The sequence below is a fragment of the Nonomuraea sp. NPDC004186 genome, from assembly GCF_053603495.1.
Genome location: NZ_JBSGFQ010000038.1, coordinates 54799 through 108457 on the forward strand (window position 1 = coordinate 54799; position 53659 = coordinate 108457).

The window sequence follows — 53659 nt, forward strand, 5'->3', positions numbered from 1 at the left end:
CCCAGGTCCTGCACGATCGAGCGCAGCTCGGCCGGCTCGTTCACGTCGTCCCAGCCCAGGTCCGCCGAGTACGGCGACACCTCGGCCACGAGCTGCCCCACTCCGTTGAGCGTCGTGTATCCCAGCCAGGGATCGGCGTACGCCTGCAGCGCCCGCTGCGACTCCGCCGTGCGATGCCCCTGGTGCAGGAAGTACGAGGCCACCTTCTCGTCGGTGACGTGACGGGCCACCGCGGGCACGGCCGCCTGCTTCATGTAGAGGATGACGTCGTTCTCCAGCGCCTGCGAGCGCCCTTCGAGCAGCAGGTTGTACGAGGGCAGCCCCGCGGAGCCGATGCCCACGCCCTTGCGCAGCGCCACGTCCTTGATCACGTGCTCGACCGGGTTGGCCTGCACGGGCAGCGTGGTCAGGTACTCCTCGAACGCGGCCAGCACCGCCTTCCTGGTGGCCGCGTCCACCGGCTCCCGCCCCTCCATGAGCGCGAACCGCCGGTCGTAGTCGTCGATCACGGTCTCGACGTCCAGCAGCGCCACCCGCGTGCTGAGCCGCGCCGTCTGGAGCACCCGGTGCAGCACGCCGCTGGTGGTCTCCAGGGTGAGCGAGCCGATCGCGTCGTCCCCGCCCGCGGCGAGGGCCCCCAGCTCGACCAGGTACGCGGCGGCGAAGTCGGTGACGAGCACGCTGATCGAGTCGTCGGACAGCGCCTTGGCGTAACCGATGAGCGCCACGCTGGCGGCGAAGCGCTTGAGGTCCCAGACGTACGGGCCCACGTAGGCCTCGTCGAAGTCGTTGACGTTGAAGACGAGGACGCCGGAGGCGTTCATGTACGTGCCGAAGTTCTCGGCGTGCAGGTCGCCGTGGATCCAGACCCGGCTGGTGGGTTCGTCCAGGTAGGAACGGTCCGCGTAGGACTCCGACATGTCCGCGTAGAACAGGCAGGCACTGCCCCGGTAGAACGCGAACGGAGAGGCCGCCATTTTCCGAAATTTCCGCCTAAAAGCGGCGGGGTCTCGCTTGATCGACTCGCCGAACTCTGCCATGAGGACATCGAGCAGGAAGGAGGAGCGTGCGCCCATGCCTCGGACACTAGATCCCCGGGACCCTGCCGACCACCCTGATCTTTCCCTGACAGGCCCGCGTCAGGGTAGGCGCGGACGTCCCTCGTCAGGGGTGCTGCGAGGAGACCGAGACCACCTCGCCCGTCATGTACGACGAGTAGTCACTGGCCAGGAAGACGATCACGTTCGCCACCTCCCACGGCTCCGCCGACCGCCCGAACGCCTCCTTGGCCGCCAGCTCCGCCAGCAGCTCCTCGCTGGTCACCTTCGCCAGGAACGGGTGCACCGCCAGCGAGGGCGCCACCGCGTTCACCCGCACGCCGTGCTCGGCGGCCTCCAGCGCGACGCACCTGGTCAGCGCCATCACCCCGGCCTTGGCGGCGGCGTAGTGCGACTGCCCGCGCTGGGCCCGCCAGCCGATCACCGAGGCGTTGTTCACGATGACGCCGGAGCCCTGGGCGATCATCTGCCTGAGCGCGGCCCTGGTGCAGCGCATGGTGCCGTTGAGGGTGACGTCGATGACCGTGTGCCACTGCTCGTCGGACATTTCCGCCAGCGACGCCGTACCGCCGAGTCCCGCGTTGTTGACCACCACGTCGAGCCTGCCGTGCGCCTCCACCACCGCGTCGAACAGCGCCAGCACCTGCGCCTCTGACGTCACGTCGCACGGCACGGCCAGTGGCTTGACGCCGGTGAGCTCGGTCAGCGCGTCGGCGGCGGCGGCCAGGCGGCGCTCGTGCCGGTCCGAGACGACGATCGTGGCGCCCTCCTCGGCACAGCGCCTCGCGGTCGCGTAGCCGATGCCCGCTCCTGCGGCGGCCGTCACGAGCGTCACCTTGCCGTCGAGCAGTCCGTGCGCCTTCGGGTACGGGGGCATCCGTGCTCCAATCAGCGGGGGAGTCCCAGGGTGCGCTCGGCGATGATGTTCCGCTGGATCTCGCTGGATCCGGCATAGATCGTGTCGGCGCGGCTGAACAGGTAGAGCCGCTGCAACTCATTGAACTCGCCCGGCCCGGCCTCACCGGCCCGGCCGTCCTGGGCGTCTTGGGTGGGCTCGGTCACCAGCCCTGCCTTCCCCTGCACGGCCTGCGCCAACTCGCCCAGCCTCCGGTGCCACTCCGACCAGTAGAGCTTGGCGATCGACACCTCGGGCCCCGGGTTCGGCCGCCGCAGCATCCGGAGCGCGTTCAGCCGCATGATCTCCAGCTCCAGCCACGACTGGACGAGCCTGTCACGCAGCACCGGATCGTCGATCGCGCCCGTCCGTCCGGCGGTCTCGACGACCTTGGCCAGCTCCCGCCTGAACCCGATCTGCTGCCCGAGCGTCGAGGCACCCCGCTCGTAGCCGAGCGTGGCCATCGCGACCCGCCACCCGTCGCCCGGCGCTCCGAGGATGTTCCCCGCCGCCGTGCGCGCGCCGTCGAAGAACACCTCGTTGAACTCCGACGTACCGGTGAGCTGCACGATCGGCCGCACGTCCACGCCCGCCCGGTCCATGGGGACGAGCAGGTACGACAGCCCCTTGTGCCGCTGCGAGCCGGGCTCGGTACGGCACAGCACGAAGCACCAGTCGGCCACGTGCGCCAGCGACGTCCACACCTTCTGCCCGGTGACGACCCACTCGCCGCCTTCCAGGTGCGCCTTCGTCTGCACGTTGGCCAGGTCGGAGCCCGCCTCGGGCTCGGAGTAGCCCTGGCACCAGAGCTCGTCGCCGCGCTGGATCGGCGGCAGGAAGCGGTCCTTCTGTTCGTCGGTGCCGAATTCGAGAATGGTCGGGCCGATCAGCCCTTCGCCGATGTGGCCCACCCTGGCGGGGGCGTCGGCCCTGGCGTACTCCTCGTAGAAGGCGACCTGGTCCTCCAGGGACGCGGCGCGGCCGCCGTACCGCTCCGGCCAGCCCAGGCAGGTCCAGCCGGCCTTGCCGAGGTGGCGCTCCCACGCCTGCCGCAGTTCGTGGCCCTCGTGCTCGCGCCCGGGCCCGCCGAGCCCTCTGACGTGCGCGAACTCGCCGCTCAGCGCCTCCTCCAACCAGGCCCGCGCCTCTCCCCGCAGCCCCGGCACCGCACCCTCAGGCCCCGTCGAGCTCATCGCGCCCGTCGCGCCCGTCACGCCTGGAGGAATGTGCTCGCTGTGTCCTGACGATCCTGCGCGCCCGTCAGAGACGCTCAACGAAGCCTCCGTAGCCCCCGCGGAAGAACAGCAGCGGGCCACCTTCGGAGTGCGTGTCGAGCTGGAGCACCCGGGCCACCACGATCATGTGGTCACCCGCCGGGTGCTCGGCCTCGATCGCGCAGTCGATCCAGGCCAGCGCGCCTTCGAGCACCGGGTTGCCACCGGGGGAGCCGGTCCACTCCAGGCCCGCGAACTTGTCGCCGCCCTTGGTCGCCATCTGGGCGCACACCGCCTGCTGGTGCTCGGCCAGCACGTTCACGGTGATGACCTTCGCGCCGCGCACCTTGGGCCAGCTGGTGCTGGTGTAGGCGACGCAGAACGCCACCAGGGGCGGGTCGAGCGAGACCGAGGTGAAGGAGTTGGCCGCCAGGCCGGACGGCAGGCCGTTCATCGGATCGACCGCCGTGATCGCCACCACACCGGTCGCGAACCTCCCGAGCACCTGCCGGAAGCGGAGGCTGTCGAGGTGACCGTTCGCGCTGTGGGGTGAAGGGCCGGTCGGCATGGCGGCTCCGTTGCGAATCCTGCGCTGAGGGGGCGTCGGAAGGCCGCGACAGCCGTCCGGCGCGACGAGCCGGGCAGCGTGTGTGCTCATGGTCCGCCTCCTAGTCCACCGTCTGCGCTCTATCATACCAAGCGCTTGCTTGGACGGTAGGGCGAACCGGGAAACCATGTCAAGTTCGCATGCCCCACGGCGCGTAACGAGCCGCTGGCGCCCGGTCGCGCACCCCGCCCACCCCGGGCGACCCGTGGGTGGGTGCGTTGACATGGGGGAAATTTCGGGCCTAACGTGACGTTTGTGCCCAAGCGCTTGCTTGATATCCGAGACCGCACCGCGATAGCCGGGGTCGGCTACACCCCCTTCACGAAGGACTCGGGCGTCAGCACCCTCACGCTGGCCTGCCGTGCCGTGCTGGCCGCGCTGGAGGACGCGGGGCTGTCGGTGGACGAGGTGGACGGGCTGGCCACGCACCGCGTCGGTGACTCCGCCGCCCCCACGCTGGTGGCCCCCGCGCTGGGACTGACCGACCTCGCCTGGCATCTCGACCAGTTCGGCGGCGGCAGTGTCTCGCACGCGGTCGTCGGTCAGGCGGTGCTGGCGGTGGCGGCCGGGGTGGCCGAGACGGTGGTGTGCTATCGGGCCATCAACGCCCGTTCCGAGTTCCGCATGGGCGGCACCGGCCGGGGCGTGCCGGCGAGCCCGGAGGTGCAGTATCAAGCGCCGTACGGGTATGTGGCGCCGCCGCAGCAGTACGCCATGTACGCCCGAGCACACATGCTGAAATATGGCACTAAAGCGGAGCATTTCGGGCAACTAGCCGTCACCCAGCGCGCCAACGCGGCCAAGAACCCGCGTGCCCTGATGCGCACCCCCATCACGCTGGACGACTACCTGGCGAGCAGGTGGATCGCGGAGCCGTTCCGGCTGCTGGACTGCTGCCTGGAGACGGACGGAGCCTGCGCCGTGGTCGTCACCACGGCAGAACGCGCCCGCGCTCTCCGCCGCCCCCCGGTGCTGATCTCGGCCGCGGCCTGGGGCGGCGGCACGTCCCACCTCTCGGGCCCGTCCGCCGACCCCACGGTGACCGCGGCCGCCGCACTGGCCCCGCGCCTCTACGCGCAGGCCGGGCTGGGACCGGCGGACATCGACGTGGCCGAGCTGTACGACTGCTTCACGTACTCGGTGATCGTCCAGCTCGAGGACTACGGCTTCTGCGAGAAGGGCGAGGGCGGCCCGTACGTGGCCTCGGGCGCGACGGCGCCGGACGGCCCGCTCCCGGTCAACACCCACGGCGGCTTCCTGTCCGAGGGCTACGTTCACGGCATCAACCACATCGCCGAGGCGGTTTCCCAGCTCAGAGGCGACGCGGGCGACCGCCAGGTGCCCGGGGCCGAGGTCGCGCTGTCCACGGCCCAGCCCGGCTACATCCTGCCGGCCACCTCCGCCCTGATCCTGAGGAGATCATGATGACGGCCTACCGGCCCGAACCCGACCGGGACTCCAGGCAGTGGTGGGAGCGGGTCGCCGGGCAGGAGTTCGCCGTGCAGGAGTGCGAGGGGTGCGGGGCGGTGCGTTTCCCGGCGCGGGCGTTCTGTCCCGAGTGCCGTACGGAGGCGTGGCACTGGCGGGACGTGGAGCCCGAGGGGGTGGTCGAGAGCTGGATCGTCAACCATCAGCCGTTCATGCCGGGGTTCGGGGTGCCGTACGTGGTGGTGATGGTCCGGCTGGCGGCGGTGCCGGGGTGCTTCGTGTACGGGAACTGGTGCGGCGACGGCTCTCCGGAGCGCGGCCGGCGGGTGCGGGCCGCCTACCGCCGGGTCGACGAGCGGTTGACCCTGGTGGACTGGGCGCCGGTGGAGGATGACGGGAATCTGGATGATCATCCGGTCCAGCGCAAATCCTCCCGCTAGTTGACCTTGTTCCGGAAATTGGATTGGTACCGGAAAATCCCACCAGTCCCACCATCACGAAGGGGCCCACAGGTTCGGCTCCGAGGGTTGATGATGATGTCAGAAGGCGTCGACGCGGACGGCTCGGACTGGCGGCGAACGATGACTGATGGGATCTCGGTGACACGCGTGACCTGCGGGTCACGAGTCGCGTTCCCGCCTGCCCGCCGGTCCTCGACGGAACCACCCAGCCGGTCGTGCCGTGCCGTGACGGCGCCCGGCCCCGCACACCGGAGAAGCGTCTCCCTGGACGGGGCCCGGTCGTGGTCGGCGGGTGGGGTCGCCCGTGGCGACCGTAAAAGATGGGGTGTGCCGTTCTGGGCGGCGGCGAGTGCTTCGGGGTCGGCGAGGAACCTTGGTGACGTGCGCATCCGGAGGGCGGCGGGCACCTGGGGATCGGCGAGGACCCGAAGGCCGGCGAGCGCCCGGGAATCGGCGCGGACGGCGGTCACCCACGCGCCTGGGGCGCGGGATCCGCCTGGAAGGGCGCGGCCCCCGCCCATGGCGGGAAGGCGCGAGGCCCTGCGTTGGTCCCTTGGAGGAAAACGCGCCCTGGCGGGCGTGGGGGACCCGCCAGGACGCGCTTCCTGTCCCGTGCGCGACGGCGCCAGGACTCCGGCGAGGGATGGAGTCCTAGACCGTTGGTTCGCGCACGGAGTCGATGGGGGAGTGTGAAAGCTCCCGTTGCCGGTAACGTGCGGCGATGCGTTGAGCTGCACCAACCGGGTCATCAATGGGGTGCGTGACGGGGGCGCCACCCTCCTCATTCCAGACAAAGGATCCGTCATTGCACCACACGGTCAGCTCAGTCAACACCGATAGCTCGCGCACACCGATGCCCATGCTCTGGTAGGTGTGGGTGAACCCCTGGCGACGCAACCCGTAACGCAGTAAACGTGTTGCTTCGCAAGGGGAATGCCAGGGCAGGTACGGCGTACCCGTGCGGACCGGCAACACTGGCCTTCACCCCCTCACCGGCCTTTAGATGGATTTGTACCAACGAATGGATGATGGGCCGGTGGAGGCGGTTCGGTCAAGGGGTTGTGGCCTGCTAGAACCAGATCGTCTAAATTGTTGGAACAAAAGGGGTGAAAGTGGCAAGGTCGGTGCTGTATCAGCAGGTGGCTGCGGAGTTGCGTCGGGCCATCTACTCGGGCGTCCTCGGCCCGGGATCACAGCTGCCGACCGAGGCGCAGCTCATGGAAGACCATGGGGTGAGCAGGAACACCGTAAGGCTGGCCCTGGGAGAGCTCGTCAATGAGGGGCTCGTTACGCGCACGCCGCGGCGCGGAACCGTGGTCAGAGACCGCCGACCGCTGCTGATCTATCCGCAGCGGGAGCTGGAGCCACAACCTTCTGGGGAACTGCGGGAAGCCTTCGCCTATGCCGTGGCGCAGGAAGGCCGCGAGCCAAGCCAGTACATCGAGGTGCTGACGGTTTCTCCCGTCGAGGAGATCGCCAGCAGACTGGAGCTGGCGGACGGGGAATTGGCGGTGGTGCGACGCCGTCTGCGTTTCGTGGACGGCCAGCCGTACAACACCAACGATTCCTACTTCCCCCGTGATCTGGTTGCCGACTCCGAAATCGCCAGACCCGGAGACATCGCGCGAGGGGCGAACCGGGTGCTGGAGGAGCTGGGGCATGCGCAGGTGCGCGTCACCGACGACATCTGGGCCCGTATGCCCAACCAGGAGGAGGCCGAGCGCCTCCAGCTCGAGCTCGGCACACCAGTCATGGTGTATGTCCGAGTTGGATACGACGGGGCCGACATGCCAGTGCGTGTCGCGGTGTCGGTGCTGCCCGCCGACAAACATTTGATCAGATACGAGCTCGATGGCCGCTAACGAGCTCGGTTGAAGGGGTGATCCCGCCGGCTGGGGCCGGGCGCAGCGAGAAATTAGCCGCCTCGCTGGCCTAGGGGAGTCGTGCATACTCCCCTAAATCGCCATTTATCCATATATATCGGGTTGAGGCCCCATTTTCGGCTACGCGCACCATTGCTTCATCACGCTTTGCGTATGCGCGTAAACCCTACGCAACGGGAGTTGTATTATGCACACCAACACGCTTCTTCACCCGCTCGCGCTCCGCAGAGCTGAGCCCGAGGACCTTCCCGGCATACTCACGCTGCTCGCGGACGCCTCCGAGTGGCTCTACTCGCAGGGAGTGCGGCAGTGGCCGCGCGGGGGCTTCGGCCCCGAGCGCATCGTGCCGCTCATCGAGGAGCGGGTGCTGTTCCTGCTCGAAGACGAGCTCAGATACCTGGACCCCGACGAATCGGCCCCGCCGGTGGCCACGATAGCCGTCGACGACAACGCCGACCCCGAGTTCTGGACACTCGACGACGACCCCGGGGCTGCCCTTTATGTCCACAAGCTCGCCGTGGCCCGTCCCTGGTCCGGCAGCGGCCTCGGGGACGCCCTCCTGGACTGGGCCTGCACCTACGCCCACGCGGCCGGGCTGCCGTGGCTGCGCCTGGACTGCGCCAAGGGGAACTGGCGGCTGCAGGAGTACTACCGCAGGCGCGGGTTCCGCCACGTCCGTACGGTGGACCTTCCCCACCGCGCGTCCGGCGCCCTCTTCGAGCGCCCGTCGCGGGACCAGGCCACATCGGCCTTCCGTGACCTGACCATGGCCGAACTCATCTCCGCCTGACACCCCGCACTCATGGCCCCGGTCCCACCGGGATCGGGGCCAAGCGCCCGGGGGCGGCCCACAGGGCACGTGGCGGGCTGCGGGCTTGTCCGGTGGGGCCCGGCAGGGGGTTCCGGTCGCGCGGGCGCTGTGGGAGCGTTTGAGGGCCTGAAACGGGCCCTGCGGCGGCGGGGGAGGCCGTTGGCGGGGACTTTTTGGTGTGATCAGCGGCGGAACGGTGCAGAGCACCATATAACCTCTCCTCCATGACCGGATCCCTGCTCGAGGTGATCGCCCTCAACGTGCGTGACGCCGTGGCAGCTGAACAGGGTGGAGCCGACCGGCTGGAGGTCGTCGCCGACATGGCGGCCGACGGGCTGACCCCTTCCCCGGACACGGTTGCCGCGATCGCCGCGGAGTGCCCTCTCCCTCAGATGGTGATGCTCCGCTGTGACGCCAACTTCATCGCCGACCCCGACGTGCTCGACCGCCTGAGGCGGGACGCCAAGGCGTTGGCGCAGGCGGGGGCGGCGGGGTTCGTGTTCGGGTTCCTCGACGGCTCGGGGAAGGTCGATCTCACGGCGACCGAGGCGCTCATCCACGCCGTCTCGCCGCTCCCGTGGACGTTCCACCGGGCGGTCGATCACGCCGCCGACGTCCAGGCGTCCTGGCGGGCCGTGCGGCTGCTGCCCAACCTGGCCACCGTGCTCACCTCGGGCTCGCCCAACGGGGTGGGGGAGGGGCTGCCGGTGCTGAGGGCGCGCGCCGACGCCGGTGACGGCTCGATCATCCTGGCCGGGGGCGGGCTGAAGCCGGCGCACGTGCCGGCGCTGCTCGACTACGGCATCCGCGCCTTCCACGTGGGCTCCGCCGTGCGGGCGAGCTGGTCCGACCCGGTGGAGTGGCGCCTGGTACGCCAGTGGCGGTCCCTGGTCGAACGCGACTGACCCCGCCCCTCACGTCAGGGCAGGGCCGCGTCCGCGCGCCTGAGAGCGGCCACCAGCGTGCGGATCGTGGCGGGCTCGTCCATGACGCCGCCCCCCGCCTCCCGCTGCTCCTCCCACGCTCTCACCCGCTCCTGGTACGCGTCATAGCGCTCCAGATGGAAGGCGTAAACGGTGGCGAAGCGGCTCACCAGATGGGAAGGATGCATGTCCCACCCCTGGTAGAAGCCGTGCCCCAGCGAATGCCTGACCAGCTCGGCGTGCCGCCGCCACAGCGCGTGCACGTCACGGGTGAGCCCGGAGGCCGGAGAGGCGGCCAGCGACCCGTCCGACAGCTCCACCCTCGTGCCCGCGAACGCCGTCTGCATCACGTGCCGGGCATGGTCGCACGCCGGATGGTCCAGCCGCTGCTCGTGCGGCGGCAGCCCGATCGCGGCCGTGTAGTCGAAGACCCCGAAATGCGCCGCCGCGAGCCGCCCGCCCAGCGACTCCGCCAGGTCCCCGCGCAGGAAGTGCAGCGTCTGCGGCGCCTCCACCTGCATCTCGAACCGCAGCCGCACCCCCAGCTCGTCCTCCAGCCGGGCCAGCACCTCCGTGAACTGACCGAGGTAGGCCTCCATGAGGATCTTGGGAAAGGTCACCGTGAAGCCCGGCGGCAGCTCGCCGGCCCGCCCCATCAGCCCCGAGAGGAACAGGTCGAGCGTGCGCACCGACCGCGCGGGATCCCCGTCGGCGAACGACTTCACCCGAGGCCCCCACCGCCGCGGCAGCGTGCCCGCCGCGTGCATCGTGGCCACCGCCTCGACGGCCTGCGCCACGTGATCGTCCTCCACCAGGTCGGGACGTATGCCGTACCCGTCCTCGAAGTCGATGCGCAGGTCCTCGATCGGCTCCGAGGAGAGCTTCTGGATCACCTTGGGGTGCACGGCGGCGGCCAGCCCGCCGGGCACCCCGAAGACCTCCGCCAGCGCGGCGGGATCGGGCAGATGCGCCTTGACCAGGGACAACGCCTGATCGCGCCACTCGGAGAGTGTGCGGATCGAGAACCGGTCGGCCGGGACGTAGACGGTGTGGACCGGCTGCCGGTCCGCGCCGGCGGAGGGATAGCGGGCCTGCTGGACCCGGTAGGCCTCGTCGAACCCCTCAGGAACGGAACGCACGGAGCATTGCCTCCAGGCCGACCAGCTTGACGCGTTCGCCGCGGCCCAGCGACCTGGCCAGCTCGGCCTCGGCCGCCTCGATCGCCAGCCAGTCGTCGTACGTCACGGGACGCACCCCGCGCGCGGCCAGCAGCGCGTCGATGGCCCCGCCGCTCACCCGCGGGCGATCCGAGAGGTCGGCGAGGAGCGTGCGGACCGTTTCCGCCGCGTCGGACTTGTTGGTGCCGATCACCCCGGTGGGACCGCGTTTGAGCCAGCCTGCCACGTATTCACGCTCGCGCACCCGCCCGGCCTCGTTCGGCACGGTCATGGTCTTCTCCGAGAACGGCACCCCGGGCAGCGGCACGCTCTGGTAGCCCACCGAACGCAGCACCATGCCGACCGGCAGCGTCTCGAACTCGCCCGTGCCGACCACGCGCCCCTCCTCCGACAGGCGGGTGCGTTCGAGCTTGAGGCCCTCCACCCGCTCGGTGCCGAGGATCTCCACGGGCCGCAGCCAGAAGCGCACGTCGAGGCGGCGCGGGCGGCCCACCGGGTTGCGGGCGGCCCACGACTGCAGGACCTTGATGTTGCCCTGGACCTGGCGCGGGAAGTCGACGCCCAGGACGACGGCCTCGTCGGGGCGGACGCAGACGTCGGCGTTGGCCAGCTCGCCCAGCTCGCGCAGCTCCTTCAGGGTGAACTTGGCGTGCTCGGGGCCGCGGCGGCCGATCATGTGGATGGCCTTGACCTGGCTCGCCTCGAGGCGTTCGAGCACGTCGTGCGGCACGTCCGTGGAGCGCAGCTCCTCGTGGGTCTTGGCCAGGACGCGTACGACGTCGACCGCCACGTTGCCGACGCCGATCACCGCGACCTCGGAGCTGTCGAGCGTGAACCGCCCCGGATCGACGTCGGGGTGCCCGCAGTACCAGTTGACGAAGTCGGTCGCCGCCACGCTGCCGGGCAGGTCCTCACCGGGGATGCCGAGCTTCCTGTCGACCATCGCGCCCGTGCAGTAGACGACCGCGTCGTAGGCGCCCAGCAGGTCCTCGACGGAGACGTGCTCGCCCAGCGTCACGCCGCCGAGGAAGCGGACCTCGGGCAGTTCGAGCACTTTCCGCAGGTAGTTCGCGATCGACTTGATCGACGTGTGGTCGGGCGCGACGCCGTACCTGACCAGCCCGTACGGGGTCGGCAGGCGTTCGAGGACATCGACCTCGACGGGCTCGGCCGACTGCTTCACCAGAGCCTCGGCCGTGTAGATCCCGGCGGGGCCCGACCCGATGACCGCCACGTGCAACGCCACGCTGCCTCCTAAGACTCGGTTACACGCGTCCCACCAGATGTAACCGGCCGGTGTGATCCAGGTATCCCCGATCGCCGGTCCGGATGAACCCGTCCCTCGCGAACACCGCATGATCGGTGTTCTTGCCAACGTAGCCGCTCATCACAGCCTCGGAGCGGAGGAGTACCTCGCCTTCGTCCTCATCTGACAGTACGCGTCCGTCGGCGCTCCTGATCGACACGTCCACACCGCCTCGTGGCCTGCCGACACAGACCTCGGCGTCCTCGGGCGGGTCGTCGGGCCGGGTGCCGAGCCCCAGCCCGGCTTCGGGGCAGATGTAGCGGTTGCACACGGGCACGCGGTATCTGTCCCGCAACGCCCTGATCAGCTTGGGCGGGGCGGGCGCGCCGGCGGACAGGACGAGGGCCAGGTCCGGCAGGTCCCCGCCGCAGGCCAGGATGCGCGAGAGCTGGTACGGGGTGCCGTGGAGCACCTCGATCCCGTGCTCGCGGATCACCTTGATCGCGGCGTCCGGGCTCCATTCGGGCAGGACGTGACAGGTCCGCCCGGTCTGCAGGAACATCGGCAGCCGCGTGGCGAACCCGAGCCGGCCCAGCGGATGCGGCACCAGCCGCGCGTCGCCCGTCCCCCAGCGCGTCCCCGCCCCGTGGGCTCTGATCGCCTCCAGCTGCTTGTTGCCGAACACGACCCCTTTGGGCGGTCCCGTCCTGCCCGAGGTGAACGTGATCACGACCGGTCGTGCGGGGTCCGGCGGGAACGGCGGCGGTGGCGGCTCCCGCCTGCACAGGCTCCCGAGCCGGACGGGGCCGCCGCGCTCGATGGGCAGCGTCACCACGTCGAGCCCGGGCAGCGGCGGGAGCACCCCGGGGGCGGTGATGACGATGGCCGGGTCCAGCCGGGCCAGCAGTTCGGGCCGCTCGGTCCCGATGCCGGCCGTCACCGCGTCGATCTTCGCGGCCGCCACGTAGCAGATCACGAACTCGGGCCCGTCGGGGAGGGCCAGCGCCACGACGTCGCCGACGCGCGTCCCCCGATGGGCCAGCCCGGCGGCCACCTGGTCGGAGAGCCGGTCCAGGTCGGCGAAGGTCAGCACGGCGGAGCCGGTGACGACAGCGGCGCGCCCCCCGAATCTACGTGCGGCCTCCCCGGCCAACAGGCGCAACATGGCAGCTCCTGGGGCAGATGGCGCTAATTTGACCCTACCCACCCTGGAGCCCCGGCAGACGTTCTCACCTTGCCGGAGATGGAGTTCACTCCCTCAGGAGAGCCTCGGCCGACGTGCGGAGCGTCGGCTTGTCCACCTTGCCGTTCACGTTCACCGGCAGCGAGTCCACCACCACGACCCGCCTGGGCACCTTGTAGTTGGACATGTTGTCCCTGGCCCAGCCGATCAGCCCCTCCGGATCGACGGCGGCCCCGGGCCGCGGGACGACGTACGCCACCCCCGCCTCCCCCCTGGCCGGGTCCGGCACGCCCACGACCGCCGCCTGCGCCAGCGAACCCTCCCGCAGCAGTAGCGACTCCACCTCGGCCGGCGAGACGTTGAACCCGTTGACGATGTAGAGCTCCTTCTTGCGGTCCACGATGGCCAGGTTGCCCGCCGGGTCCAGCACCCCCACGTCCCCCGTGTGCAGCCACCCGTCGCCGTCCACGACCTCCGCCGTCCGCGCGGGCTCGCCCCAGTACCCCCGCATCACCCCGTAGCCCCGCTGCAGGATCTCCCCGCGCTCCCCGGCCGCGACCTCCTTGCCGTCGTCGTCCACGATCCGCACCTCGATCCCGGGCACGGTCCGGCCGGTGGTGTTGGCGATGACGTCGATGGGGTCCCCGGCGCGGGTCATGGAGACGACCGTGCCCTCCATCAGCCCGTACGCGTTGATCATCCGCTCCAGCCCGACCCGTTCCACCAGCCGCGTGATCAGGCGGGCGGGGACGGCGGCGGCGCCGCAGATGGCCACGCGCAGCGAGGACACGTCCCAGGACCCGCGGTCCAGCTCGTCCAGTATCCGGTGGAAGAGCGTCGGCGGGCCGGCCAGCACCGTGATCCGCTCGGAGGAGATCAGCGACATCACGGCGTCGGGCGTGAAGACGGGGATCGGCATCATCGTGGCCCGGCGCAGGACGCAGGCGATGAGCCCCGCGTTCAGCCCGAACCCGTGGCTGAACGGGGCGACGATCGGATAGCGGTCGCGCTCGTCGAGGGTGACGATCTCGGACCAGTCCCAGTAGCCGCGCAGGACCTGGGCGTGGTCGATCATGACGCCCTTGGGCACGCCCGTGGTGCCCGACGTGGACATGATCTCGCACAGGTCGTCAGGGCGTACGGCGAGCGCCCGCCCCTCGGCCTCCCGGGCGGAGACCCGCGTGCCCAGGGCGCGTAAGTCGTCGGGGCGGTGCAGGCCGGAAAGGGGCGGCAGCAGGTCGGCGAGGGAGGCGGCCGACGGGCCCGCTCCGGTGATGAGCACCTTGGCGCCGGTCTTCTCGATCAGCTGGGCGGCCTCGATGCCCTTGAAACGGGACGAGAGCGGCACGATGACCGCCCCCGCGTCCCAGATCCCGAACGCGTGCCGCACCCAGAACGCCGAGTTCACCCCCCACATCGCCACCCGGTCACCGGGCCCGACGCCGAGGGCGATGAGGCCGCGGGCGATCTCGGCCGCCGAGGCCCGCAGCTCGGACAGTGTCGTCCGCGTGCCGCCCTCGGAGACCACGACGGCGCCGGGGTGGTTGTCTGCCTGGTCGCGAAGCATGCGGGGGAGCGTTCCCCAGTCCGGCATCGTTGCCATGTTGCCCCTAGGTGATGAGAGCGCGGTCCCTTCCGAGGTGGTGGCCGCGCAGGTCGTTCACCGTGCCCGGCGCGGGGCTCTCGGAGACGTCCTGGGCGATCTCCACGTCGATCGAGATGGGCGTCAGCGCCTGGACGGCCTGCTGGATCCGCGACTTCCACATGGGGTTGCGGACCAGGCTCGCCCGGCTGAACGTGACCGTGAGCACGGCCGCGTCCAGCGTCCCCTGGCGGCTGATCGACAGGTCCCAGCCGGACACGCCGTCGACCTTGGACAGCGCCTTCTCGATGCGCGGCAGCGCCAGCCACACGCCTCTGACCAGCACGTGGTCGCCCACCGTATGGGCCGGTGCGGGCATGCCCGCACCGCCCAGTCGGGCGACCTGGCCGGTCCTGAGCACGGTGTCGCCGGCCGCGGAGGTGACGACCAGCTCGGCGAGCTCGGCCGCGGGGTCGGGGGAGTCGTCCTTGGTCAGCGCCGCCAGGCCCAGCACGTCGTCGGCGAGCGGGGTGAGCGGCTCGTCCTCCGACGCCCGCCACGCCAGGGCGCCGCCGGTGAACGGGCTCGCGAACACCTCCGTCACCCTGGCCTCGAACTCTCCCGCCAGGTGGGCGATCGTCCGTTTGGAGGCGATCTCGCCGGTGAGGACGATGTTCCTGATCCCGAGGTCCAGCGGGTCCAGCAGGAACTCCAGGTGCAGGCGGGCCAGGAAGTCCATCGCGCCCGTCGGGGTGCTGACCAGGGTGGAGGCCTTGAGGGCGGTCAGCGCGTGGTGCAGGCGCATCCGGCCGCGCGGGCCCACGTCGGCGACGGCCTCGGCCACGTCGGCCGCGGCGGCCGTCCAGAGCGCGCCGGCGGGTTCGGCGAGTGCCACCACGACGCGCTCGCGCTCGCCGACCCCGCACTCACGCAGGGCCTTCGCGGTCAGCACGTGGTCGCGGGGGTCCAGCGGGACGGCGCTCGACAGGTCGGGGGAGACGAGCAGGAGTCCGGTGGCGGACCGCGCGGCGGCGCCGAGGTCGTCACGGGTGAGCCAGCGGGCCATCAAAGCACCATCTCCGTACGGTCAGGCGTCCGGGGCGTCGGGCGAGGGCGGGCCGTCAACGCGCCACCTCGGTCATGAACAGCGTCATCGAGTCGCAGACCCGGTCATGCGCCAGCCCGCCCACCTGCGCCTGGATGATGAGGTCCGTCGCGCCCGCCTCGGCGATCCTGGCCAGAGCCTTGCGCGAGCCCTCCACGTCGTCGACCACCACCATCAGGTGCTCGCGCAGCGTGGCCATGGACTCGTCGGGCGGCATCCCGGCCGCGAGCTGCCCCAGCACCCGGTGGGTGGCGTGGCGGGCGTCGTAGTAGTCGGGCGGGGTGACGAGGTTGACCTGGCGGCGGATGTACCACAGGACGGCGTCGGCGGCCGAGGCGGTCGCCTCGTCGCGGGTGGGGGCGACGTACCAGGGGATCATCAGGGCGACGCGGCGGCTCGCGGGGTCGAAGCCGTGCTCCGCCAGACATTCCCGATATTTCGTGATGTCGGAGGCCACGTCGTCGATGCCCTTGAGCATCGTCATACCGAGCAGGTTGTACCCGTGCTTGGCCGCCGCCAGATAGCCCTCCAGCGAGGTCGACGCCACCCACACCGGCGGGTGCGGCCGCTGGGCCGGGCGCGGGTAGACGGCCACGTCGGGGATCTCGAAGAACTCGTTCGACCGGCTGATCGGCTCGCCGTCGGCCTGCCAGATGGCCAGCGTCGCCTCCAGCGAGTCCTCCCAGATCTGCCGCGACTTCTCGAACGGCCGCTGGAACGCCTGATACTCCAGGGGCGAGGCCCCCCGTCCCGTGCCGAACTCCACCCGGCCGCCGCTCAGCACGTCCAGCGTGGCGACGCGCTCCGCCGTGCGGATCGGGGACTGGAACGGCAGCAGCACCACGCCGAGCCCCAGATGGATGCGCTCGGTGCGCTGCGAAATGGCGGCCAGGACCAGGTCGGGCGCGGAGGAGTGGGAGAAGCCCCTGGTGAAGTGGTGCTCCACGAACCAGGCCGTGTCGAACCCCAGCCGGTCGCCCAGCACGACCTGGTCGACCACGTTCTGGAAGGTCTGCTGCTCCACTTCGCGGGTGCGACCGCGAACCTCCAGCTCATACCCCAGGCTGATCCGTAGGGACGTCATCGCGCCTCCGAAGTAGTGAACCAAGCGCTCGCTTGGTAGAGCGTATCAGCAGCGAAGACTTGCGGGAAGGGCGCGTGCCCGATCAGAGTGGATGGCTGTGAAGCGAAAGCGCGCGCTGCGGCGGCCTAAGGACGGCCCGTATCCCGATTCCGCCGACGACGACCTCTCGCTCACCAGCGCCCGCAGGTATGAGGCGTTCGGCCGGGTGATGGCCGCGCTGGCGACCGAGGCCGACTTCATCGAGTCGTGCCGCGACCTGACGTGGTGGCGAGGGGCCGATCACAGCTGGCACATCGAGTGGCGCGACGGGCCGTACGCGTCCGAGGTGGCCTCACTGCTGGTCCAGCAGGTGCGCGACCCCGACTACGACGGCCCGCTCGTCACCGAGGCCGGTCCGGGGAGCAGCGGTTCGGCCGTGCTCGACGTGATGGGCGTGCGGTTCGAGCTGCGCGCCATCGACCCGATCGGGCGGGCCACCGTACGGGAGCGGCCCGGCTTCTGGCGCCTGGCCGAAGCCCTCGACACCACCCGCCGCACCAACACCCGCCACCCCTGGGAAGAACTGCTCGGCGGCTGACCCCGCCGCGACTACTTCCAAAGGGACCTTCGCCGAAGTGCGGCGGGATGCGGGAGCGCTAGGCGAGGGCGTGGGCCGCCAGGCGGGCGCGATGGGCTTGCGGCGGCCCGAAAAGCTGCGCGTCCGAGGTGGCCCGCTTGAGGTAGCGGTGCGCAGGATGCTCCCAGGTGATCCCGATCCCGCCGTGCACCTGGATGTTCTCGCCCGCCGCCGCCAGATACGCCTCCGTGCAGTACGACCCCGCGATCGCCGCGTACACCTCGTCGACCGCCGCCGCCCCCGCCGCCGACCTGGCCGACTCCACCGCCAGCAGCAGATCGGCGAGCTTGTGCTTGATCGCCTGGAACGACCCGATCGGCCGCCCGAACTGCCGCCGCCGCTTCGCGTGCTCCACCGCCATCTCCAGGCACCGCTGAGCCCCGCCCACCTGCTCGGCGGCCAGCGCGGCGATCCCGAGGTCGCGTACGCGGGGCCACGAAGAGCCGTCGCCGAGCCGCCGTGCCGGGGTGTCCTGGAAGGAGAGCTCCCGCAGCGGCCGGCTCTCGTCCATGGTCCGGTACGTCCTCGCCCGGGTGGGCACGGCCGCCACCAGCAGCCCGTCCACGTAGACCAGCGCCAGCTCGCCCGCCAGCGCGTACGGGACCACGCCCGTGAGCAGGCCGGACTCCAGCCGGAGGGCACCCTCGCCCGGCGGCACCACGGTCGCGGTCGTGGCGCCGTCGGCCAGCGCCGGGAGGAGGTCGTACGCCCCGCTCGCCGTGAGCGCCTCGACGGCCATCACCGCCGTCTGCAGGAAGGGGTGGGGCGACAGCGCCCGGCCCAGTTCCTCGCTCACGGCGGCCATTTCGGCTGGACCGCATCCCGCGCCGCCGTGTTCCTCGGGGATCAGCAGCCCCGCGATTCCCACGTCGTGCGCGAAAGCCTGCCATGGTGCGTCCGGCCGGTCGGCGAGGTAGTCGCGGACGACGGCGCGGAGCTCATCGGGGAGTGCCACGAACCCATGCTAACCAAGCGATTGTTTGTTTTTGCATTCAGGTTGCCCAAATTTGCCTTTTTTGTACAGTCACATAATCTGGCACTGGTCATCCCAAGGGTTACCCGGGGGAGGGTTGACCAGGGAAATGGATATGGACGACACCAGCATCGACTACGCCGACCTCGCCGAGTACGACCGGCGACAGCGCGGCATCGAACGTCACCTTCTGTCGGCTTTCTTCGGAGGACTCGCCGTCGGGCTCGTCGGCATGCTCCTCGCCGGCAAGGGTCCCGCCTGGGTCGGTCAGATCTACGACCCGTACGTCTACCTCGGCCTGTCGCTGGCCGTGGGCGCCACGGCGTCGGGGTTCGGGTGGGCGTTGCTGACGACGTTCCTGGCCGTGGCGTCCACGCTGGTCGCGGCCATGGGCACGAGCGCGCTGAGCGGCAGTATGGCCTTCGACGTCGTCGGAGGCAGCGCCGCCGGGCTCAACTGGACGCTCGCCCTGCTCGTCGCTCTGGGCCTGCTGGCGTTCACCACCCGCAGGGAGGACGTCTGGGGCGACCTCGCGGCGGGCGCGGTCGGCGCGGCGCTGATCGCGGACGTGGTGGACCGGGCGACGCCGGGGTTCATCGACAGTGAGCGGTCCTTCTGGCCGGTCCCGGCGCTGTTGATCGGGTTGCTGTCCGTCGCGCTGGTGTTCATGCTGCGCAGGAACGCCTGGGGCCGGGTACGCGCGCTGGCGCTGTCGGCGGTGTTCTCCGCTCTGTTCACGGCGTTTCTGGCCGCCTTCGTGTCCGGCTGGATCCCGTTGACGGTCTGAGTCCTGCGGGACCTGTGGATAAGCTCGCGCGCGGCGGCACCCGGAGTCGATAGCCTGTAATCCTTCACATCCAGGTTCGAGCAAGGAGTAGCCGTGTTGCTGCGCATGTCGTCGTTGTTTCTTCGCACCCTGCGGGACGACCCGGCAGACGCGGAAGTGCCGAGCCACAAGCTCCTGGTCCGCGCCGGCTACGTTCGCCGGGTGGCACCCGGCATCTACTCCTGGCTGCCCCTCGGCAAGATGGTGCTGGAGAACGTCGCCAGGATCGTCCGCGAGGAGATGAACCGGATGGGCGGTCAGGAGGTGCTCTTCCCCGCTCTGCTGCCCCGCGAATACTACGAGGCCACCGGCCGCTGGACCGAATACGGTGACACGCTCTTCCGGCTCCAGGACCGCAAGGGCGCCGACTACCTCCTCGGCCCCACGCACGAGGAGCTCTTCACCGACATGGTCAAGGGCGAATACTCCTCGTACAAGGACTATCCGGTCACCCTCTACCAAATCCAGACCAAATACCGCGACGAGGCCCGGCCCAGGGCGGGCATCCTGCGCGGGCGCGAGTTCCTGATGAAGGACTCGTACTCGTTCGACCTCGACGACGACGGGCTCAAGCACTCCTACGAGCAGCACCGCGACACCTACATCCGCACGTTCGACCGGCTCGGCATCGACTACAAGATCGTGTTCGCCCAGTCGGGGGCGATGGGCGGGTCGGCGTCGGAGGAGTTCCTGGCGCCCACGCCCACAGGCGAGGACACGTTCGTGGCCTGCCACTCGTGCGGCTACGCGGCCAACGCCGAGGCCGTCGTCACGACCGCGCCCGCCGCCCGTCCGGTCGAGGACGCGGCGCCGCTGCAGGTCATGGACACGCCCGACACCCCGACCATCGAGACGCTGGTGTCGTACGTCAACGAGCACCATGGCCTGTCCGTCACCGCCGCCGACACGCTCAAGAACGTGGTGGTCAAGGTCACCACGCCGGGCTCCGACAAGGTCGAGACCCTGATCATCGGCGTGCCCGGAGACCGCGAGGTCGACTTCAAGCGCCTGGAGGCGGTGCTGGCGCCCGGCGAGCCCGCCATCTTCGAGGCCGCCGACTTCGCCAAGCACCCCGGGCTCGTACGCGGCTACATCGGGCCGCAGGTCCTGAGCTCGCTCGGCATCCGCTACCTCGTCGACCCCCGGGTCGTCACCGGCACGTCCTGGGTGACCGGCGCCAACGAGCCGGGCAAGCACGCCGCCAACGTGGTGGCCGGGCGCGACTTCACCCCCGACGGCACGATCGAGGCCGCCGAGGTACGCGCCGGCGACCCCTGCCCCCGGTGCGGCTCCGGCCTGTCCATCGACCGCGGCATCGAGATCGGCCACATCTTCCAGCTCGGCCGCAAGTACGCCGACGCCGCCGGCCTCGACGCCCTGGGCCCCGACGGCAAGCCGATCCGCATCACGATGGGCTCCTACGGCATCGGCGTCTCCCGGGCCGTGGCGGTCATCGCCGAGCAGGCCCACGACGCGCTCGGGCTCGTGTGGCCCCGCGAGGTCGCTCCCGCGGACGTGCACATCGTCGGGACCGGCAAGGAAAACCAGGTGGAGGCGGCTCTGGAGCTGGGAGCCGAGCTGGAGTCGCGCGGGGTGCGGGTGCTCGTGGACGACCGGCCCTCGGTTTCGCCGGGGGTGAAGTTCAAGGACGCCGAGCTGCTGGGGCTGCCGACCATCGTGGTGGTCGGGCGCGGGCTGTCGCAGGGGGTCGTGGAGCTTCGGGACCGGGTCTCCGGTGAGAAGTCGGAGATCCCCCTGTCCGAGGCCGCCGACCGCATCATCGCCGCCCTCGCCTGACCCACGCCTTCGCGCCGGGCCCCACGGGGCTCGGCGCGCCTTCGGGGCACCCTTGGAGGCGAGGCGCCCTCGAACACCACCCACCGCGGCCGGCGATGCGCCCTCGGGTGGGGTCGTGCGCCGGGTAGGGATGCGCCCTCGGGAGCCGATGCGCCGGGGGCGGTGACGTGCCTCCGGAGACGTCGGGCTCCGGCTCGCGGGGCTCCGGGCCCGGGAGGGGATGTCGCTTCTTGGTGCGACGCCGCTTCTTGGGGGCGACGCCGCGCCCACCTCCCGCCACCACGACGTGCCGGGCGCTGTCGTGATGAGCACCGCTCACGTGGTTGGCCGCCGTCCATGTGCGCCGGGCTCCGCCGCACGCCGTCCCGCCGACGCGGCGCGTTTGGGGGGGTCTCCCCACGGTTGCTGCGATTGGGGACGTCTCCCACTGCGATGCCGCGTTGCGTCGTACCGACCAGCGCCCCATCGCGCCGCAGCCACCGCCACCGCCGTCGCGCCCCGTTGCGCCGTCCCGCTCCGCTTCCGGTGGACGGCGCTTCCCTTGAACGGCGCTGTGGTCGGACGTCGTCGCGTGCCGTTCCGACGAGGTGATGCGGGGGAGGCACGCGAGTGACGGGCTCGAGGTATCAGGCGATGGGCACGGGGGTTTTGGTGCGGCGGCGGAGCAGGGGTGGGCCGATGAGGCAGGCGATTGCGATGAGCAGGATGGCCAGGGAGACCGGGCGGGTGACGAAGATCGAGGGGTCGCCCTCGCTGAAGGCCAGGGCGCGGCGGAACTGGACCTCCATCAGCGGCCCCAGCACCGCTCCCAGGATCAGCGGCGCCACCGGGTACCGGGCCCGGTGCAGGATCCAGCCCAGCAGCCCGAACCCGTACGCCACCAGCACCTCGAAGACGCTCTGGGAGATCGAGTAGACCCCCAGCGTGGCGAAGGTCAGGATGGCGGCCGTGAGGAGGGCGGCGGGGACGGTGAGGAGCTTCACCCAGACCCGGATCAGCGGCAGGTTGAGCACCAGCAGCATCACGTTCCCGATGTAGAGGCTGGCGATCAGCGTCCACACCAGCACCGGTTGCTGGTCGAAGAGCTGAGGCCCTGGCTGCACGTTGTAGATCTGGAACGCGATCAGCAGCATGCTCGCCGTAGCCGATGTCGGGATGCCCAGCGTCAGCAGCGGCACCAGGACCCCCGAGAACGCCGCGTTGTTGGCCGCCTCGGGCCCGGCCACGCCCTCGATCGCACCCTGGCCGAACTCCTCCTTGTGCTTGGACAGCCGCTTCTCGACGTTGTAGCTCAGGAACGTGGGAAGCTCGGCGCCCCCGGCGGGCAGCGATCCGATCGGCAGGCCGAACAGGGTCCCGCGCAGCCAGGGCTTCCACGACCTGCGCCAGTCCTCGCGGGTCATCCCCACTTTCCCGGAGACCGCGACCGGAGGTTGCGCCGGCTGGTGCCGGGAGGCGGCCGTGGAGATGGCCTCCGCCACCGCGAACAGTCCCACGGCGACCGCCACCACCGACAGCCCCTCGTAGAGGTCCGGCACGCCGAACGCGAACCGCGGCTGCCCGGTCATCTGGTCGATCCCGACCATCCCGATCGTCAGGCCGAGGAACAGGCTCGACAACCCCCGTACGATCGAGTCCCCCATGAGCGAGGTCACCGTCACGAACGCGAGCACCATGATCGAGAAGTACTCGGCCGGCTGGATCAGCTTGGCGATGTTCGACATGCCGGGGGCCAGGAACGTGATGACGACCGTCGAGATCGTGCCCGCCACGAACGACCCGATCGCCGCCGTGGCCAGAGCCGCCCCCGCCCGGCCGCGCCTGGCCATCGGATAACCCTCGAGCGTCGTGGGGATCGAGGCCGTCTCGCCCGGGATGTTGAGCAGGATCGCGGTCGTCGAGCCGCCGTACATGCCGCCGTAGTAGATCCCGGCGAACATCACGAACGCCCCCACCGGATCGAACACGAACGTCAGCGGCAGCAGCAACGCGATCGTCGTGGCGGGCCCGAGCCCGGGAAGCACGCCGACCAGCGTGCCGACGGTGACGCCGAGCATGGCGAGCAGCAGGTTCTGCAGGCTCAGCGCGTGGCCGAAGCCGTCCAGCAGGTTGCCGAGCACGTCCATCTCAGATCGCCAATCTGACCAGGCCCGGCGGCAGCGAGATGCCGAGGAGCCGGTCGAACAGGAAGTACGTGGCCAGCGCCAGCGCCAGCCCCACGAGCACGTCGCGCACCAGCCTCCTGCTGCCCAGCACCCTGGCGACGGCGACGAAGAAGGCGGTGGTCGCCTGCCAGTAGCCGGCCGGGACCAGGAGGATCGCGTAGCCGGCCAGGCTGCCGATCAGGAGGAGGACGGAGGGCCAGTGCGGCTTCTCCGCCACCTCAGCGCCGGCATCGGTGGTGGCGGGGGCCGGCTCCCGCGTACCCGGTCTGAAGGCCTGGACGACCCCGATGACCGACACCACCGCCAGCCCGATCCCCACCAGCAGCGGGAACGCGCGCGGCCCCACCGCCTGGTAGCCCTCGCCCTGCGGGATCGCGAACGCCTGGGCCAGCACCACCACGGCCGCCGCCAGGAAGCCGAGCGAGACGATCCGCTGGGTCACTTGCCGAGCCCCAGTTCGCCCAGGATGGTGGTGACCTGGGTTCGCTGCTGGGCCAGCACCTGGCCGAACTGGTCGCCCGGCTGCCAGTCCTCGACCCAGTTGTTGCGCTCGAGCACCTTCTTCCAGCAGGGGGTCTGGCGCACCTTGTCCAGCAGTCCGATGACGTCCTGCTGCTGCTCCTTGGTCAGCCCGGCGGGAGCGAGCACGCCGGCCAGCGTGGAGATCGCCGCGTTGGACAGGCCGAGCTCCTTCATCGTGGGCGCGTCGATGCCCGCGACCCGCTGCTCGGAGTCCACCGACAGCACCCGCAGCTCGCCCGCGGAGATCTGCGCGCGCAGCTCGGCGACGGTGTCGATGCCGGCCGTGGCGGCGCCGCTGAGCAGCAGGTTCAGGGACTCACCGCCGCCCGCCGTGGGCACGAAGTTGACGTCCTTGGCGGCGACGTTCCGCTCCTTGGCGAGGCCCGCCACCGTCATCTGGCCGGGCCCGCCGAGCGAGCCGCCCGTCCACTTGACGCTGTAGGGCTTGGCCTCCATGGCGTCCAGCAGCGACTTCAGATCCTTGTACGGCGACTTCGCCGCCACCACGATCGCGGTCGGCCCCCGGCTCAGCCCGGCCACGGGGGTGAGGGTGGCCAGGTCGACCGGCGACTTGTTGTTCACGATGCCGCCCAGCATGGTCACGCTGTCCATGACCATGAGCTGGTACGGGTCGCCCTTCTTCTTGGCGAACTGGGCCAGCCCGATGGTGCCGCCCGCGCCGGGCACGTTCGTGACCGTGGTGTCCACGTCGGCCACCTTGCACTCGCTGAGTGAGCTGGCGATGCCGCGCGCCCGCGTGTCCCAGCCGCCGCCGGGGCTGCCCGGCGCCATGATCGCCAAGGGCTTGCTGGGATAGCCGCCACCCGAGTCGGTGGCCTCGCCCACGGCGCAGCCGCTGAGCGTCACGGCCACCGCGGCGGCGGCCAACAGCTTGATCTTCATGATGACTCCCGGGGGGTGAGGATCGATGCGAAGAAGTCCTTGACCGGCTCGAGCACCGACATAGGGTCGTGACCCACGCCAGGCACGACGTCGAACCGCACGTCGATGCCATGGGCCGCGAAGTTGTCGCGCAGCGCCTTGAGCCGTTCGATGCGGGTGACCCCGTGGGCGTCGGCGCCGTCCATCCAGTTGGAGTCGCCCTGGTTGTTGATCTCCCAGGTCTCCACGTCCGCACTGCCTACGACCATCTGCACCGGCACGTCACGAAGCTCCTCGAATCTGGGAGCGCTGCCGAACTCCTCCTCGAACCCCTCCAGCCCGATCCACCACGGGCTGCTGTGATCGATGTACGTTATCCGCCCTGGTGCACCGATTGACAATCCGGTGAGCCGGTCGGGGTGCAGGTAGGCGAAGCGGTGCACGAACTGGCCGCCGCCCGAGAACCCGTGCAGGAGGAACCGCTCGGTCCGTACGTTGAAGCGCTCGCCGATCTCCTCGACCATGGCCAGCAGCGCGTGGTCGAAGCGGATGTCGCCGTACTTGAGGAACTTGAAGCTGTGCAGGTCGTAAGGGTCGTCGCCGACGCCGGCGGGGAAGAGCGGGGCCAGGACGAGGCAGCCGTGCTTCTCGGCCCACTCGGCGAAGTTGTCCCGGTACTGCGGGCCGCGCCGTCCCGTGCCGTGCTGCAGAACCGCCAGCGGCAGGGGAGCGCCGTCCTGGTCGTGCGCCGACGGGACGTACAAGCAGTAGGAGAACCTCTGGTCGTACCTCGACGCGAATACGGTCGTCGCACCCGCCGAATAGAAGCCGGTCGGATGCTTGACCACGTGCAGTTCCTCAGCCATGACGCCACAGCCTGGGCAAACGCCGGGTGACTCTCAAGCAGATTGTCGTCAACGCGGTAATGTGCAGGGTGGCCGTCACGCTCCTCCTCGACTCCCCCGGCACCGGATCCGTCGCCGTCCAGCGCTCGCCGCTGGCCGAGCTGTGCGCCTGCCTCCACGTCCTCGACGAGCCCGGCCACCACCCCGGCAGCGCGAGCTGGGTGGCCAGGGCGCACGCCGGGCTGGACAGCGAGCTGCTGGCCACGGCCGCCGCCTGGGCGCCGCTCTGGAGCGCCTTCCGCGCCCGCTACCTGCTGCCGCTGTCGGCGGGGCCGGCGCGTACGCTGGCCGGCGAGCTGCGGGAGGTGGCCGGGCTGCCCATCGGCGACTTCGTGGCGATGACCGTGCAGGCCCTCATCGGCAAGAACGACACCGAGCTGGCGCCCAGGCTCAGTGACGAGGTGCTGCAGCGGCTGCGGCTGATCTCCACCAGCCGCATGGAGATCGGCGCCCGGCTGCGCGCCGACCCCGAGGCGTTCCGCGGCGAGCTGCTCGGCTTCCTCGCCGACTTCGCCGCCGCGGCCTTCGACGCCGAATGGCCGTCGCTGCGGCCGGCCCTCGACCGCGACCGCGCCGAACGCGTACGCGACCTGCACCGGCGTGGCGCCCTGGTCCTGGCCGACCTCCCGACCGCGTCCACGTCGTCCGGCGCGCGAAGGCCGCTGCGCATCGTGTTCGACAAGCTCTACAACGCCACCGCCCGCGTGGACGAGGGGCGGCCCTGCCTGCTCGTCCCGACCGTCCACGGCCGGCCGCACTTCGTGATCAAGCACTATCCCGGCTACCCGGTCGTCATCCAGTACAGCGCCGACGGCGCCACCACGCCGACGCTGGAGACGGCCAGGCGCCGGCTCGCCGCGCTCCAGGATCCGACCAGGCTGCGGCTGGCGTACGCGATCCTGCGCAACCCCGTCGCCACCTCCGAGCTGGCCATCCAGCTCGGCATGACCGCTCCCCAGGTCTCCAGGCACCTGCGCAGGCTCAGGGAGGCCCAGCTCGTGCACACCCACCGGCGCGGCTCGGTCGTCTACTACCAGCTCGACGCCGACGCCGTCGAACGCCTCGGCCCCGACCTGCTCTCCGTCCTCTACCGGTGAAGAGCCCGCGCAGTGCGGAGGGTCAGCCGCCCTCCTGCGACGCCGAGGGCGACGAGGGCGGGGACGGGGGCGGCGCCGCCGCGGGCATGCCGGGGAAGGCCGGGGGCTGGGCGGGGCGGAAGGCGTACGAGCGGGTCGTCGCCTCCTGCATGGCCTGCGCGGCGTAGCGGCGCAGCGAGACGTCCTGCGCGGCGGCCAGCTCGAGGTAGGCGGCCGTGACGCCGGTCTCCAGATGCACCGCCAGCTTGACCGCCAGCGCCGGCCCAGAGGGGAAGAACGGCAGCGCGTAGGACGCGTCGGGCTCGGCCGGCCGCCCGCCGCGCGCCGTGATCAACGTGCGGAGCTGGTCGCGCTGCGTCCGGTGGGCGTCGAAGGCCTCGCTCATCCTGGCCCGCAGCGACCCCGACGTCCGCGCCCCCAGCAGCCCGTACGCGAACAGCACGGCATGCTCGGCGGCCAGAGCCTTGCGGAGTTTCTCGACGTCGTCGGGGTTCACAGCGACCTCGGCAGGGCGAGTACGTGGGCGGCCTCGCAGGCCCCGATGCTGGCGATGAGCTGGGCCACGCCCGGTGAGACGCGGTCGAGCTGGCGGATCCGCAGGGCTGCCGCCTTGCGCTCCAGATCGCGCAGGCGCGACAGGGACGGCTTGGGGGAGGAGGTCGGGGTGGAGGTGGCGGTGACAGGCGGGGCCGAGGCCACGGTGACGTATTTGCGAAGCTCGTTCACGTGGGCCTGGTGACGATCACGGAACGGCACCAGTTTCTGCGCCCCGCCGGAGATCAGCGCCGAATAGAGCGCGATCGTCCGCTCCTTCTCCGCGATCAGGTCCTTCAGCAGCGTGGTCTCAGGGGAGTCGGAGGCCCGGACGGACGGCTGCGGCGGGCCGGTGGCGCTGCAGGCGGTGAGAGCGGCCGCTCCGCCCGCCAGCAAGGCTCGCCGGGAGAGGTGACGCGGGCGCACGGGCTAGAACCTCCAGTGACGGTGGAGCCGACCGACGGAAAGCCGCCCATGGGCAGGCGCACCCGATCGACGCCGCGGCGGCGGGCCCTTCGGGGGCTTTCTCGTCGGTAGCATCGTACGGGCTGGTGCCCGCGATCGCTGTCAGGCGACGCTCCGCCATTCGACCATGACGAGTGGCGCTCTTTCCGTGCCCCCATACAGATAGGGTGTCAACTGTCGTCGCTGGCTGAGCGGCCAGACGGCGGAGAGCCAGAGGCGAGGTCCGCCCGGCTGAGACATGACAATAGGGGAGGTCGATATGGGCAGCGCATCACCCCGCGACCACCTGATGAAGCTCCTTGAGCCTGTGGTCAGCGCGGAGGGCCTCGATCTTGAGGACATCACGGTCACCCAGGCCGGCAAGAGACGGCTGCTGCGCGTGATCGTCGATCGCGACGGCGGCGTGAGCCTCGACGACGTGGCCGACGTGAGCCAGGCGGTCTCCACGGCCCTCGACGACGACGACTCGATGGGCCAGGCGGCCTACACGCTGGAAGTCTCCTCGCCGGGCGTCGACCGCCCGCTCACCGAGCCACGCCACTGGCGCCGCGCCGCGAAACGCCTGGTGAAGGCCGAGATGCGAGACGGCACCGTGGTGGAGGGCCGCATTCTGGCCGCGGACGAGGCCGGTGTCGACCTCGACGTCGAGGGCGCCGCACGCAGACTTGATTACGAGGACCTGACCCGGGGACGGGTACAGGTGGAGTTCCGCCGGATCGACGACGTCGACGGCGACGAAGGCTAAGGGGGAGCCGTCGTGGACATCGACATGAGCGTCCTGCGCAGCCTCGAGCGAGAAAAGGACATCTCCTTCGACCTGGTCGTCAAGGCGATCGAGGACGCGCTGCTGATCGCCTACTTCCGCACCGACGGCGCCGCCTCCAAGGCGCGCGCCCAGCTCGACCGCAGCAGCGGCCACGTCACGATCTGGGCCGCCGAGCTGGACGAGGATGGCGAGGTCGTCAGGGAGTACGACGACACGCCCAGCAACTTCAGCCGGATCGCCGCCACCACCGCCAAGCAGGTCATCCTGCAGCAGCTGCGCGACGCCGAGGACGAGATCAACTTCGGCGAGTTCGCCAGCCGCGAGGGCGAGCTGGTCTCCGGCGTCATCCAGCAGGGCAAGGACCCGCGGGTGGTGCTGGTCGACCTCGGCAAGATCGAGGCCGTGCTGCCGCACCCCGAGCAGGTCCCCGGCGAGGACTACGTGCACGGAGAGCGCATCCGCGCCTACGTCGTGCAGGTGAAGAAGGGCCACAAGGGCCCCTCCGTCACCTTGTCGCGCACGCATCCCGGGCTGGTGAAGAAGCTGTTCGCGCTGGAGGTGCCCGAGATCGCCGACGGCACCGTGGAGATCGCCGCGGTGGCGCGCGAGGCGGGCCACCGTACGAAGATCGCGGTCAGGTCGCGCAAGCCCGGCGTCAACGCCAAGGGCGCCTGCATCGGGCCGATGGGCTCGCGGGTGCGCAACGTGATGACCGAGCTGCACGGCGAGAAGATCGACATCATCGACTGGTCGGAAGATCCGGCCGAGTTCGTGGGGAATGCTCTGTCACCAGCGCGTGTTTCCCATGTCGAGGTGCTCGATCTCGAGGGGCGCGTCGCACGGGTGACCGTGCCCGACTACCAGCTTTCGCTGGCCATCGGGAAAGAGGGCCAGAACGCCCGGCTTGCCGCGAGACTCACCGGATGGCGGATCGACATCCGGCCGGATACTCAGGCCGAAGATGCCGCCGGTTCCGTAGATGCGTCAACACGGTAAGCTGGAATATGGTGGCCAAGCGACCCCACAGCGCACCTGTGTGGGCTGCAGGGTTCGTACGGCTAAGTCCGAGCTGCTCCGTCTGGTGCGGGTCGAGGACCATGTGGTCCCTGACCTGCGAGGACGGCTTCCTGGCCGCGGTGCATCGCTGCATCCGTCCTTGAGCTGTCTGGAGCTTGCCGAGCGTCGCCGAGCGTTTCCGCGCGCTTTCCGCGTGGCGGGGCCGCTTGACGTCTCGCGCGTGCGGGCGCAACTGGAGGGAGACCACGCAAATGTCATGTAGGACGCCGAGTTGATGGGCGGAGTCAGATTGCTATGAGCGCCTGATGAGCACGCGGCGATGAAGACGTCAAGTTAGCGACGGTCCGGACGGCATAGCCAGCCTCCCGGGCCGAGTAAGGGAGTGCAGTGGCGAAGGTCCGGGTATACGAGCTCGCTAAGGAGTTCGGCGTAGAGAGCAAGGTCGTCATGGCCAAGCTCCAGGAGATGGGAGAGTTCGTCCGTTCGGCGTCCTCGACCATCGAGGCGCCGGTGGTCCGCAGGCTCACCGAAGCTCTGGGCGCATCGAAGGGTGGGCCCTCCAGAGGCGGCGGACAGCCGTCCAACAGGCCGCAGCCGCCCAAGGCTGCTCCCCGGCCGGCAGAAGGCCAGGCCGGTAACGGCGCCGCGCAGGCGCCGGTCCCCTCAGCCCCGCGTCCGGGGCCGGGCCCCAGGCCCGGTCCGGGTCCGCGTCCGGGTCCAGCGGGCGGCGGTCAGCCGCGCCCGCCGGTGCCCATGCCTCACCAGCAGCTGCAGCAGCCCGAGGCTGCTCGCGGTGAGACGTCCGGGGCTCCTCAGGCACGGTTCGAGAGCGGCGCGCCCGCGCGCCCGACTCCGGGTCCGCGTCCCGGCCCTGGTGGTGGTGGCGGCGGTGGCCGTCCCGGCCCCAAGCCGGGTCCCGCGCCCCGTCCGGGCCCCAGGGACGGCGGCGGCGATCGGGGCGACCGGCAGGCGCCGCGTCCCGGCGCGCCCACCGGTGGCGGTCCCCGCCCCGGTCCGGGTCCCAAGCCGGGCCCGCGTGGTCCGCGTCCCGGTAACAACCCGTTCTCCTCGACCGCCAGCGGCATGGGCCAGTCCCGTCCGCCGCGTCCCGGCGGCCCGCGCGACGGCGGCGGTCCCGACCGCCGCGAGCGCCGCGACGGCCCGCCGCGCGACGGCGCGATGCCGCGCCCGCCGCAGGGCCGCGGTGGCACCGGTGACGCCGGTCCCCGTCCCGGTCCGCGTCCGGGCCCGCCCGGTGCGGGCGGTCCGCGTCCGGGTCCCGGTGCGGGTGGTCCCCGTCCCGGCGGTCCGCGTCCCAACCCGATGATGATGCCGCAGGGTCGTCCTGCCGGTCCCGGTGGTGGCGGCGGTGGCCGTCCCGGCGGCGGCGGCGGTGGCGGTCGTCCCGGTGGTGGCGGCGGTGGCCGTCCCGGTGGTGGCGGCGGCGGTCGTCCCGGTGGCGGCGGCGGCTTCGCCGGTCGTCCCGGCGGCGGCGGTGGCACCGGCCAGCGCACCGGCACCGGTGGTCCCGGTGGCGGCGGCGGCGGTTTCGCCGGTCGTCCCGGTGGCGGCGGTCGCGGTCGCGGCGGCGGCACCGCGGGAGCCTTCGGGCGTCCCGGCGGCCGTCCGGCCCGCGGGCGCAAGTCGAAGCGGCAGAGGCGCCAGGAGTTCGACAACATGTCGGCGCCGGCGATCGGCGGTGTGCAGGTCGCTCGCGGCAACGGCGCGACGATCCGCCTTCCGCGCGGCGCGTCGCTGTCCGACTTCGCCGACCGCATCGGCGCGAACCCCGCCTCGCTCGTGCAGATCATGCTGCACCTCGGCGAGATGGTGACCGCGACGCAGTCGGTGAGCGAGGACACGCTGCAGATCCTCGGCACCGAGCTGGACTACAACATCCAGGTCGTCAGCCCGGAGGAGGAGGACCGCGAGCTTCTCGAGGCCTTCGACATCGAGTTCGGCGAGGACGAGGGCGACGAGGACGACCTCGCCGCGCGTCCGCCGGTCGTGACCGTCATGGGTCACGTCGACCACGGTAAGACCAAGCTGCTCGACGCCATCCGCAAGACCAACGTGGTGGCGCGCGAGGCGGGTGGCATCACCCAGCACATCGGTGCTTACCAGGTCGCCGCCGAGCACGAGGGCATCGACCGGAAGATCACCTTCATCGACACCCCGGGTCACGAGGCGTTCACCGCCATGCGTGCCCGAGGCGCCAAGTCCACCGACATCGCGGTGCTGGTGGTCGCGGCCGACGACGGTGTGAAGCCGCAGACGATCGAGGCTCTCAACCACGCCCAGGCGGCCGACGTGCCGATCGTGGTCGCGGTCAACAAGATCGACAAGGAGGGCGCGGACCCCAACAAGGTGCGGGCCCAGCTCACCGAGTACGGTCTGGTGGCGGAGGAGTACGGCGGTTCCACGCTGTTCGTCGACATCTCGGCGAAGAACGGCACGGGCATCGACAACCTCCTCGAGGCCATCCTGCTGACCGCGGACGCCGAGCTCGACCTGCGGGCCAACCCGACGATGGACGCCCAGGGCATCGCGATCGAGGCGCACCTCGACCGTGGCCGCGGCCCCGTCGCGACCGTCCTGGTCCAGCGCGGCACGCTGCGCGTCGGCGACTCCATCGTCTGTGGCGAGGCCTTCGGCCGCGTCCGGGCGCTGCTCGACGACAACGGCGAGCCGGTCGACGAGGCCACGCCGTCCCGTCCCGTCCTGGTGATGGGTCTGACGGCCGTGCCGAGCGCCGGTGACAACTTCATCGTCGTCACCGACGACCGGATGGCCCGCCAGATCGCCCAGCAGCGCGCGGCGCGCAAGCGCAGCGCCGACATGGCGAAGTCGAGCCGTCGCCGCAGCCTCGAGGACATCTTCAAGGACCTCGAGAAGGGCAGCGTCGACGAGCTCAAGCTCATCATCAAGGGTGACGTGTCCGGTTCGGTCGAGGCCCTGGAAGACGCTCTGCTCAAGATCGACGTCGGCGACGAGGTCAGGCTCCGTGTCCTGCACCGCGCGGTCGGCGCGATCACCGAGTACGACGTCAACCTGGCCGTGGCCGACGACAACGCGGTCATCATCGGCTTCAACGTCCGCCCCGAGCCTCGGGCGCGCGACCTGGCCGAGCGCGAGGGCGTCGACATCCGCTACTACTCGGTCATCTACCAGGCGATCGAGGAGATCGAAGCGGCGCTCAAGGGCATGCTCAAGCCCGAGTTCGAAGAGGTCCAGCTGGGCACGGCGGAGATCCGCGCGATCTTCAAGGTGCCGAAGATCGGCAACATCGCCGGTTCGCTGGTCCGCTCGGGCCGGATCGTGCGCAACAGCAAGGCCCGCCTCATCCGCGACGGTGTCGTCGTGACCGACAACCTCACCGTCTCCTCGCTGCGGCGGGAGAAGGACGATGTCACCGAGGTCCGCGAGGGCTTCGAGTGCGGTATCGGCATCGGCTACAACGATCTCAAGGAAGGCGACGTCATCGAAACCTTCGAGATGCGGGAGAAGCCGCGAGACTAACGCGCGGCGCGGCGCCCGGCGGGAGATCCGCCGGGCGCCTCTCGCACGTCCTGGCCTGGTCCCCACCGCAGCAGGCCGGGCGTGCGTTCACCACACCAGATCAAGCGGTGGTTGCCAACGATGTATGTGGGTGCTCTGACCCTGGACATCCTGCTCGGCGACGTCAGGTCGCTGAAGCAGAAGCGCTCTGTCGTACGGCCGCTGATCGCCGAGCTGCAGCGCCGTTATCCCAGCATCGCGGTGGCCGAGGTCGGCCATCTCGACCTGCGCCGCAGGGCCGAGGTCGGCGTCGCGGTGGTCTCCTCCTCCGCGGGTAACTGCAACGAGATCATGGACGCCTGCGAGCGGATGGTGGCTTTCCGCCCGGAGATCGAGCTGCTGTCGGCCAGGCACCGGCTCTACAACGACGAAGATTGAACGACTGCACGGCCAGGTCGTGCGTGAGGGGGAGCGAACATGGTGGATGCCGCACGAGCGCGGAAGCTCGCCGACCGCATCCAGCAGATCGTCGCCGAGATGCTGGAGCGCCGGATCAAGGACCCGCGCCTGGGCTTCGTCACCGTGACCGACACGCGCGTCACCGCCGACCTGCGCGAGGCGACCGTGTTCTACACCGTGTACGGCTCCGAGGCCGAGCGGTCCGACAGCGCGGCCGCCCTCGAGAGCGCCAAGGGGATCATCCGCTCCGAGGTGGGCCGCCAGACCGGCGTGCGCTTCGCCCCGACGCTGACGTTCAAGCACGACCCGCTGCCCGACTCCGCGCGTCACCTCGACGACCTGATCACCGCCGCCCGGTCCCGGGACGCGGAGGTGGCGCGCCGGGCCGAGAACGCCTCCTACGCCGGCGAGTCCGACCCCTACCGCAAGCCCGAGGAGGGCGAAGCGGACCTGAGCGAGGACGACCAGGCGTGACGCCCGACGTGCGCGATAGAGCGGATCGCCCGTTCCGTGCGGACTCCCGCACGGTCACCGGCGGCGCGATCCCCGAGGCCGCATGGGACCGGGCCCTGCGGCTGATCGGCCGGGCCGACGAGATCGCGCTGGCCTGTCACGTGACGCCCGACGGCGACGCCCTCGGGTCGATGCTGGCCGTGGGGTTCGTGCTGCGGTCGCTGGGCAAGCGGGTCGTCGCGTCGTTCGGCGACCACCACTTCGTGGTGCCGCGGCTGCTGCGCTTCCTGCCCGGCCAGGACATGCTGGTGCCGCCGGCGGACTATCCGGCGGCGCCGGAGCTGATGATCACCTTCGACGTCTCGACGTTCGAACGCCTCGGGCTCCTGCGCGAGAACACCGCCAGGGCCCGAGAGGTCATCGTCGTCGACCACCACCCCTCGAACGAGGGGTTCGGCACGCTCAGCCTCATCGACTCCACGGCAGCCGCGACGGCCGTGCTGGCCGAGCAGTTGATGTACCGGCTCGGCGGAGGGCTCGACCGCGACATCGCCGTCTGCCTCTACACCGGGCTGGTGACCGACACGGGGTCGTTCCGGCACTCCTCGACCACGCCCGCCGTGCACCAGATGGCGGCCAGGCTCGTGGCGACCGGGCTGCGCACCGACGAGATCGCCCGTGAGCTGTGGGACCGTTCCCCGTTCGGCTACCTCAAGGTGCTGGCCGCCGCCCTCGACCGGGCGGCGCTGGAGGACGGGCTGGTCTGGACGTACGTGACGCGGGTTGACCGGGCCGCGCACGGGCTCCCGTACGCGGAGCTGGAAGGCATCATCGACATCGTCCGGCGCACGGACGAGGCCGAGGTCGCGGTCGTGCTCAAGGAGGACGACCAGGGCGACTGGCAGGTGTCCACCCGATCCAAGGGCAATGCCGACGTCGGGGCCGCGTGCGCGGCCCTGGGCGGCGGCGGGCACCACAACGCGGCCGGTTACACCTCGCACGAGACCGTGGAGGCGACCATGGACGCCTTCCGGCGCGAACTTGGGAAGGTTGGATGGTCGAGAGCGGGCTGATCATCGTCGACAAGCCGGGCGAGTGGACGTCCCACGACGTGGTGGCCAAGATGCGGCGCATCGCGGGCACCCGCCGTGTGGGACACGCGGGCACGCTCGACCCGATGGCGACGGGCGTGCTGGTGGTCGGCGTGGAGAAGGCCACCAGGCTGCTCGGCCACCTGACGCTGACCGAGAAGGTGTACGAGGCCACGATCAGGCTCGGCGTGAGCACGAACACCGACGACGCCGAGGGCGAGGTCACCGCCACGGCCCCGGCGTCCGGCGTCACGGCGGCCGAGATCCACAAGGGCGTCGCGGCGCTCACCGGGGAGATCATGCAGATCCCACCGCAGGTGAGCGCCATCAAGGTGAACGGGCAGCGCGCCTACAAGATGGCCCGCGCGGGCGAAGAGGTCGAGCTGCGGGCCCGGCCCGTCACCGTGCGGACGTTCGACGTGCTCGACATCCGGGCGCACGACGACGTCGTGGACGTGGACGCGGTCGTGACCTGCTCCAGCGGCACCTACATCCGCGCGCTGGCCCGCGACCTGGGCGCGGCGCTCGGGGTCGGAGGGCATCTGACGGCGCTGCGGCGCACCCGCGTGGGGCCCTACGGCCTGTCGCTGGCCAGGACCATCGACCAGCTCGCCGAGGAGTGCGTGATCCTGCCGATCGGCGAGGCGGTGGCGGCGGCGTTCCCGCGCCGGGACGTGACGGCCGAGGAGGCACGCGTCATCGGGCACGGGGGACGGCTGGCGGCCGCCGGGCTGGGCAAGGGGCCGATCGGCGTGTTCGGGCCTGAGGGCGATCTGCTGGCGCTGGTGGAGGAGCAGGGCCGAGTGGCCAAGCCCCTCGCCGTCTTCGTCTCCTAGACCCCTCTGAGGGCTTCGTAAGGGGTTATACGGGTTTGCGGGCGACGATGATGTCGCGGACGATCGCCTGGTCGACCCAGTGCTCGAAGTCGGGGTAGTCCATCACCTGGAGCCCCGCCCCCTCGAGGATCTGGGCCAGCTCCGAGCTCTTGCCGCCGTAGGTGTTCCACGAGATCCCCATGGCCCCGCCGGGCCGCAGCAGCTCGGCCCAGCCGGGCACGGCCTGTCGCAGCAGCTCCATCGGGCTGCGCGACAGCCCGCCGCCGCCCTTGCTGCCGTGCTGGACCCCGTAGGGGGTGTCGGTCACCAGGGCGTCGAACGAGCGCGGCTTGAAGAAGTCCCTGCTCTTGAGGGTGTCGGCGTTGACCACGGCCAGGTGCTGCACGTCGCCGGCCTTGACCGCCTCCTTCGACAGCCCGAAGGTGACGTTGAGCCGCCGCCCGACCAGGGCCCGCTCGCGCCGCACCGGCACGGTCTCGGCGGTGTGCTTGAGCCGCTTGTTGCGCAGCCAGGTCTTGATGAACCCGGAGTAGGCCTCGAAGTCCTTGCCGTCGACGTCGAGCCCGTACGCGTCGTAGCCGTACATGAGGGCCTGGTTGAGCGTCGTGCCGCGCCCGCACAGCGGGTCGAAGACCGAGAGCCGCTCGCCCAGCCCCTTGGCCCCGGCCAGCAGGGTGACGTTGAGCAGCAGCTTGGTGAAGTGCTCGTTGGTCTTGCCGGCGTATTTCTGGATGGTGATCAGGTCGCTGGTCAGCCGGTCGAGCGACGACATGGAGAGCGGCCGGAGCAGCTCCCCTTCAACCCCGAAAATCGCATAAACAGAGGAAAGATTCGACAAAAGAGAAATATCCGGCTGCGTCAGCGGCTCGGATGTCTCGAAAATCACATACGGCACACCGCCGATGGTGGTCTCCTCGCTGGCGAGGACCTTCCCGTCCAAGCCGTACCTGCTGAAGACCGCCAGCTCACTCCTGGTCAGCCGGATGGAGCTCTCCCCGTAGACCCGGTTGAAGGCAGGCAGGATCAGAAGCGCGTAACGAGGCATGATGCCCGATCCTATCGCCCTCGATTGGAGCGAACGGTGACGCGCGTGGCAGGCTTGTGGGGGATTGATCCGCCACAAGCGAATGGGGCCTAGCGTGCAGGGTTCGGGAAGGTCCGTCGTCACCATCGGCGTGTACGACGGGGTCCACCGCGGGCACCGGCGGGTGGTCGAACGCGCTGTCGCCATCGCCCGCGAGCGGGGGCTGCGCAGCGTGGCCGTCACGTTCGAGCCGCACCCCGACGAGGTCGTGCGGCCCGGGACGCATCCGCTGCGGCTCACCAGCCCGCGGCGCAGGGCCGAACTGCTGGCCGGGCTGGGGGTGGACGAGATCGACGTGGTGGAGTTCACGCTCGACCTGTCGCGGACGAGCCCGGACGACTTCGTCCAGGCCGTGCTGGCCGAGCGGCTGGCGGCGGCCGTCGTCGTGATGGGCGAGGACTTCCTGTTCGGCCACGAGGCCAGCGGGGACGTCGAGACTTTGCGGACGCTGGGTGACAAGTACGACTTCGAGGTGGAGGCCGTGCCCCTGCTCGACGCCGTCTCCTCGGCCTCGATCCGCGCGCGGATCGTCACAGGCGACGTCGAGGGCGCCAGTGAGCAGCTCGGGCGGCCGCACCGGGTGGAGGGCGTGGTCGTACGCGGCTACCAGCGCGGACGCCAGCTCGGCTTCCCGACGGCGAACGTCGAGACCGCCCAGCACACCGCCATCCCGGCCGACGGGGTCTACGCGGGGTGGCTGGAGTGCGTGCCGATGGCCAATCTGCCCGCGCTCTACCAGGGGGAGCGGTGGCCGGCGGCGATCTCGGTCGGTACGAATCCGACGTTCGAGGGAGTGCCGCGGACGGTCGAGGCTTATGCGCTTGATCGGGATGATCTAGAGCTTTACGGGGTGCATGTGGCGGTCGAATTCCACGCCCGGCTACGTGGCAACACGCGATTCGACTCAATCGACGCGTTGATCGAGCAGATTCACGCCGATGTCGACGCCGCCCGCCGCCTCACGAGCTGAAATCCGCGAAATCGCGACGCGGTTAAAGCCCGGGAAAGGAGCGCCCGAGCACCGCGCGTGAAGTGGTAACCTTGCATGTCGGCTCAGTAGCGGCGCCGCTGCGCGCTGCCCATGACGGCCTTCACGCGGCGACTGTAGGCACGCACGGTCGTTCGCATCTTTCATCATCGTTCACGCGTGCCCGTAGCTCAAAGGAGAGCCGTGTCCCTCGACACCGCTGCCAAGAAGTCCATCATCGGCGAATACGCGACGGCCGAAGGCGACACCGGGTCGCCCGAGGTGCAGATCGCACTGCTGAGCAAGCGCATCAGCGAGCTCACCGAGCACCTGAAGACGCACAAGCACGACCACCACAGCCGTCGTGGCCTGCTTCTGCTCGTCGGTCGCCGGCGCCGCCTGCTGAAGTACCTGCAGAAGGTCGACATCCAGCGCTACCGCTCGCTCATCGAGCGGCTGGGCCTGCGCCGATAGCATGAAAGGGAGCGGCGAACGCGCCGCTCCCTTCTCATATGGGTAGAGCCATATGGTCGGATATGTGGCGATGTGGATACGTTGTCACATCTGACCTACAACTGAAGATCCGAGACACACAGCCCCCGCGTCCGTTCAGCACCATGCGACCCGCGACGCCTGCGGGCCGGTCCTCGGTAGTGGCTTCCGGTAGGAATTTGACAGTGAGACCGGGCGCTTCGATCGAAGACCGGCGCTGCACCTAACGAGGGTGCCGGTGAGAAAAAGGGCGCGGGAGACCGACCACAAGGAGGTCCCCCGTGGAGGGTGTCCACACCGCTGAAGCCGTCATAGACAACGGCTCATTCGGCACGCGCACGATCCGGTTCGAAACCGGTCGTCTCGCACGCCAGGCGGCTGGCTCCGCCGTCGCCTACCTCGACAACGACACGATGGTGCTCTCAGCCACCACCGCGTCGAAGTCCCCGAAGGAGAACTTCGACTTCTTCCCGCTCACCGTCGACGTCGAAGAGCGCATGTACGCCGCGGGCCGCATCCCCGGTTCGTTCTTCCGGCGTGAGGGCCGTCCCTCCGAGGACGCGATCCTCACCTGCCGCCTGATCGACCGGCCGCTGCGCCCGTCGTTCGTCAAGGGCCTGCGCAACGAGATCCAGGTCGTCGCCACGGTGATGGCGCTCAACCCCGACCACCTCTACGACGTGGTGGCGATCAACGCCGCGTCGCTGTCCACCCAGCTCGCCGGGCTGCCGTTCTCCGGCCCGATCGGCGGCGTGCGCGTCGCCCTGATCGACGGCCAGTGGGTGGCGTTCCCGACGCACCACGAGCTGGAGCGGGCCACGTTCGACATGGTCGTCGCGGGCCGCGTGCTCGAGGACGGCGACGTCGCGATCATGATGGTCGAGGCCGAGTCCACCAAGGACACGCTGAAGCTGGTCGCCGACGGGGCCGTCGCGCCCACCGAGGAGACCGTCGCGCAGGGCCTGGACGCCGCCAAGCCGTTCATCAAGGTGCTGTGCGAGGCCCAGTCGCGCATCGCGCAGGTCGCGGCCAAGGAGACGGCCGAGTACCCGGTCTTCCTCGACTACCAGGAGGACGTCTACGCCGCGGTCGAGGCCGCGGTGAAGACCGAGCTGACCGCCGCGCTGACCATCGCGGGCAAGCAGGAGCGCGAGAACGAGCTGGAGAAGGTCAAGGCGCTGGCCGCCGAGAAGCTCCTGCCCGAGTTCGAGGGGCGCGAGAAGGAGATCTCCGCCGCGTTCCGCTCGGTGATGAAGAAGCTCATGCGCGAGCGGGTCGTCAAGGAGGGCATCCGCATCGACGGCCGCGGCACCAAGGACATCCGCGCCCTTTCCGCCGAGGTCCACGTGGTGCCCCGGGTGCACGGCTCGGCGCTGTTCGAGCGCGGCGAGACCCAGATCCTGGGCATCACCACGCTCAACATGCTGCGCATGGAGCAGGTCATCGACACGCTCAACCCTGAGCGGACCAAGCGCTACATGCACAACTACAACTTCCCGCCCTACTCCACCGGTGAGACCGGCCGGGTGGGCTCGCCCAAGCGCCGCGAGATCGGTCACGGCGCGCTGGCCGAGCGGGCGCTGATCCCGGTGCTCCCGACCCGCGAGGAGTTCCCGTACGCCATCCGCCAGGTCTCCGAGGCGCTCGGCTCCAACGGCTCCACCTCGATGGGCTCGGTCTGCGCGTCCACGATGGCGCTGCTGGACGCGGGTGTGCCGCTCAAGGAGATGGTCGCGGGCATCGCGATGGGCCTGATCGGTGAGGGCGACACCTACGTCACCCTGACCGACATCCTCGGCGCCGAGGACGCCATGGGCGACATGGACTTCAAGGTCGCCGGCACCAAGGACGTCATCACCGCCCTGCAGCTCGACACCAAGCTCGACGGCATCCCCGCGAGCGTGCTCGCGGCCGCCCTCAAGCAGGCCAAGGGCGCGCGCCTGGCGATCCTCGACGTGATGCAGGAGGCGATCAACTCTCCGGCGGAGATGAACCCGACCGCGCCGCGCATCATCACCATCAAGGTCCCGGTCGACAAGATCGGCGAGGTCATCGGCCCGAAGGGCAAGATGATCAACCAGATCCAGGACGACACGGGCGCCGAGATCACCATCGAGGACGACGGCACGATCTACATCGGCGCCACCGACGGCCCGTCGGCCGAGGCGGCCCGTTCGGCGATCAACGCCATCGCCAACCCGCACATGCCGGAGGTCGGTGAGCGCTACATCGGCACGGTCGTCAAGATCGCGGCCTTCGGCGCGTTCATCTCGCTCCTGCCCGGCAAGGACGGCCTGCTGCACGTCTCCCAGATCCGCAAGCTGCACGGCGGCAAGCGCATCGAGAACGTCGAGGACGTCATGAGCGTCGGCGAGAAGATCCAGGTCGAGATCGCCGAGATCGACGCCCGGGGCAAGCTCTCGCTGGTGCCCGTCGAGGTCATCGAGAAGGAGGCCGCGGAGAAGGAGGCGAAGGCCGCTGCTGGGGCCGCCGCCGCGCCCGCCGCCGAGGGCGACGACGACGCCGAGGCCCCGCAGGCCGAGGAGGCCGCCGCGCCCGCCGAGGAGAAGGCGGAGCGGCCCCGCCGCACCCGTACCCGCGTCCGCACGCGCGGCAGCAGCGCCGACGGGGACGACCGGAACTCGTGACCGAGCGAAGCGAGGGAACCATTAAACGCAGCACCTTGGTCACGGGGCCGACGAAGGAGGCCCCGTGACGACCACCACGCTGCACCCCGGCCGGGACGGAGCCGGGGTGGTGAGGCGCACCGTCCTCCCAGGTGGGCTGCGCGTGGTGACCGAGACCATGCCGACCGTGCGTAGCGTCGCGGTCGGCATGTGGGTCGGCATCGGCTCGCGTGACGAGGCCCCCGAGCACACGGGGGCCACCCACTTCCTCGAACACCTGCTGTTCAAGGGCACCCCGACGCGCGACGCCATGGAGATCTCCGCCTCCATCGAGGGCATCGGCGGTGAGATCAACGCCTTCACCGCCAAGGAGTACACGTGCTACTACGCACGCGTGCTCGACGAGGACCTGTCGGTCGCGGTCGACGTGCTGGCCGACGTGGTGACCAGCTCGCTGGTGACCGAGGAGGACGTCGAGTCCGAGCGCGGCGTGATCCTCGAAGAGATCGCCATGCACGACGACGACCCCTCTGACGTGGTGCACGAGCAGTTCGCCGCCGCGCTCTACGGCGACTCGGCCATCGGCCGGCCCATCCTGGGCACGGTCGAGTCGATCAACGCCCTCGGGCGCGAGCGGATCGCCGAGTACTACCACCGCTACTACCGGCCCCGCCGCACGGTCGTGTCCGTCGCGGGCAACATCCGGCACGAAGAGGTCGTCGAGCTGGTCACCAGGGCGTACGAGCGGGCGGGCGCGCTGGGCGGGCCGGCCGAGTTCGCGGCCCCGCGCACCAGCGGTCCCGGGGCCGAGATGCGCTCCGGCGTGCGGGTGCTCGACCGGCCGACCGAGCAGGCCAACCTGGTGCTCGGCACGACCGGCCTGTCCCGTACGGACGACCGCAGGTTCGCGCTGGGCGTGCTCAACGCGGCGCTGGGCGGCGGCATGTCGTCCAGGCTCTTCCAGGAGATCAGGGAGAAGCGCGGCCTGGCCTACTCCGCCTACAGCTACACCTCCGCCTACGCCGACACCGGCCAGTTCGGGATCTACGTGGGCTGCCTGCCGTCGAAGATCGACGACGTGCTCAAGATCTGCCGGGACGAGGTGTCCAGGGTGGTGGCCGACGGCCTGAGCGCCGACGAGATCATGCGCGGCAAGGGCCAGATGCGCGGCGGGCTCGTGCTCGGCCTGGAGGACACCGGCTCGCGCATGTCGCGCATCGGCAAGAACGAGCTCGTCTACGACGAGCTGATGTCGGTGGACGAGGTGCTGGCACGCATCGAGGCGGTCACTCCCGACGAGATCGACGAGGTGGCGCGGGACGTGCTCAAGCGGCCGCTCACGCTCGCCGTGATCGGCCCGTACGGTGACAAGGACTTCACCGAGGCCGTCCGCCCGTAGGGACGAACCCGCCACATGGGTCCTGAACGGCCACGACAGTGAGCCGGCGGTCCCATGGGCGGGTTTTCCCGCTGGTATAGGGTTGGCCTGTGATCAGGGTAGGTGTGCTGGGCGCCCGCGGGCGCGTCGGCGTCGAAGTGTGCAAGGCGGTCGAGGCGGCCTCCGACATGGAGCTGGTGGCCGCGATCGACAAGGACGACCCCATCGAGGGCCTCGAAGGCGCCGAGGTGGTGGTCGACTTCACCCATCCCGATGTCGTCATGGGCAACCTCGAATGGGCGATCCGGCACGGCATCCACCCGGTGGTGGGCACGACCGGGTTCGACGAGGGGCGGCTGGAGACCGTGCGCGGCTGGCTGGCCGAGTCGCCGGGCACCCACTGCCTGATCGCGCCCAACTTCGGCATCGCGGCCGTGCTCATGATGCACTTCGCGCAGCAGGCCGCCCGCTACTTCGAGTCGGTCGAGATCGTCGAGCTGCACCACCCCAACAAGGCCGACGCGCCGTCCGGCACGGCCCGCCGCACGGCGGAGCTGGTGTCCGAGGCGCGCGCCAAGGCGGGGCTCGGCCAGATGCCCGACGCCACGAGCACCGCGCTCGACGGCGCCCGCGGGGCCGACGTCGGCGGTGTCCCCGTGCACTCCGTGCGGCTGTCCGGGCTCATCGCGCACCAGGAGGTATTGCTGGGCGGTGAGGGCGAGATCCTCACGATCCGGCACGACTCGATGACCAGGGCGTCGTTCACGCCGGGCGTGCTGCTCGGGGTGCGCCGCGTACGCGAGCTCCCAGGCCTCACCGTGGGCCTCGAGCCGCTCCTCGACCTCTGACCTTCCTGACCTCGGCAGCGACCTCGGCAGGGACCGCACACGACGTGCCCACAACCGTACGGTCGCGGGCACGTCGTGAGGAGAGGGTTCCGGCTCCGCACAGCCGGGCCTTACGATCATCAACATTAAAATATGAGCGGCGGGATCCGGCTCCACCATGAGATCGTGTCGGCATGGTGCGATGGGCCGAAGCAGGTGAGCTCCCCGGGCTGACCGCGATCGAGCTGGCGGCGGACAAGCTCTTCGAGCAGGTGGACATCGTTTTCCCGCCCGGCACCACCATGATCGAAGAGGTCGACGACCCCCTCAGGGTCCTGGTCGAGGGCACGCCTCCCACGGGGTTCGCGCTGATCGGGTGGGTGGACGGCAACCTGCACCTGGACCAGCTCGCCGTGCATCCGGGCCACATGCGCCACGGCATCGGCGGGCGGCTGGTCGCGGCGGTGCTCGACCACGCGCGGGCCGCCGGGGCGCCTGCCGTGACGCTGACGACCTACCGCGACGTGCCCTGGAACGCGCCGTGGTACACGCGGCACGGCTTCTCGGTGCTGCCCGAGGAGGAGTGGGGCCCGGAGTTGCGCGCGCTGGTGGAGCACGAGCGGGAGCTGGGCATCGAGATCGCGCCCCGCGTGGTGATGCGCCACTAGGCCGGAAGGTTACGGGCGCCGTCAGGGATGCGGCGCGCGGTTGGCGGCGAACCAGGCGGCGGCGTAGTCGACGGCGGCGGCCAGCGGGAACAACCGGGCCCGCGCCGCGCCGACCGGCCCACACCGTACGTCGACGGCCCGCTCGAAGTCGGCCCCCAGGCGCGCGAAGTCGCTGTCGTCCACCCGCACGTCCTCGAACTCGCACCACGCCCGCCCCTCCCCGTCGTCCACCACGGCGCGGTAGCTGCGGCGCGGCGGGTCCGGGTGGTAGCGGTATTCGGCCAGGTGGAACGCGGTGCACCTGTCGTAGCCGACGCCGAGCAGCAGGACGAGGGCGCCGGCCTCGTAGAGCCTGGCCAGCGGGGATCGCTCGCCCAGGAGGCAGTCGCGGGCGTGATCCCCGATGATGCGCGCCGCCTGCGGGCCCACGGCGGCGAAGGACGTCTGCGGGTGCGCGCTGCGGCGGGCGTCCGGTGAGGCGCGGACGCACTCGGGGATCCGGCCCATCCGTACGGACGGGGTGGAGCCGGGGTCGTAGGCGGGCATCCTCGACCGGAAGGCCTCGATCTCCTCCGTCGTCATCCCGGCCACGGCGGCGCGGTAGGCCGGGGAGGTGTCGGAGTTGGCCGAGGTGCCGGTGGGCACCGTGAGCGTGCCGTCCGGCCCCAGCGACTCCCTGAGCGCCGCGACCACCGTGTGCTCCCCGCCCTCGACCCGGCCGATGCTGCTGAGTGAGGAATGCAGCAGCACGACCTGCCCCGGCTTAACACCCAGAGCGGAGAAATCCCGACTTATGCGGGTATAATTCATCATGACATTCCCTTTTGGGGAGCACATTGACCGGGCACCGCGTCAGCTTAACTTTCGTGCGCCGTGACCATTTCCCGCTTTCCCGCTTTCCCGCTTTCCCGCTTTCCCGATTGAGGATTGGTCAGCCGGTCGCGGCGACGTACGCGTCCACCTCGGCCAGGTAGGCGTCCTTGAGGTGCCGGGGGAGCCAGGTGATCTCGAAGGCGTTCCGTTCGAGCTGGGCCAGCTCCTCGCGGTTGAGCTGGAGCGCGCCGTGCAGCGCCTCGAGGTTTTCCGCCACGTAACCCGCGAAATAGGCGGGATCGTCGGAGTTGATCGTCACGCGCACGCCCAGGTCCATCAGCTTGCGGATGCCCTCGGCCTTCATCGAGTCGGTGACGTAGCCGTTGGAGATCGGGCAGCAGGTCAGCCCCATGCCCCGCTCCAGGACGACCTCCACGAGCCGCTGGTCCTCAAGGATGTTGACGCCGTGGTCGATGCGGTTGACGCCGATGTCCTCGACGGCCTGGCGGATGTGCTCGACCGAGTTTTCCTGGTCGACGTCGCAGTGCATGGTCAGGAGGTAGCCCTCCTGCCTGGCGCGCTCGTACACGGCCGCGAACTTGACCGGCGGGTTGCCCTTCTCGTCGGAGTCGAGCCCCACGCCCGCGATCCACTCCTTGTACGGCAGCGACTCCAGCAGCGTCGCCATCGCGTACTCGGCCTGGAAGTCACGCAGGAAACACATGATGAGCTGCGCCCGCACCCCGAGACGCGCCTCCGCGTCCATCAACGCCCGCCGCAGCCCGCGGATCACCACGTCGAACGGCACGCCGCGCGAGGTGTGGGCCTGCGGGTCGAAGAAGATCTCGGCGTAGCGGACGTTCTGCTCGGCGGCCTTGCGCAGGTAGGCCATGGCCAGGTCGTAGAAGTCGGGCTCGGTCCGCAGGACCTGCATGCCCTCGTAGTAGACCGTGAGGAAGGACGGCAGGCTGTCGAAGGCGTAGGCGGCCCGCATCTCCTCGACGGACGAGTACGGCAGCTCCAGGCCGTTGCGACCGGCCAGCTCGAACTTGAGCTCGGGCTCCAGTGTGCCCTCGATGTGCAGATGCAGCTCGCACTTGGGCAGTCCCGCGATGAAGTCCTTCACACGCCCAAGCTTAGAAGACGATCGCCAGCCCCACGGCGAACAGGAGCCCGTACGCCATCTGCAGCTTGCCCGTCTGCTGCAGCACCGCGATCAGCGCGGGGCCGACGGCCTTGCCCAGCACGGTCCTGATCGGGGGGATCGCCAGCGGCGCGGCCAGCAGCACGAGCGCGGCCCACGGCGTCACCGGGACCATCGCCAGCGCCACCACGAACGGCACCACCTGGCAGGCCACATAGAGCGCCCGGGTGCGCTCGGCCCCCAGCACCACGGCCAGCGTGCGCTTGCCGGCCTGGCCGTCCGTGCCGACGTCGCGCAGGTTGTTGACCACGAGCATCGAGCACGAGAGCAGCCCCACCGGGATCGAGGCGAAGAACGCCGGCCAGCTCAGCGACTCGGTCTGCACATATGCCGTGCCCACCACGGGGACGATCCCGAAGAACACGAACACGGCTATCTCGCCGAGCCCGCGGTAGCCGTACGGGCGCTTGCCGCCGGTGTAGAACCAGGCGGCCGCGATGCACGCCGCCCCCACCAGCAGGATCCACCACGCCCGCGTGACGACGACCAGGATCAGCCCCAGCACCGCCGCGACCGCGAAGCAGCCCAGCGCGGCGACCAGCACGTCACGCGGGCTCGCCGCCCGCGAGCCCACCAGCCGCATCGGGCCGACCCGCTGGTCGTCGGTGCCGCGGACGCCGTCGCTGTAGTCGTTGGCGTAGTTGACGCCGATCTGCAGCGACAGCGCCACGAGCAGCGCCAGGACCGCCCTCCACCACACGAAGCCGCCCTCGCCGATCGCCACGCCCGTGCCCACCATGACGGGCACGACAGCGTTCGGGAGGGTGCGCGGGCGGGCGCCCGCGATCCACTGGCCAGGGGTTGCCATGTCTGTCGTTCGTCCTCTAGCTGATGTCCGTCGTGAGCCTGATCATCCGGATCGGACGGCCCATGTCGAGCACGCGTTCGGCCATGTCCTCGCCCCAGCCGGCCGACTCCAGGAAGCCCAGCACCGCGTAGTTGTCGGCGAACACCCAGGTGACGATCTGCCGGAAGCCGTCCTCACGCAGGTAGTCGACGGTCGCGTTGAGCAGCCGGCTGCCGTGGCCCCGGCGTACGAAATCGGGGTCGACCAGCAGCGTCAGCATCTCGGCCACCACGGTGGGATCCAGGTCGGGATCCTCGGCGGGAGCGTGTGAGGCCAGCCCCACCACGCGTTCGCCACCCCGGGGGGTGGTCAGGGCGGCGCTGCCGCCCGCGCCCAGGGCGGGGAAGCCCTCGGTGTCGAGGATGGTCTCCACCGCCACCAGCACCCGGTGCCTGGGGGTGGGCGGGGCCACGATCGCCTCGTCCCACTGGCGCAGCCACATCTTCTCGGCCGCCGCGCCTGTCATCTGCTCGAGTGGCCCCTCGGGAAGGAAATCCCGATAGCCATAGCGCCAGGCGCGGATCTGACAATTCGCAACCTGGAGCACATCCTCGCGCCGGGCCGCCCGGACGCCTACGTCTGCCATCTCGGCCCGCTCCTTCGCCTGCCGTCCATGCCACAAGGCACGAGTTACACCGTATCGGTGTTTGACCCTTGGAGACGACGCGAACCCCTCTTCGCCGCCGATCTCGCCCAGAGCTTCCTCAGCCGGTTCGAGTCGCCTCAGCCAACGCCCCGGCGAGTCGCCGCACCCCCTCGTGCAACTCGGCCAGATGGGCGGCGGCGATGTGCGTCACCCGGATCCTCGGCCCCGGCGGCTCCGACGGGTAGTACAGCATGCCCGGACTCACCAGCGCGCCGTTCCGCCTGGCGGCTTCGACCAGCGCGTTCTCGTCGACCTCGGCGGGCAGGCGCACCCACAGGTGCATCCCGCCGATGGGCAGCAGGTGCACCTCCGCCCGCGGCATGTGGGTGGCGAGCGCCGCCGCGAGGGCGTCGCGCCTGGTCCTGATCTCGCTGTGCACGGCCGCCAGATGCCGCTGCCAGGCCGGCGACCCCACGAACTCCAGCGCCGTCTCCTGCAGCGGCCGCGCCACGAAGAACGACTCCACGAGCTGGCTGGCCCGCAGCCGGCGCGCGGCCGGCCCCCTGGCGATCACGGCCGCCACCCGCATGCTCGGCGACAGGATCTTCGTCAGCGATCTCACGTGGACGACGGTGCCGTGCTGGTCCATGGAGGCCAGGGACGCCGGCGCCTGCTCGGTCAGGTACCGCGCGAAGTCGTCCTCGACCACGAACGCCCCTGCCGCCCTGGCCACCTGCAACACCTGCTCCCTGCGCTCCACCGGCAGGGTGGCCCCCGTCGGGTTCTGCAGGGTGGGCTGGCAGAAGAAGACCCTCGCGCCCGTGACGGCGAACGCCTCGGCCAGCAGCTCAGGACGTACGCCGTCCCGGTCGACGGGCACGGCCGTGGGCCGCAGCCCGGCCGCCCTGGCCGCCGCGAGCGCGCCCGGGTAGGTGGGCGTCTCGACCAGCACCGGCGTGCCCGGAGCCGCCAGGGCCCGGAACGCATGGGTGAGCGCCGCCTGCCCCCCGCTCACGATCAGCGCGTCGGCGGCGGTCACGTCGCCCCCGGTCTGCCTCGCGAACCACCTGCGCAGCTCCTGAAGCCCCGCCAGGGGCGGCATGGCCCACGCGTCCGGCCTGCGCACCGCCCGCGCCGCCGCGGCGCCCAGCTGCCTGTCCGGCCGCAGGCCTGGCGGCAGATACCCGCCGGTGAGGGGTACGACCCCTTCGGCCGCCGCCCCCAGCAGCGTCGCCACGGGTTCCTCGTCGACCACCCGGTCCCCGAGCGCCACCGTCTGCCACGAGAGATCGACCGGCTCCTGCGCGGCGGCCACCTGAGGGGTCACGAACACGCCGCTGCCGGGCCGCGCGACCACCCTGCCCTCGGCGGCCAGCTGCCCGATGGCCCTGGACACGGTGACGGGGGAGACGTTGTGCCGCCGCATGATCTCCCGGCTGGACGGCAGCCGCGCCCCGGGTCCCGCCCGGCCGGCCTCTTCGCGCAGTATCGCGGCGATCTGGGCGATACTGCTATCGTTGTCCATGAAGAGACAGAATAGCGCTACTGCTTCTGATGGAGTAGCACTCCCTCCCGTTCTGGATCGCGCCGCGCAGGGCACTTCTCTGGCTTTCCTGGGCGTTCTGGCCTTCTCCGGCTCCTTCCCCGCCACCGTTTTTGCCATGGAGGGCTTCCATCCGTGGCTGGTGGCGATCGGCCGCGCAGGCGTAGCCGGATTTATCGCGCTGATTTGCCTTAAATTTGCAAAAATCCCGATAATTCCGCAAAAGCGTGATTGGCCGTCGTACGCGCTCATCTCGCTGGGTGTGGTGTTCGGCTTCCCCGTCTTCAGCGGCCTGGCCCTGGCCCTGGGCGCCAGCACGTCGCACGCCGCCGTCGTGATAGCCCTCCTCCCGGCCGCCACCGCCGCCTGCGCCGTCGTCAGGGCGGCGGAACGCTCCCGTCCGCTCTTCTGGGTGGCCTGCGCGGCGGGCGCCCTGGCCATCACGGCCTTCACCCTCACCCAGCACCAGGGCACGCCCACCTGGCCCGACCTGCTCCTGGTGGGCGCGCTGCTGTCGGCCGCGATCGGCTACACGGAGGGCGGGCGGCTGTCCAGGCGGACCCCGGGCTGGCAGGTCATCTCCCACACCCTCGTCCTCTCGCTCCCCCTCACCGTCCCCGTGACCGTGGCGCTGGCCCTCCTCACCCCCATCACGCCGACTCCCCACGCGATAGCGGGCTTCGCGTACGTGTCCCTGATCTCGATGTTCCTCGGCTTCATCCCCTGGTACGCGGGTCTGGCGCGGGGCGGCATCGCCCGGGCCGGGCAGACCCAGCTCACCCAGCCCCTCCTCACCCTGCTCTGGGCCTGGTTCCTGATGGGGGAGCGGTTCGGCCCCGCCACGGTGGCCACCGCGCTGGCCGTGCTCGTGTGCGTGGCCGTCACCCAGCGTGCCCGTACTTGAAAGGCGTAACGCCTGCACGCAGGATGGGAGAGGAGGTGTCACAACAATGGCGGACCTCACGATCCCAGAGGGCGGCTTCTGGCCCGCGCCGGAGATCCCGCAGCCCAACATCTATCCCATGGAGTGGCGGGTAGAGACCGAGAAACTCGCCGCGATCTACGAGAAGTCCAAGCGCGTGGTCTGGAACCCGGCCGACCTGCCCTGGGACGGCCTGGACCCGGACGACTTCACCCGGGAGCAGCGGCTGGGAATCATGTACTGGTTCGCGGTCCTGGCGAACTTCGACGCTTCGGGGCCGGCGGTGTTCGCCCGCGCCACGATCCAGGCCTTCGAAAAGCACGAAGAGGACCCGGTCAGGAAGTGCTTCTTCTCGATCACCCGTGACGAGATGAACCACGAGGAATGCTGCCAGCGCACCATCGCCAAACTGTGGCCCGGCGGCCCGCTCGACTGGACCCCGTCGGATGATCTCGAAAGGGCCGCCCACAACAACATCGGCTGGCTCTACCACAACGGCGGCCGCTACTGGACCGGCTACACCTCCGCCGTCGGCAAATATTCGCTGCCGGTCCTCTTCACCAGCTTCATGATGGGGGAAATGGCCGCCTCGACGCTGTTCAGAGGAATGTCGTCGGGCACGCAACATCCGGTCTTCAGCGAGATGTTCCAGCGAATAGGCAGGGACGAGTCCCGCCATCTGCAAATCTGCATGACCATTCTGGAGAACGAATGGCCGGGGCTCACCGACGAGACCCGCACCCTCATCACCCGCCAGCTCAGAGCGGGCTTCGTGTTCCTCAGCATGATTCTGTGGGAGCCGCCCGGGGGTTTCTGGGAGTTGCCGCCGTACTTCCTGCCCAACCACCGCTTTCTCATGGACCACGCCAGGCAGGCGGGCCTGGGCGTGCTGTCCTACGAGGAACAGGCGGAGAACTGGCGCGTGGCCATGGCCAGGATCCGCGCGATCGTGGAACGCTGGGGCATCGCCTTCCCCGCCATTCCCGAGCTGGACCTGGAAGGCGTAGAAGTGGACTTCATCGATCCGGAGGACATCATCCCGGTCTTCTAATATGCGTCCTATGTGGCCACGCATCGACGGACTCAGGGTTCTGGAGTTGGGCACGCCCGGCGAGTTCCGTACCCAGTTGACCGACCTTACTTTGGCGGGCGAGAAAACGGCCACGGCCGGCCTGCTGCCCCTCGACTACCACGCCGAGGGGGAGGAGGTGGAGCACGTCGGCGAGCGCCTGGTCCTCGTGGACGACGCGGGTGCGCGGGTGGCCGAGATAGAGATGACGCGGGTGGAGCTGACCCCGTTCGCGGCGGTCACCTGGGAGTTCGCCCAGGCCGAAGGCGAGGGCTTCCGCTCGGTGGAGCACTGGCGTGAGGGGCACCGCCGCTACTGGAAGAGCCAGGGGTACGAGGTGGTCGACTCGACCATGGTGGTGTGCCTGTGGTTTCGCGTCGTGGCTCAGGAAGGCGGCCGGTGCTCCTCGGGCGCGACGTAACTGCCGCGGTGCGGGACGGTGAACACCCATCCCTGCTCCCGCAGCAGCGCTATGGCCCGCCGTACGGTCTCGCGGGCGGCGCCGTACTGGCGCACCAGCGTCACCTCGCGCGGCAGCGGCCGGTGCGCGGCCAGCTCGCCGGCCTTGATGCGTTTCCTGATTTCGTCGGCGATCTGCTGGTAGAGCGGAATCTGCTCGGCCCCTTCGCCGGGGGAGCTGACGAATGTGCCCTCGCCTTGGCGAGTGTGGACCAGCCCTTGGTTGCGCAGCACCCGAATCGCCCGGCGCGCCGTGGTCCGGGCCACCCGGAACTCCCGCTGGATCCCCGCCTCGCTGATCACGAGATCCCCTGGGGAGAGCTTGCCGGTTATGCGTGACTTGAGGAGTTCGCTGATCTGAAGATAGAGGTACGTGTCCCCCGAGCGATCCAGCACGTCTCAATGATATACAAGCGGCCTGACAAGGGAGGGGATTAAGAATCCCTATTCCTGGGCCACTTTTCCGGCTCATTCACAAAAGTGCCCCTATAAGGGACGGTGAACACCCATCCCTGCTCCCTGAGATGCGCGACCGCCTGCCGCACCGTCACCTTGGCTACGCCGTATTGCCGCATCATCACTTTCTCGCCGGGAATAGCCCGGTTCGGCGAGAGCTCGCCCTGGACGATACGCGTGGAGACCTCCGTGGAGATCTGCTGATACAGCGGCACCTTCCTGGGTGAGCGCGGCGTCCCCGGCCGGCCGACGAACGTCCCCTCACCCTGAATGGTGTGCGCCAGCCCCTGCTCCCGCAGTTCACGAGCCACCCGCCGGGCTGTGGTGCGGGCGATGTCGTAGTCCTTCTCGAGCGTCGCCTCGCTGGGCACCGGATCGCCGGCTTTGAGCTCACCCCGCTCGATCTGATCGCGGACCAGGTCAGCGACCTGCTTGTAGATAGGCACGGGACCTTCGCGATCTAACACGGTACGGATCGTAGACGAAACCGTACAGACCTGCACAAGGAAAACGTCTGGTGGAAGGGTGGATACGTGCTCCAAACATACGGACCCAGCATGACGCGAGAACCGACGGCTATCCGGGAAGCACTATCGGTGACTCCAGCCGCCGTCCCTCCTCGATCGCCACGCCCGGCCATACCACCAAGCAACAGAAAACCGGCGACTTCGGATCACGCATCACGAAATCGAAGCAACTCAGCTGGGTGACGACTCGCCGGCACCGGGCATTCGCCGGCAGTAGGCACTCGCCGGCGGTAGGCACTCACGGGACGTGGGCACTCACGGGCAGGGGGCACTCACCGGACGCACGGCAACGCGCCCCCGGCGACTCGCTGGGCCAGCCGCGGCGAAGATCCCTTTCCCCGTCCACTGCCGTATGAGCGGAGATCGGTTCCCTCGCTCGCCGCCGTATGAGCCCGTCCCCCGTCCCCGACATCGCTCACTGGGTCCAGTCACAAGGCGCCCCTCCTCCATGACGCCGGCAACATGCCCCCGGCGACCTCCCTCGCCTAGTGAGCCGGTCGTGAGTATCAGGGACGCCACGTGAGGTGCGTTCCGTTTCAATTCGCCTGAGCGGTGGTGACGATGTCTGGCTGTTGAGGTCTGCTGGAGAGATGGCAGACAGCAGGCTCGAGCCGGTGGTGTTATCCGAGGCAGAGGTGCGGACGTTGACGGGCTGGGCCCGGCGTCGCTCGACTGCTCAGGGGCTGGCGATGCGGGCGCGGATCGTGCTGGCCTGTGCCGAGGGTGGCGGCAACGTGGCGGTGGCGGCCCGGCTGCGGCTGGACCGTAAGACGGTGGCCCGCTGGCGCAGCCGGTTCCTGGCCCATCGGCTGGACGGGCTGTCCGACGAGCCCCGGCCGGGGGTGCCGCGCACCATCACCGACGCCCAGGTGGAGGAGGTGGTGGTGCGCAGGTTGGAAGAGGTGCCGGCCGGGTCCACGCACTGGTCCAAGCGGGAACCTAGGAGCTGTTTAGAGTTCGGATCATGTGGTTGAGGTGAGGAGTCTTAACCACATGATCGAGCCCCGGAGGTAGAGCCCAGCCTCGTAGCTTTCCGGGGCCTTGTCGTAGCGGGTCGCCAGGCCACGCCAGGCCTTGATCTTCTGGAAGCAGCGTTCGATGGTGTTGCGCTGCCGGTAGCGCTCCGGATCGAAGGCGGCAGGCCGCCCACCGGCCGAACCCTTCTTCTTCCGGTTCGCCTGCTGGTCACTCTTCTCCGGGATGACCGCGCCGATCCGGCGGCGGCGCAGATAGGCACGGTTAGCCTTCGAGGAATAAGCCTTGTCCGCGGCCACCGCAGCCGGGCGGGTCCGTGGCCGGCCCACCGGTCCGGCCACGCGGACCTTGTCCAGGACGGTGGTGAATCGCGGGCAGTCGGCGGCTTGGCCGGGCGTGAGCACGAAGACCAGCGGCAGCCCGGCAGCATCGACCGCGGCATGGATCTTGCTGCTCAGCCCGCCTCGGGATCGGCCGAGCGCGGCAGCCTTCGCCCGCGCCTTGCGGCGTCGCCGGGTGACGGCACGCTCGTGCGGCGGAGACGCGCCGACCTCGGGCGTGGCCTCGGGTGTGGCCTCGGGCGCATCACCCGCAGCACCGGCGGCTGCTCCGGCAGCGGAGCCCCCTTTTCCTCGGTCAGCGCCTGCTCCAGCGC

The 53659-nt window shown here is 70.2% G+C and carries 53 protein-coding genes (1 of these 53 cut by a window edge); 27 read left to right on the forward strand and 26 right to left on the reverse strand.

Annotated elements, in window-relative coordinates:
- The 4 genes from ACWEPL_RS28760 to ACWEPL_RS28775 form a co-directional block, all read right to left on the reverse strand.
- Positions 1-1076 carry the 5' portion of a DUF2252 domain-containing protein gene (locus ACWEPL_RS28760; protein ID WP_452437978.1) on the reverse strand. It extends 220 nt beyond the left edge of the window, so only the first 1076 of its 1296 coding nucleotides appear in the window; it begins with the start codon at positions 1074-1076; its stop codon lies off the left edge, out of view.
- Between the two features lie 88 nt (positions 1077-1164).
- Entirely contained in the window at positions 1165-1935 is a 771-nt protein-coding gene (locus tag ACWEPL_RS28765; RefSeq protein ID WP_350724592.1) for an SDR family oxidoreductase, read from the reverse strand.
- An 11-nt stretch (positions 1936-1946) separates the two neighbouring features.
- Positions 1947-3146 carry an acyl-CoA dehydrogenase family protein gene (locus tag ACWEPL_RS28770; protein ID WP_452438008.1) on the reverse strand — a complete coding sequence of 400 codons (1200 nt, stop codon included), beginning with the start codon at positions 3144-3146 and terminating at the stop codon, positions 1947-1949.
- A 67-nt stretch (positions 3147-3213) separates the two neighbouring features.
- Positions 3214-3825, reverse strand: a complete 612-nt coding sequence (locus ACWEPL_RS28775; protein ID WP_452437979.1) for a flavin reductase family protein — start codon at positions 3823-3825, stop codon at positions 3214-3216.
- A gap of 204 nt (positions 3826-4029) precedes the next feature.
- On the opposite strand from ACWEPL_RS28775, the gene ACWEPL_RS28780 reads away from it, so the two are divergent.
- The 5 genes from ACWEPL_RS28780 to ACWEPL_RS28800 all read left to right on the forward strand — a co-directional run bounded on the left by ACWEPL_RS28780 (position 4030) and on the right by ACWEPL_RS28800 (position 9262).
- Positions 4030-5199 carry a thiolase C-terminal domain-containing protein gene (locus ACWEPL_RS28780; protein ID WP_363967748.1) on the forward strand — a complete coding sequence of 390 codons (1170 nt, stop codon included), beginning with the start codon at positions 4030-4032 and terminating at the stop codon, positions 5197-5199.
- The gene (locus ACWEPL_RS28785) at positions 5196-5642 is read left to right on the forward strand and encodes a Zn-ribbon domain-containing OB-fold protein (protein WP_363967746.1); all 447 of its coding nucleotides are present in this window, start codon (positions 5196-5198) and stop codon (positions 5640-5642) included. The genes ACWEPL_RS28780 and ACWEPL_RS28785 overlap by 4 nt, the downstream gene beginning before the upstream one ends.
- A gap of 1145 nt (positions 5643-6787) precedes the next feature.
- Positions 6788-7525, forward strand: coding sequence for a GntR family transcriptional regulator (locus tag ACWEPL_RS28790; protein ID WP_355201549.1), 738 nt, complete (start codon positions 6788-6790; stop codon positions 7523-7525).
- Positions 7526-7733: 208 nt separating this feature from the next.
- Positions 7734-8336 (forward strand): GNAT family N-acetyltransferase, encoded by a 603-nt coding sequence (locus ACWEPL_RS28795; protein ID WP_452437980.1) that lies wholly within the window; start codon positions 7734-7736, stop codon positions 8334-8336.
- A 245-nt stretch (positions 8337-8581) separates the two neighbouring features.
- Complete coding sequence (locus ACWEPL_RS28800) at positions 8582-9262, forward strand: copper homeostasis protein CutC (protein ID WP_350724601.1); 681 nt, start codon at positions 8582-8584, stop codon at positions 9260-9262.
- Between the two features lie 14 nt (positions 9263-9276).
- On the opposite strand, the gene ACWEPL_RS28805 is transcribed toward ACWEPL_RS28800, so the two are convergent.
- The 6 genes from ACWEPL_RS28805 to ACWEPL_RS28830 all read right to left on the reverse strand — a co-directional run bounded on the left by ACWEPL_RS28805 (position 9277) and on the right by ACWEPL_RS28830 (position 16658).
- Positions 9277-10419, reverse strand: a complete 1143-nt coding sequence (locus ACWEPL_RS28805; RefSeq protein ID WP_452437981.1) for a DUF6986 family protein — start codon at positions 10417-10419, stop codon at positions 9277-9279.
- Positions 10403-11704, reverse strand: a complete 1302-nt coding sequence (locus tag ACWEPL_RS28810) for an FAD-dependent oxidoreductase (protein WP_452437982.1) — start codon at positions 11702-11704, stop codon at positions 10403-10405. Before ACWEPL_RS28810 ends, ACWEPL_RS28805 begins: the two co-directional genes overlap by 17 nt.
- A gap of 19 nt (positions 11705-11723) precedes the next feature.
- Positions 11724-12869 (reverse strand): class I adenylate-forming enzyme family protein, encoded by a 1146-nt coding sequence (locus tag ACWEPL_RS28815; protein WP_363967737.1) that lies wholly within the window; start codon positions 12867-12869, stop codon positions 11724-11726.
- An 85-nt stretch (positions 12870-12954) separates the two neighbouring features.
- Positions 12955-14481, reverse strand: a complete 1527-nt coding sequence (locus ACWEPL_RS28820) for an AMP-binding protein (RefSeq protein ID WP_452437983.1) — start codon at positions 14479-14481, stop codon at positions 12955-12957.
- A gap of 16 nt (positions 14482-14497) precedes the next feature.
- Entirely contained in the window at positions 14498-15535 is a 1038-nt protein-coding gene (locus ACWEPL_RS28825; protein WP_452437984.1) for a hypothetical protein, read from the reverse strand.
- A gap of 55 nt (positions 15536-15590) precedes the next feature.
- Complete coding sequence (locus tag ACWEPL_RS28830; protein WP_350724612.1) at positions 15591-16658, reverse strand: LLM class flavin-dependent oxidoreductase; 1068 nt, start codon at positions 16656-16658, stop codon at positions 15591-15593.
- 91 nt (positions 16659-16749) lie between these two features.
- Between ACWEPL_RS28830 and ACWEPL_RS28835 the strand changes: the two genes are divergently transcribed.
- The gene (locus tag ACWEPL_RS28835; RefSeq protein ID WP_363967731.1) at positions 16750-17235 is read left to right on the forward strand and encodes a hypothetical protein; all 486 of its coding nucleotides are present in this window, start codon (positions 16750-16752) and stop codon (positions 17233-17235) included.
- Between the two features lie 58 nt (positions 17236-17293).
- On the opposite strand, the gene ACWEPL_RS28840 is transcribed toward ACWEPL_RS28835, so the two are convergent.
- Complete coding sequence (locus ACWEPL_RS28840) at positions 17294-18229, reverse strand: acyl-CoA dehydrogenase family protein (protein WP_452437985.1); 936 nt, start codon at positions 18227-18229, stop codon at positions 17294-17296.
- Between the two features lie 133 nt (positions 18230-18362).
- Between ACWEPL_RS28840 and ACWEPL_RS28845 the strand changes: the two genes are divergently transcribed.
- Both ACWEPL_RS28845 and ACWEPL_RS28850 read left to right on the forward strand, forming a co-directional pair.
- Positions 18363-19034 (forward strand): hypothetical protein, encoded by a 672-nt coding sequence (locus ACWEPL_RS28845; protein ID WP_363967727.1) that lies wholly within the window; start codon positions 18363-18365, stop codon positions 19032-19034.
- Positions 19035-19127: 93 nt separating this feature from the next.
- Positions 19128-20870 carry a proline--tRNA ligase gene (locus ACWEPL_RS28850; RefSeq protein ID WP_363967725.1) on the forward strand — a complete coding sequence of 581 codons (1743 nt, stop codon included), beginning with the start codon at positions 19128-19130 and terminating at the stop codon, positions 20868-20870.
- Positions 20871-21496: 626 nt separating this feature from the next.
- Here ACWEPL_RS28850 and ACWEPL_RS28855 read toward each other — a convergent pair.
- The 4 genes from ACWEPL_RS28855 to ACWEPL_RS28870 are packed head-to-tail and all read right to left on the reverse strand — an operon-like array spanning position 21497 to position 25305.
- Positions 21497-22996, reverse strand: a complete 1500-nt coding sequence (locus ACWEPL_RS28855) for a tripartite tricarboxylate transporter permease (protein WP_452437986.1) — start codon at positions 22994-22996, stop codon at positions 21497-21499.
- A gap of 1 nt (position 22997) precedes the next feature.
- Positions 22998-23477 carry a tripartite tricarboxylate transporter TctB family protein gene (locus ACWEPL_RS28860; RefSeq protein WP_452437987.1) on the reverse strand — a complete coding sequence of 160 codons (480 nt, stop codon included), beginning with the start codon at positions 23475-23477 and terminating at the stop codon, positions 22998-23000.
- Positions 23474-24460, reverse strand: a complete 987-nt coding sequence (locus ACWEPL_RS28865) for a Bug family tripartite tricarboxylate transporter substrate binding protein (protein ID WP_452437988.1) — start codon at positions 24458-24460, stop codon at positions 23474-23476. The genes ACWEPL_RS28860 and ACWEPL_RS28865 overlap by 4 nt, the downstream gene beginning before the upstream one ends.
- The gene (locus ACWEPL_RS28870; protein WP_452437989.1) at positions 24457-25305 is read right to left on the reverse strand and encodes a hypothetical protein; all 849 of its coding nucleotides are present in this window, start codon (positions 25303-25305) and stop codon (positions 24457-24459) included. Before ACWEPL_RS28870 ends, ACWEPL_RS28865 begins: the two co-directional genes overlap by 4 nt.
- A 68-nt stretch (positions 25306-25373) precedes the next feature.
- Between ACWEPL_RS28870 and ACWEPL_RS28875 the strand changes: the two genes are divergently transcribed.
- Positions 25374-26441: an ArsR/SmtB family transcription factor gene (locus ACWEPL_RS28875; protein WP_355201577.1), complete on the forward strand. Its 1068-nt coding sequence runs from the start codon at positions 25374-25376 to the stop codon at positions 26439-26441.
- 22 nt (positions 26442-26463) lie between these two features.
- On the opposite strand, the gene ACWEPL_RS28880 is transcribed toward ACWEPL_RS28875, so the two are convergent.
- Entirely contained in the window at positions 26464-26937 is a 474-nt protein-coding gene (locus tag ACWEPL_RS28880) for a ferritin-like domain-containing protein (RefSeq protein ID WP_363967714.1), read from the reverse strand.
- Entirely contained in the window at positions 26934-27401 is a 468-nt protein-coding gene (locus ACWEPL_RS28885) for a hypothetical protein (RefSeq protein WP_452437990.1), read from the reverse strand. The genes ACWEPL_RS28880 and ACWEPL_RS28885 overlap by 4 nt, the downstream gene beginning before the upstream one ends.
- Before the next feature lie 298 nt (positions 27402-27699).
- Between ACWEPL_RS28885 and rimP the strand changes: the two genes are divergently transcribed.
- The 8 genes from rimP to truB all read left to right on the forward strand — a co-directional run bounded on the left by rimP (position 27700) and on the right by truB (position 35560).
- Positions 27700-28185: a ribosome maturation factor RimP gene (rimP, locus tag ACWEPL_RS28890; protein ID WP_355201583.1), complete on the forward strand. Its 486-nt coding sequence runs from the start codon at positions 27700-27702 to the stop codon at positions 28183-28185.
- 12 nt (positions 28186-28197) lie between these two features.
- Positions 28198-29202, forward strand: coding sequence for a transcription termination factor NusA (gene nusA, locus ACWEPL_RS28895; protein ID WP_363967710.1), 1005 nt, complete (start codon positions 28198-28200; stop codon positions 29200-29202).
- On the forward strand, positions 29186-29485 hold the full coding sequence (locus ACWEPL_RS28900) for a YlxR family protein (RefSeq protein ID WP_185071781.1): 300 nt from the start codon (positions 29186-29188) through the stop codon (positions 29483-29485). The genes nusA and ACWEPL_RS28900 overlap by 17 nt, the downstream gene beginning before the upstream one ends.
- Before the next feature lie 125 nt (positions 29486-29610).
- The gene (gene infB, locus ACWEPL_RS28905) at positions 29611-32742 is read left to right on the forward strand and encodes a translation initiation factor IF-2 (protein WP_452437991.1); all 3132 of its coding nucleotides are present in this window, start codon (positions 29611-29613) and stop codon (positions 32740-32742) included.
- Between the two features lie 120 nt (positions 32743-32862).
- Positions 32863-33159, forward strand: coding sequence for a DUF503 domain-containing protein (locus tag ACWEPL_RS28910; RefSeq protein ID WP_452437992.1), 297 nt, complete (start codon positions 32863-32865; stop codon positions 33157-33159).
- Positions 33160-33198: 39 nt separating this feature from the next.
- Positions 33199-33654 (forward strand): 30S ribosome-binding factor RbfA, encoded by a 456-nt coding sequence (gene rbfA, locus ACWEPL_RS28915; protein ID WP_350724643.1) that lies wholly within the window; start codon positions 33199-33201, stop codon positions 33652-33654.
- Positions 33651-34706, forward strand: coding sequence for a DHH family phosphoesterase (locus tag ACWEPL_RS28920; RefSeq protein ID WP_363967704.1), 1056 nt, complete (start codon positions 33651-33653; stop codon positions 34704-34706). The genes rbfA and ACWEPL_RS28920 overlap by 4 nt, the downstream gene beginning before the upstream one ends.
- Positions 34688-35560: a tRNA pseudouridine(55) synthase TruB gene (truB, locus tag ACWEPL_RS28925; protein ID WP_452437993.1), complete on the forward strand. Its 873-nt coding sequence runs from the start codon at positions 34688-34690 to the stop codon at positions 35558-35560. Before ACWEPL_RS28920 ends, truB begins: the two co-directional genes overlap by 19 nt.
- Positions 35561-35585: 25 nt before the next feature.
- On the opposite strand, the gene ACWEPL_RS28930 is transcribed toward truB, so the two are convergent.
- The gene (locus ACWEPL_RS28930; protein ID WP_452437994.1) at positions 35586-36605 is read right to left on the reverse strand and encodes a TRM11 family SAM-dependent methyltransferase; all 1020 of its coding nucleotides are present in this window, start codon (positions 36603-36605) and stop codon (positions 35586-35588) included.
- A gap of 82 nt (positions 36606-36687) precedes the next feature.
- On the opposite strand from ACWEPL_RS28930, the gene ACWEPL_RS28935 reads away from it, so the two are divergent.
- From ACWEPL_RS28935 to ACWEPL_RS28960, 6 genes are all read left to right on the forward strand, one after another.
- Complete coding sequence (locus ACWEPL_RS28935) at positions 36688-37614, forward strand: bifunctional riboflavin kinase/FAD synthetase (RefSeq protein WP_452437995.1); 927 nt, start codon at positions 36688-36690, stop codon at positions 37612-37614.
- 201 nt (positions 37615-37815) lie between these two features.
- A complete protein-coding gene (gene rpsO, locus ACWEPL_RS28940) occupies positions 37816-38085 on the forward strand; it encodes a 30S ribosomal protein S15 (RefSeq protein ID WP_185071789.1) in 270 nt (89 codons plus the stop codon).
- Positions 38086-38384: 299 nt separating this feature from the next.
- On the forward strand, positions 38385-40751 hold the full coding sequence (locus ACWEPL_RS28945) for a polyribonucleotide nucleotidyltransferase (RefSeq protein ID WP_452437996.1): 2367 nt from the start codon (positions 38385-38387) through the stop codon (positions 40749-40751).
- Positions 40752-40815: 64 nt separating this feature from the next.
- Positions 40816-42129 carry a M16 family metallopeptidase gene (locus ACWEPL_RS28950; RefSeq protein ID WP_363967696.1) on the forward strand — a complete coding sequence of 438 codons (1314 nt, stop codon included), beginning with the start codon at positions 40816-40818 and terminating at the stop codon, positions 42127-42129.
- A gap of 89 nt (positions 42130-42218) precedes the next feature.
- The gene (gene dapB, locus ACWEPL_RS28955; protein ID WP_350724657.1) at positions 42219-42956 is read left to right on the forward strand and encodes a 4-hydroxy-tetrahydrodipicolinate reductase; all 738 of its coding nucleotides are present in this window, start codon (positions 42219-42221) and stop codon (positions 42954-42956) included.
- Between the two features lie 173 nt (positions 42957-43129).
- Entirely contained in the window at positions 43130-43603 is a 474-nt protein-coding gene (locus tag ACWEPL_RS28960; RefSeq protein ID WP_452437997.1) for a GNAT family N-acetyltransferase, read from the forward strand.
- A 21-nt stretch (positions 43604-43624) separates the two neighbouring features.
- On the opposite strand, the gene ACWEPL_RS28965 is transcribed toward ACWEPL_RS28960, so the two are convergent.
- The 5 genes from ACWEPL_RS28965 to ACWEPL_RS28985 all read right to left on the reverse strand — a co-directional run bounded on the left by ACWEPL_RS28965 (position 43625) and on the right by ACWEPL_RS28985 (position 48578).
- On the reverse strand, positions 43625-44416 hold the full coding sequence (locus ACWEPL_RS28965; RefSeq protein ID WP_452437998.1) for an aminoglycoside N(3)-acetyltransferase: 792 nt from the start codon (positions 44414-44416) through the stop codon (positions 43625-43627).
- A gap of 118 nt (positions 44417-44534) precedes the next feature.
- Complete coding sequence (locus ACWEPL_RS28970; RefSeq protein ID WP_363967690.1) at positions 44535-45542, reverse strand: adenosine deaminase; 1008 nt, start codon at positions 45540-45542, stop codon at positions 44535-44537.
- 10 nt (positions 45543-45552) lie between these two features.
- Positions 45553-46428: a 1,4-dihydroxy-2-naphthoate polyprenyltransferase gene (locus ACWEPL_RS28975; RefSeq protein WP_363967688.1), complete on the reverse strand. Its 876-nt coding sequence runs from the start codon at positions 46426-46428 to the stop codon at positions 45553-45555.
- Between the two features lie 16 nt (positions 46429-46444).
- Entirely contained in the window at positions 46445-46933 is a 489-nt protein-coding gene (locus tag ACWEPL_RS28980; RefSeq protein ID WP_350724665.1) for a GNAT family N-acetyltransferase, read from the reverse strand.
- 238 nt (positions 46934-47171) lie between these two features.
- Positions 47172-48578: an aminotransferase-like domain-containing protein gene (locus ACWEPL_RS28985; protein WP_452437999.1), complete on the reverse strand. Its 1407-nt coding sequence runs from the start codon at positions 48576-48578 to the stop codon at positions 47172-47174.
- Between the two features lie 283 nt (positions 48579-48861).
- On the opposite strand from ACWEPL_RS28985, the gene ACWEPL_RS28990 reads away from it, so the two are divergent.
- From ACWEPL_RS28990 to ACWEPL_RS29000, 3 genes are read left to right on the forward strand one after another with little or no spacing between them, the layout of a single operon-like run.
- Positions 48862-49500: a DMT family transporter gene (locus ACWEPL_RS28990; RefSeq protein WP_452438000.1), complete on the forward strand. Its 639-nt coding sequence runs from the start codon at positions 48862-48864 to the stop codon at positions 49498-49500.
- Between the two features lie 46 nt (positions 49501-49546).
- The gene (locus tag ACWEPL_RS28995) at positions 49547-50569 is read left to right on the forward strand and encodes a hypothetical protein (RefSeq protein WP_452438001.1); all 1023 of its coding nucleotides are present in this window, start codon (positions 49547-49549) and stop codon (positions 50567-50569) included.
- A gap of 10 nt (positions 50570-50579) precedes the next feature.
- The gene (locus ACWEPL_RS29000; protein ID WP_452438002.1) at positions 50580-51008 is read left to right on the forward strand and encodes an ASCH domain-containing protein; all 429 of its coding nucleotides are present in this window, start codon (positions 50580-50582) and stop codon (positions 51006-51008) included.
- Here the strand turns inward: ACWEPL_RS29000 and ACWEPL_RS29005 are convergent.
- Together ACWEPL_RS29005 and ACWEPL_RS29010 are read right to left on the reverse strand one after the other, a co-directional pair.
- The gene (locus tag ACWEPL_RS29005) at positions 50972-51442 is read right to left on the reverse strand and encodes a GntR family transcriptional regulator (RefSeq protein ID WP_452438003.1); all 471 of its coding nucleotides are present in this window, start codon (positions 51440-51442) and stop codon (positions 50972-50974) included. The genes ACWEPL_RS29000 and ACWEPL_RS29005 overlap by 37 nt on opposite strands.
- 38 nt (positions 51443-51480) lie before the next feature.
- On the reverse strand, positions 51481-51969 hold the full coding sequence (locus ACWEPL_RS29010) for a GntR family transcriptional regulator (protein ID WP_350724676.1): 489 nt from the start codon (positions 51967-51969) through the stop codon (positions 51481-51483).
- 650 nt (positions 51970-52619) lie between these two features.
- On the opposite strand from ACWEPL_RS29010, the gene ACWEPL_RS29015 reads away from it, so the two are divergent.
- Positions 52620-53003 carry a helix-turn-helix domain-containing protein gene (locus tag ACWEPL_RS29015; RefSeq protein ID WP_452438004.1) on the forward strand — a complete coding sequence of 128 codons (384 nt, stop codon included), beginning with the start codon at positions 52620-52622 and terminating at the stop codon, positions 53001-53003.
- On the opposite strand, the gene ACWEPL_RS29020 is transcribed toward ACWEPL_RS29015, so the two are convergent.
- Positions 52992-53659 (reverse strand): IS5 family transposase (locus ACWEPL_RS29020; RefSeq protein ID WP_452438005.1); only part of this gene is annotated, 668 nt, incomplete at its 5' end. The two genes, ACWEPL_RS29015 and ACWEPL_RS29020, sit on opposite strands and share 12 nt — an antisense overlap.

Bases quoted from the DNA above. Each gene is read 5' to 3' on its own strand.
- ACWEPL_RS28765 (WP_350724592.1), bottom strand. From the start codon at position 1,935: ATGCCCCCGTACCCGAAGGCGCACGGACTGCTCGACGGCAAGGTGACG.
- ACWEPL_RS28770 (WP_452438008.1), bottom strand. From the start codon at position 3,146: ATGAGCTCGACGGGGCCTGAGGGTGCGGTGCCGGGGCTGCGGGGAGAG.
- ACWEPL_RS28775 (WP_452437979.1), bottom strand. From the start codon at position 3,825: ATGAGCACACACGCTGCCCGGCTCGTCGCGCCGGACGGCTGTCGCGGC.
- ACWEPL_RS28785 (WP_363967746.1), top strand. From the start codon at position 5,196: ATGATGACGGCCTACCGGCCCGAACCCGACCGGGACTCCAGGCAGTGG.
- ACWEPL_RS28795 (WP_452437980.1), top strand. From the start codon at position 7,734: ATGCACACCAACACGCTTCTTCACCCGCTCGCGCTCCGCAGAGCTGAG.
- ACWEPL_RS28800 (WP_350724601.1), top strand. From the start codon at position 8,582: ATGACCGGATCCCTGCTCGAGGTGATCGCCCTCAACGTGCGTGACGCC.
- ACWEPL_RS28815 (WP_363967737.1), bottom strand. From the start codon at position 12,869: ATGTTGCGCCTGTTGGCCGGGGAGGCCGCACGTAGATTCGGGGGGCGC.
- ACWEPL_RS28820 (WP_452437983.1), bottom strand. From the start codon at position 14,481: ATGCCGGACTGGGGAACGCTCCCCCGCATGCTTCGCGACCAGGCAGAC.
- ACWEPL_RS28825 (WP_452437984.1), bottom strand. From the start codon at position 15,535: ATGGCCCGCTGGCTCACCCGTGACGACCTCGGCGCCGCCGCGCGGTCC.
- ACWEPL_RS28830 (WP_350724612.1), bottom strand. From the start codon at position 16,658: ATGACGTCCCTACGGATCAGCCTGGGGTATGAGCTGGAGGTTCGCGGT.
- ACWEPL_RS28835 (WP_363967731.1), top strand. From the start codon at position 16,750: ATGGCTGTGAAGCGAAAGCGCGCGCTGCGGCGGCCTAAGGACGGCCCG.
- ACWEPL_RS28845 (WP_363967727.1), top strand. From the start codon at position 18,363: ATGGACGACACCAGCATCGACTACGCCGACCTCGCCGAGTACGACCGG.
- ACWEPL_RS28855 (WP_452437986.1), bottom strand. From the start codon at position 22,996: ATGGACGTGCTCGGCAACCTGCTGGACGGCTTCGGCCACGCGCTGAGC.
- ACWEPL_RS28865 (WP_452437988.1), bottom strand. From the start codon at position 24,460: ATGAAGATCAAGCTGTTGGCCGCCGCCGCGGTGGCCGTGACGCTCAGC.
- ACWEPL_RS28870 (WP_452437989.1), bottom strand. From the start codon at position 25,305: ATGGCTGAGGAACTGCACGTGGTCAAGCATCCGACCGGCTTCTATTCG.
- rimP (WP_355201583.1), top strand. From the start codon at position 27,700: ATGGGCAGCGCATCACCCCGCGACCACCTGATGAAGCTCCTTGAGCCT.
- ACWEPL_RS28900 (WP_185071781.1), top strand. From the start codon at position 29,186: ATGCGTCAACACGGTAAGCTGGAATATGGTGGCCAAGCGACCCCACAG.
- ACWEPL_RS28910 (WP_452437992.1), top strand. From the start codon at position 32,863: ATGTATGTGGGTGCTCTGACCCTGGACATCCTGCTCGGCGACGTCAGG.
- rbfA (WP_350724643.1), top strand. From the start codon at position 33,199: ATGGTGGATGCCGCACGAGCGCGGAAGCTCGCCGACCGCATCCAGCAG.
- truB (WP_452437993.1), top strand. From the start codon at position 34,688: ATGGTCGAGAGCGGGCTGATCATCGTCGACAAGCCGGGCGAGTGGACG.
- ACWEPL_RS28930 (WP_452437994.1), bottom strand. From the start codon at position 36,605: ATGCCTCGTTACGCGCTTCTGATCCTGCCTGCCTTCAACCGGGTCTAC.
- ACWEPL_RS28935 (WP_452437995.1), top strand. From the start codon at position 36,688: ATGGGGCCTAGCGTGCAGGGTTCGGGAAGGTCCGTCGTCACCATCGGC.
- ACWEPL_RS28960 (WP_452437997.1), top strand. From the start codon at position 43,130: ATGGTGCGATGGGCCGAAGCAGGTGAGCTCCCCGGGCTGACCGCGATC.
- ACWEPL_RS28965 (WP_452437998.1), bottom strand. From the start codon at position 44,416: ATGATGAATTATACCCGCATAAGTCGGGATTTCTCCGCTCTGGGTGTT.
- ACWEPL_RS28975 (WP_363967688.1), bottom strand. From the start codon at position 46,428: ATGGCAACCCCTGGCCAGTGGATCGCGGGCGCCCGCCCGCGCACCCTC.
- ACWEPL_RS28980 (WP_350724665.1), bottom strand. From the start codon at position 46,933: ATGACAGGCGCGGCGGCCGAGAAGATGTGGCTGCGCCAGTGGGACGAG.
- ACWEPL_RS28985 (WP_452437999.1), bottom strand. From the start codon at position 48,578: ATGGACAACGATAGCAGTATCGCCCAGATCGCCGCGATACTGCGCGAA.
- ACWEPL_RS28995 (WP_452438001.1), top strand. From the start codon at position 49,547: ATGGCGGACCTCACGATCCCAGAGGGCGGCTTCTGGCCCGCGCCGGAG.
- ACWEPL_RS29000 (WP_452438002.1), top strand. From the start codon at position 50,580: ATGTGGCCACGCATCGACGGACTCAGGGTTCTGGAGTTGGGCACGCCC.
- ACWEPL_RS29015 (WP_452438004.1), top strand. From the start codon at position 52,620: ATGGCAGACAGCAGGCTCGAGCCGGTGGTGTTATCCGAGGCAGAGGTG.